Source organism: Paenibacillus sp. TSM33 (genome assembly GCF_056099025.1).
In genome coordinates this window covers 1-57,671 of record NZ_JBLZXB010000012.1, presented here as the reverse complement: position 1 = coordinate 57,671, position 57,671 = coordinate 1, and the positions used below count along the sequence as shown (strand labels likewise).

At 45.7% G+C, this 57,671-nt stretch carries 53 protein-coding genes and 1 rRNA gene (1 of these 54 running past the window's edge); 13 read left to right on the top strand and 41 right to left on the bottom strand.

The features are described 5' to 3' along the window. From ACN6NF_RS11180 to ACN6NF_RS11140, 9 genes are all read right to left on the bottom strand, one after another. A protein-coding gene (locus ACN6NF_RS11180) for an ABC transporter ATP-binding protein (protein ID WP_474317690.1) crosses the window boundary here: on the bottom strand, positions 1-1,398 show its 5' portion. It extends 432 nt beyond the left edge of the window; only the first 1,398 of its 1,830 coding nucleotides appear in the window; its start codon is at positions 1,396-1,398; its stop codon lies beyond the left edge, outside the window. Between the two features lie 212 nt (positions 1,399-1,610). Beyond that, a complete protein-coding gene (locus tag ACN6NF_RS11175; RefSeq protein WP_474317688.1) occupies positions 1,611-2,435 on the bottom strand; it encodes a thioesterase II family protein in 825 nt (274 codons plus the stop codon). A gap of 812 nt (positions 2,436-3,247) precedes the next feature. Continuing rightward, the gene (gene glpX / locus ACN6NF_RS11170; RefSeq protein ID WP_474317686.1) at positions 3,248-4,225 is read right to left on the bottom strand and encodes a class II fructose-bisphosphatase; all 978 of its coding nucleotides are present in this window, start codon (positions 4,223-4,225) and stop codon (positions 3,248-3,250) included. A 217-nt stretch (positions 4,226-4,442) separates the two neighbouring features. Then, positions 4,443-5,246 carry a pyruvate, water dikinase regulatory protein gene (locus tag ACN6NF_RS11165; RefSeq protein WP_016818475.1) on the bottom strand — a complete coding sequence of 268 codons (804 nt, stop codon included), beginning with the start codon at positions 5,244-5,246 and terminating at the stop codon, positions 4,443-4,445. A 13-nt stretch (positions 5,247-5,259) separates the two neighbouring features. After that, positions 5,260-5,874: a helix-turn-helix transcriptional regulator gene (locus ACN6NF_RS11160; RefSeq protein WP_474317696.1), complete on the bottom strand. Its 615-nt coding sequence runs from the start codon at positions 5,872-5,874 to the stop codon at positions 5,260-5,262. A 238-nt stretch (positions 5,875-6,112) separates the two neighbouring features. Further along, positions 6,113-7,324, bottom strand: a complete 1,212-nt coding sequence (locus ACN6NF_RS11155) for an ABC transporter permease (protein WP_474317684.1) — start codon at positions 7,322-7,324, stop codon at positions 6,113-6,115. After that, on the bottom strand, positions 7,321-8,040 hold the full coding sequence (locus tag ACN6NF_RS11150; RefSeq protein ID WP_013370992.1) for an ABC transporter ATP-binding protein: 720 nt from the start codon (positions 8,038-8,040) through the stop codon (positions 7,321-7,323). Before ACN6NF_RS11150 ends, ACN6NF_RS11155 begins: the two co-directional genes overlap by 4 nt. A gap of 6 nt (positions 8,041-8,046) precedes the next feature. After that, entirely contained in the window at positions 8,047-9,507 is a 1,461-nt protein-coding gene (locus tag ACN6NF_RS11145; protein WP_474317683.1) for an efflux RND transporter periplasmic adaptor subunit, read from the bottom strand. Between the two features lie 13 nt (positions 9,508-9,520). Beyond that, positions 9,521-10,684 carry a TolC family protein gene (locus tag ACN6NF_RS11140; RefSeq protein ID WP_474317681.1) on the bottom strand — a complete coding sequence of 388 codons (1,164 nt, stop codon included), beginning with the start codon at positions 10,682-10,684 and terminating at the stop codon, positions 9,521-9,523. A gap of 319 nt (positions 10,685-11,003) precedes the next feature. Here ACN6NF_RS11140 and ACN6NF_RS11135 point away from each other — a divergent pair, with 319 nt between their 5' ends. Next, positions 11,004-11,192, top strand: a complete 189-nt coding sequence (locus ACN6NF_RS11135; protein WP_013370989.1) for a hypothetical protein — start codon at positions 11,004-11,006, stop codon at positions 11,190-11,192. 175 nt (positions 11,193-11,367) lie between these two features. Here ACN6NF_RS11135 and ACN6NF_RS11130 read toward each other — a convergent pair whose 3' ends face one another. The 3 genes from ACN6NF_RS11130 to ACN6NF_RS11120 all read right to left on the bottom strand — a co-directional run bounded on the left by ACN6NF_RS11130 (position 11,368) and on the right by ACN6NF_RS11120 (position 13,656). Then, a complete protein-coding gene (locus ACN6NF_RS11130; protein ID WP_474317679.1) occupies positions 11,368-11,691 on the bottom strand; it encodes an MGMT family protein in 324 nt (107 codons plus the stop codon). A 113-nt stretch (positions 11,692-11,804) separates the two neighbouring features. Beyond that, positions 11,805-12,965, bottom strand: a complete 1,161-nt coding sequence (locus ACN6NF_RS11125; RefSeq protein ID WP_474317677.1) for a rhamnogalacturonan acetylesterase — start codon at positions 12,963-12,965, stop codon at positions 11,805-11,807. A gap of 268 nt (positions 12,966-13,233) precedes the next feature. Further along, complete coding sequence (locus ACN6NF_RS11120) at positions 13,234-13,656, bottom strand: hypothetical protein (protein WP_474317675.1); 423 nt, start codon at positions 13,654-13,656, stop codon at positions 13,234-13,236. Between the two features lie 168 nt (positions 13,657-13,824). Here ACN6NF_RS11120 and ACN6NF_RS11115 point away from each other — a divergent pair, with 168 nt between their 5' ends. The 4 genes from ACN6NF_RS11115 (at position 13,825) to ACN6NF_RS11100 (ending at position 17,578) form a co-directional block, all read left to right on the top strand. Further along, the gene (locus ACN6NF_RS11115) at positions 13,825-14,250 is read left to right on the top strand and encodes a CHRD domain-containing protein (protein WP_474317673.1); all 426 of its coding nucleotides are present in this window, start codon (positions 13,825-13,827) and stop codon (positions 14,248-14,250) included. A gap of 195 nt (positions 14,251-14,445) precedes the next feature. Next, the gene (locus ACN6NF_RS11110; protein WP_474317672.1) at positions 14,446-15,636 is read left to right on the top strand and encodes an acyltransferase; all 1,191 of its coding nucleotides are present in this window, start codon (positions 14,446-14,448) and stop codon (positions 15,634-15,636) included. A 109-nt stretch (positions 15,637-15,745) separates the two neighbouring features. Then, entirely contained in the window at positions 15,746-16,456 is a 711-nt protein-coding gene (locus ACN6NF_RS11105; RefSeq protein ID WP_474317671.1) for a response regulator transcription factor, read from the top strand. Between the two features lie 15 nt (positions 16,457-16,471). After that, the gene (locus ACN6NF_RS11100; RefSeq protein WP_474317669.1) at positions 16,472-17,578 is read left to right on the top strand and encodes a sensor histidine kinase; all 1,107 of its coding nucleotides are present in this window, start codon (positions 16,472-16,474) and stop codon (positions 17,576-17,578) included. An 11-nt stretch (positions 17,579-17,589) separates the two neighbouring features. On the opposite strand, the gene ACN6NF_RS11095 is transcribed toward ACN6NF_RS11100, so the two are convergent. From ACN6NF_RS11095 to ACN6NF_RS11050, 10 genes are all read right to left on the bottom strand, one after another. Then, entirely contained in the window at positions 17,590-18,345 is a 756-nt protein-coding gene (locus ACN6NF_RS11095; RefSeq protein WP_474317667.1) for a LutC/YkgG family protein, read from the bottom strand. Then, a complete protein-coding gene (locus ACN6NF_RS11090) occupies positions 18,338-19,858 on the bottom strand; it encodes a LutB/LldF family L-lactate oxidation iron-sulfur protein (RefSeq protein WP_474317665.1) in 1,521 nt (506 codons plus the stop codon). The genes ACN6NF_RS11095 and ACN6NF_RS11090 overlap by 8 nt, the downstream gene beginning before the upstream one ends. Continuing rightward, positions 19,855-20,583 carry a (Fe-S)-binding protein gene (locus ACN6NF_RS11085; RefSeq protein ID WP_474317664.1) on the bottom strand — a complete coding sequence of 243 codons (729 nt, stop codon included), beginning with the start codon at positions 20,581-20,583 and terminating at the stop codon, positions 19,855-19,857. Before ACN6NF_RS11085 ends, ACN6NF_RS11090 begins: the two co-directional genes overlap by 4 nt. 165 nt (positions 20,584-20,748) lie before the next feature. After that, positions 20,749-21,507, bottom strand: coding sequence for a DeoR/GlpR family DNA-binding transcription regulator (locus ACN6NF_RS11080; RefSeq protein ID WP_013370978.1), 759 nt, complete (start codon positions 21,505-21,507; stop codon positions 20,749-20,751). A gap of 20 nt (positions 21,508-21,527) precedes the next feature. After that, on the bottom strand, positions 21,528-23,003 hold the full coding sequence (gene rhaB / locus ACN6NF_RS11075) for a rhamnulokinase (RefSeq protein WP_474317662.1): 1,476 nt from the start codon (positions 23,001-23,003) through the stop codon (positions 21,528-21,530). After that, a complete protein-coding gene (gene rhaI, locus ACN6NF_RS11070) occupies positions 23,000-24,220 on the bottom strand; it encodes an L-rhamnose isomerase (RefSeq protein WP_474317661.1) in 1,221 nt (406 codons plus the stop codon). Before rhaI ends, rhaB begins: the two co-directional genes overlap by 4 nt. Positions 24,221-24,357: 137 nt before the next feature. Beyond that, entirely contained in the window at positions 24,358-26,427 is a 2,070-nt protein-coding gene (locus tag ACN6NF_RS11065) for a bifunctional aldolase/short-chain dehydrogenase (protein ID WP_474317659.1), read from the bottom strand. A gap of 302 nt (positions 26,428-26,729) precedes the next feature. Next, entirely contained in the window at positions 26,730-27,371 is a 642-nt protein-coding gene (locus ACN6NF_RS11060; protein WP_474317658.1) for an acetyltransferase, read from the bottom strand. Further along, positions 27,368-28,507 carry a DegT/DnrJ/EryC1/StrS family aminotransferase gene (locus ACN6NF_RS11055; protein WP_447250196.1) on the bottom strand — a complete coding sequence of 380 codons (1,140 nt, stop codon included), beginning with the start codon at positions 28,505-28,507 and terminating at the stop codon, positions 27,368-27,370. Before ACN6NF_RS11055 ends, ACN6NF_RS11060 begins: the two co-directional genes overlap by 4 nt. 33 nt (positions 28,508-28,540) lie before the next feature. Then, positions 28,541-29,407, bottom strand: a complete 867-nt coding sequence (locus ACN6NF_RS11050) for a glycosyltransferase family 2 protein (protein ID WP_474317656.1) — start codon at positions 29,405-29,407, stop codon at positions 28,541-28,543. 242 nt (positions 29,408-29,649) lie between these two features. On the opposite strand from ACN6NF_RS11050, the gene ACN6NF_RS11045 reads away from it, so the two are divergent. Beyond that, the gene (locus tag ACN6NF_RS11045; RefSeq protein WP_474317654.1) at positions 29,650-31,179 is read left to right on the top strand and encodes a glycosyltransferase; all 1,530 of its coding nucleotides are present in this window, start codon (positions 29,650-29,652) and stop codon (positions 31,177-31,179) included. A 199-nt stretch (positions 31,180-31,378) separates the two neighbouring features. Here ACN6NF_RS11045 and ACN6NF_RS11040 read toward each other — a convergent pair whose 3' ends face one another. From ACN6NF_RS11040 to ACN6NF_RS11020, 5 genes are all read right to left on the bottom strand, one after another. Further along, positions 31,379-33,181 (bottom strand): hypothetical protein, encoded by a 1,803-nt coding sequence (locus tag ACN6NF_RS11040; RefSeq protein WP_474317653.1) that lies wholly within the window; start codon positions 33,179-33,181, stop codon positions 31,379-31,381. Between the two features lie 543 nt (positions 33,182-33,724). Then, positions 33,725-34,078, bottom strand: a complete 354-nt coding sequence (locus ACN6NF_RS11035; protein WP_447250187.1) for a hypothetical protein — start codon at positions 34,076-34,078, stop codon at positions 33,725-33,727. 332 nt (positions 34,079-34,410) lie between these two features. Further along, entirely contained in the window at positions 34,411-35,487 is a 1,077-nt protein-coding gene (locus ACN6NF_RS11030) for a glycosyltransferase (RefSeq protein WP_447250186.1), read from the bottom strand. A 445-nt stretch (positions 35,488-35,932) separates the two neighbouring features. Then, positions 35,933-36,214, bottom strand: coding sequence for a hypothetical protein (locus ACN6NF_RS11025; RefSeq protein ID WP_474317651.1), 282 nt, complete (start codon positions 36,212-36,214; stop codon positions 35,933-35,935). A gap of 344 nt (positions 36,215-36,558) precedes the next feature. Then, entirely contained in the window at positions 36,559-37,572 is a 1,014-nt protein-coding gene (locus ACN6NF_RS11020) for an LLM class flavin-dependent oxidoreductase (protein WP_474317649.1), read from the bottom strand. Between the two features lie 243 nt (positions 37,573-37,815). Here ACN6NF_RS11020 and ACN6NF_RS11015 point away from each other — a divergent pair, with 243 nt between their 5' ends. The 3 genes from ACN6NF_RS11015 to ACN6NF_RS11005 all read left to right on the top strand — a co-directional run bounded on the left by ACN6NF_RS11015 (position 37,816) and on the right by ACN6NF_RS11005 (position 40,271). Next, the gene (locus ACN6NF_RS11015; RefSeq protein ID WP_474317648.1) at positions 37,816-38,298 is read left to right on the top strand and encodes an Rrf2 family transcriptional regulator; all 483 of its coding nucleotides are present in this window, start codon (positions 37,816-37,818) and stop codon (positions 38,296-38,298) included. A 30-nt stretch (positions 38,299-38,328) separates the two neighbouring features. Next, entirely contained in the window at positions 38,329-39,210 is an 882-nt protein-coding gene (gene hslO / locus ACN6NF_RS11010; RefSeq protein ID WP_474317647.1) for an Hsp33 family molecular chaperone HslO, read from the top strand. Between the two features lie 158 nt (positions 39,211-39,368). After that, positions 39,369-40,271 (top strand): class I SAM-dependent methyltransferase, encoded by a 903-nt coding sequence (locus ACN6NF_RS11005; protein WP_474317645.1) that lies wholly within the window; start codon positions 39,369-39,371, stop codon positions 40,269-40,271. On the opposite strand, the gene ACN6NF_RS11000 is transcribed toward ACN6NF_RS11005, so the two are convergent. Beyond that, on the bottom strand, positions 40,240-43,458 hold the full coding sequence (locus ACN6NF_RS11000) for an S-layer homology domain-containing protein (RefSeq protein ID WP_474317644.1): 3,219 nt from the start codon (positions 43,456-43,458) through the stop codon (positions 40,240-40,242). The two genes, ACN6NF_RS11005 and ACN6NF_RS11000, sit on opposite strands and share 32 nt — an antisense overlap. Before the next feature lie 315 nt (positions 43,459-43,773). Between ACN6NF_RS11000 and ACN6NF_RS10995 the strand changes: the two genes are divergently transcribed. Then, entirely contained in the window at positions 43,774-44,643 is an 870-nt protein-coding gene (locus ACN6NF_RS10995) for an aminoglycoside 6-adenylyltransferase (RefSeq protein ID WP_474317643.1), read from the top strand. A 101-nt stretch (positions 44,644-44,744) separates the two neighbouring features. Here the strand turns inward: ACN6NF_RS10995 and ACN6NF_RS10990 are convergent, their stop codons facing one another. From ACN6NF_RS10990 to ACN6NF_RS10935, 12 genes are all read right to left on the bottom strand, one after another. Then, a complete protein-coding gene (locus tag ACN6NF_RS10990) occupies positions 44,745-45,089 on the bottom strand; it encodes a cupin domain-containing protein (RefSeq protein WP_474317641.1) in 345 nt (114 codons plus the stop codon). A 115-nt stretch (positions 45,090-45,204) separates the two neighbouring features. Continuing rightward, entirely contained in the window at positions 45,205-45,540 is a 336-nt protein-coding gene (locus ACN6NF_RS10985; RefSeq protein WP_474317639.1) for a YolD-like family protein, read from the bottom strand. A 12-nt stretch (positions 45,541-45,552) separates the two neighbouring features. Next, positions 45,553-45,747, bottom strand: a complete 195-nt coding sequence (locus tag ACN6NF_RS10980; RefSeq protein ID WP_017428465.1) for a hypothetical protein — start codon at positions 45,745-45,747, stop codon at positions 45,553-45,555. A gap of 104 nt (positions 45,748-45,851) precedes the next feature. After that, positions 45,852-46,340 (bottom strand): hypothetical protein, encoded by a 489-nt coding sequence (locus ACN6NF_RS10975; protein ID WP_474317637.1) that lies wholly within the window; start codon positions 46,338-46,340, stop codon positions 45,852-45,854. An 84-nt stretch (positions 46,341-46,424) separates the two neighbouring features. Then, positions 46,425-46,787, bottom strand: a complete 363-nt coding sequence (locus ACN6NF_RS10970; RefSeq protein WP_014599711.1) for a response regulator — start codon at positions 46,785-46,787, stop codon at positions 46,425-46,427. Between the two features lie 352 nt (positions 46,788-47,139). Then, positions 47,140-48,138, bottom strand: coding sequence for a metal ABC transporter substrate-binding protein (locus tag ACN6NF_RS10965; protein ID WP_474317636.1), 999 nt, complete (start codon positions 48,136-48,138; stop codon positions 47,140-47,142). Between the two features lie 35 nt (positions 48,139-48,173). Beyond that, the gene (locus ACN6NF_RS10960; protein WP_016818447.1) at positions 48,174-49,022 is read right to left on the bottom strand and encodes a metal ABC transporter permease; all 849 of its coding nucleotides are present in this window, start codon (positions 49,020-49,022) and stop codon (positions 48,174-48,176) included. Continuing rightward, positions 48,968-49,675, bottom strand: coding sequence for a metal ABC transporter ATP-binding protein (locus tag ACN6NF_RS10955; RefSeq protein WP_474317634.1), 708 nt, complete (start codon positions 49,673-49,675; stop codon positions 48,968-48,970). The genes ACN6NF_RS10960 and ACN6NF_RS10955 overlap by 55 nt, the downstream gene beginning before the upstream one ends. 216 nt (positions 49,676-49,891) lie before the next feature. Next, positions 49,892-50,911, bottom strand: coding sequence for an ABC transporter substrate-binding protein (locus ACN6NF_RS10950; protein ID WP_474317633.1), 1,020 nt, complete (start codon positions 50,909-50,911; stop codon positions 49,892-49,894). 68 nt (positions 50,912-50,979) lie between these two features. Then, entirely contained in the window at positions 50,980-51,768 is a 789-nt protein-coding gene (locus ACN6NF_RS10945) for an ABC transporter ATP-binding protein (protein ID WP_474317632.1), read from the bottom strand. After that, complete coding sequence (locus ACN6NF_RS10940; RefSeq protein ID WP_474317630.1) at positions 51,765-52,877, bottom strand: FecCD family ABC transporter permease; 1,113 nt, start codon at positions 52,875-52,877, stop codon at positions 51,765-51,767. Before ACN6NF_RS10940 ends, ACN6NF_RS10945 begins: the two co-directional genes overlap by 4 nt. Continuing rightward, positions 52,874-53,962 carry a CobW family GTP-binding protein gene (locus ACN6NF_RS10935; RefSeq protein ID WP_474317628.1) on the bottom strand — a complete coding sequence of 363 codons (1,089 nt, stop codon included), beginning with the start codon at positions 53,960-53,962 and terminating at the stop codon, positions 52,874-52,876. The genes ACN6NF_RS10940 and ACN6NF_RS10935 overlap by 4 nt, the downstream gene beginning before the upstream one ends. A 231-nt stretch (positions 53,963-54,193) precedes the next feature. Between ACN6NF_RS10935 and ACN6NF_RS10930 the strand changes: the two genes are divergently transcribed. The 3 genes from ACN6NF_RS10930 to ACN6NF_RS10920 are packed head-to-tail and all read left to right on the top strand — an operon-like array spanning position 54,194 to position 57,309. Beyond that, positions 54,194-55,195, top strand: coding sequence for a permease (locus tag ACN6NF_RS10930; RefSeq protein WP_474317627.1), 1,002 nt, complete (start codon positions 54,194-54,196; stop codon positions 55,193-55,195). 8 nt (positions 55,196-55,203) lie between these two features. Further along, the gene (locus tag ACN6NF_RS10925) at positions 55,204-56,181 is read left to right on the top strand and encodes a TIGR03943 family putative permease subunit (protein WP_474317626.1); all 978 of its coding nucleotides are present in this window, start codon (positions 55,204-55,206) and stop codon (positions 56,179-56,181) included. An 18-nt stretch (positions 56,182-56,199) separates the two neighbouring features. Continuing rightward, positions 56,200-57,309: a CobW family GTP-binding protein gene (locus ACN6NF_RS10920; RefSeq protein ID WP_474317625.1), complete on the top strand. Its 1,110-nt coding sequence runs from the start codon at positions 56,200-56,202 to the stop codon at positions 57,307-57,309. A gap of 239 nt (positions 57,310-57,548) precedes the next feature. Here the strand turns inward: ACN6NF_RS10920 and rrf are convergent. Continuing rightward, positions 57,549-57,665, bottom strand: a 5S ribosomal RNA gene (rrf, locus tag ACN6NF_RS10915). Positions 57,666-57,671: the final 6 nt, after the last annotated feature.

The window sequence follows — 57,671 nt, the reverse complement described above, 5'->3', positions numbered from 1 at the left end:
AACAATAAAGTCATGCGCATGTGCCGCTTTCGCCGCCTCGACAATTTCTTTCCGGGTCGCCTCCAGACGTCCATATCCGATATTTTCTGCAATGGTGGCCGGAAAAAGCGACGGTTCCTGAGATACCATCGAAATAAGGCTACGCAGGCTTGTTAGGTTCCAATCTGTCAAATTCTTACCCAACAATTGAACGGTTCCGGCATGCTCTCCAGGTTCATTAAATCCGCAAAGCAGCTTGAAGATTGTGCTTTTACCGCCACCACTGGCCCCAACAATCGCTACCGTTTCTCCTTGTCCTACCTGGAAGCTAATATCCTTCAGCACCGTGTTCCCTTCGTTGTAGCCAAAGGTCAAATGCTCAAAGCTGACTACAGCAATGTCGTCCTTGCTTTCTGCATCGTCTTCCTCGAGATCTTGGCTTATTGAAGTGATTTTCCCGTCTTGCCGCTCATCCGGCCAATCCAGCACCTCAAACAAATGCTTCGCTGCTCCCCCCGCTTCCTTCATTTGCGAAATGATCGTCGGCAGCATGGCAACAGGCTGCAATATGAACGAAATCAGATATAAAAAAAGGACAATGCCACCAGCATTCAACTCACCTTGTTGAATCAAATATCCACCGTACACAATGACCAAAATAATCGGTGTTGCCAGCATCATCACACCTACTGGAGTTATGAACGCATAGCGTTTTTCTAGCCGCAATCCGCGCTTGATGACCTCCTCCGTAATTACCATATACTTCTTCAACAGCACAGCCTGCATATTAAATGCCTTGACGATAGGAATTCCTCCGATCGCATCCTGTCCCACCGCGTTCAAATGAGCAATTTTCTCCTGAAGCTCCTTGGAGTATTTCTCGATTGGTTTGCTCATCAGTGCGGTTATGATCATTCCTACAGGCATAAGCGCAAGACTTGCCAAAACCAGTTTCCAGCTTGTCAGTAAAAGCAACGTTAAGGATGCCGTAAACACAAGTGGCAAATAAAACAGATTAGCAAACTGTTGGATAAAAAAGTTCTGCAACAGCGCCGTATTGTTTGTTAGACGGGATACCAAATCTCCGGTGAACTTGCTCTCCACGCTGGAAACAGGTAAATCATAAAACTTATGTACGAGATCGCCTCTCAAGTCGCGCAGAGCACTGACACTAAAACGTGCCGAAGCGTACCTCATTACAAACTTACAAGGCATTCCAATTACCGTCATACCAACAACTAGATAGATCATGTTCTGGGTGGAGGAGAATGTTCCCTGTGCCATTTGCTCTATGGCCTTACCCAAAATAATGTCAATAGCTGCCAAACACAAAGAGGAAATCACGGCTATAAAAACCCAAAGATTATAAGGCTTTATATAACGTGTGAGTCTCCGAAAAGCAGAATTTGATCGAAACAAAGGCATCCCTCTTTTTCATTGCCACACTTTAGCAGTGCGAACTTTTTAGATTGGCGATGGACGTCATTGAAGTAAACTCTGTGTCTGAAATGATGAGGGCCTGTACAGAAAAATTGGATTTTAATCTACGCTGGAAAATGCATCATGGTGGGTGGTTTTATCGGTTATTGCTGAGATGGTGATAACGAAGTGTATCGTGATGTGTGGGACATTTAACTCTGCCTGAATCGTGGTTGTGGAGTGTTTGTGTTGTAAGTTGTATGAGCTGCCGCAGCGTGGGCCATCGGCGAGGATACGGAGAGAATGTCCTCGACTGCGCTCATAACCTCTTGCTCTTGTTCATGGATGAAAAAGTGATTACCTTCGAACATCCGGACATCCATAGGTGACATCGTATGCTGCTGCCAGGCACGAAGTGAATCTGTGCTAACCTCAAAATCCCTCGTTCCCCCTAAAACTGTCATCGGGCATGCCAGTGGATCTCCCGGCTGATAAACATAAGTTTCACATACCTTAAAATCTGCACGCAGACGAGGCATAATAATTTGCATCAATTCTGCATTTTGCAGCACCTCTTCGGGGGTACCCTGCATCAAACGAAGCTCTTCGGTGAAAGAATCGTCTGCTAAATCATGGAGCCGTTTCTTGGAGTATGGAAGATGAGGGGCGGATTTACCAGATACGATGATATGTAAAGGTAGTTTTCCAGTTTTGCTGTACAACTGCCGCGCTGTTTCAAATGCGATCAGTGCCCCCATACTGTGCCCAAAAAAGGCAAATGGCTTATGTATGTATGGAGCCATAGCGGGAACCAACGATTGAACGATGTCTTGAAGGGTTTCCATTGGAGCTTCAATGGAGCGGCTCTCACGTCCTGGGAGTTGTACTGGCAACACAGTAATATCAGGCGCGAGTCTGGACTTCCAAGAGTTAAATATGTAAGCACCACCACCGGCGTATGGGAAGCAGAATAGTTGGAGCTTCGCAGCCGGTTGGACCTCTGTTTTAGCGAACCAAGATTGTGATCGAGTCGTCATATGAATTCCTCCACCCTCTATACAGTCATAATTTTACATTAAATCCTTATATATCTTTTTTTCTTCCAACACTTTCTAGCTTTTTTAAATATACAAACTTTAAAACGGCTTGACATGGGACAAAAGGTCTAAATTACTAGACTTCATAAAAATAAACCAAAATCCATATTATGCCATTTGTTTCCAAACTACAAAAACAACAATTTGACCTTTTTCGCTCATTATCTGTCTATCATGATCTGTAAATCTAGCCTAAAACATAATTTCACATTTTCACGAACATTGTAAAACTAAAATCATTATGATTTACATTTACGCCCAAACCCCTTATCTTATAACAATTTTATCTTTACATGCCATTAACATAAATGTAACAAATTCAACCTGATATCATCCGACAAATTCCGCCTTTTTCTGCACCCGCTTTCAACCTCCTATATATTGGAACTAATTTAAAACAAGCACACACAAACCAAAATTAATAACTCTTTAAATTTTTAAGAAACCAAGTTTTTAAGTAGGCCTAAAGAACTATATTATGCATAATTTTTTTGACTCTTCGTCTAGAAAAATTTGTTCGAATTGATTTTTTCACTTCCAAAGCTATGTTTTTTTCTTTAAAGCCCTAATAGAAACGTTTCAATTTTACTTCAAAAGTGCCTGTTTTTTAGAAATTTATATCCTTGCTTTTACTCTTTCATTCCCCAAAAATAGTAACAGCAAACAGCAAGTCTCCCTTTAGTCAGAGACTTGCTGTTGTATAAGTTTATTATGATTGAATTCACCAGTGAGGGAAGTCTTGACTTCAAATTTCAAGAGGATGCCGCTGCCGCGAGCGTACCGGAAGAATCAGCAGTATGATGAATACTTCGCACGAAACGAATCGTTTTTGTATCTGAATGCATTACAACTGAATGGGTTTCAGCTCTGTGACCAGGCAGAGAACGAACCCCCTGCAACCACTCACCAGGCGTCACGCCTGTAGCGACAAACATCACACCTTGGCGTCCGACCATGTCCTCCATCGACAGCAACGCCCCTGGATCAGTAATACCCATGCGTTTGCAACGTGCAATCTCTTCTTCTCCATGAGGCAGCAGGCGGCCCTGTATTTCTCCACCCATGCATTTCAGCGCGGCCGCGGCCAATACACCCTCAGGAGCGCCTCCAGAGCCAATATGCAAATCTACACCGCTATCCAGGCAGGTTTCAATTGCCCCCATCACATCACCATGACCAAGCAGCTTGATCCGAACGCCGCTTTCCCGCAGAAGCTGGATAATCCCCGCATGCCGTGTACGATCCAGAATCGACACCGTAAGATCGGATAAGGATTTCCCCAGTATGCGCGCTGCTTTTGACAATGTAGTCGGGATCGAGTCCTCTAGTGACAGCTTTCCAGCCAATGCCGGACCAACAGCTAATTTTTGCATGTACATATCCGGAGCGTGTAGTAGACTACCACGAGGTGCAGCAGCAATAACCGACAGTGCGTTATTCAAACCGTTCGCCACCGTTTCCGTCCCTTCAAGAGGATCAACAGCAATGTCCATAGCTGGCCCTCTTCGATTGCCTACTCTCTCCCCGATATACAGCATGGGAGCCTCATCCATTTCGCCTTCGCCAATCACGACCGTGCCGTCCATGGATACCGCATTAAAATGAGTACGAATGGCTACTGTTGCCGCCTCGTCCGCGCTATTCTTATCTCCACGCCCTGTCCATTGTGCCGATTGCAGTGCCGCTGCCTCTGTTACCCGAACGAATTCCAATGCCATTTGACTCTCCATACCTATCCCTCCACCTCTCCTAAAAATGATATTACCTACAGGCAAATAAATATTTTCAGGGCAGCTTTGCTGCCATTTTATTTATATCTTTATATAATCTCCTATAACCTACGGCCGATCCTTATCTTTAGAGCAGCTTTGCTGCCTTTTATATTTACACTCCTGTATCCCGTAATTATATTTTCTTTATAAGCGCTGCTTCTAAGTTGTTTCGCTTCTATAACATTCTGATAATCAAGCCTGCTGTCTCTTCAATGGCTTTATCTGTAACATCAATGACCGGACAATTCAGCTCTTTAAACAAAGACTGCGCATACGCGATTTCCTCTTCCACCCTTGTCGCTGTGGCATATTGCACATTATTAGGAAGCCCCATAACCTTTAATCGTTCACTGCGTATTTTCAACAGCAGCTCCGGCTGGATCGTCAATCCGAATACTCGGCCATGCTGAACATCCTTCAACTGAACAGGCGGTGTAAGCTCCGGTACAACCGGAATGTTGACTGTTTTATAACCTTTATGTGCGAGAAACATGGATAAAGGAGTTTTGGAAATACGAGACACTCCAAGCAATACTATATCTGCTTTGAGAATAGCGCTCACATCTTTGCCATCATCGTATTGAACTGCAAAATCCAGTGCCTCTACACGCCGAAAATAGTTGTCGTCCAGTCGGTGCAGTAGACCTGGCTTCTCTTTGGGATCGTTATGAAACGTATCGGCAAACGCCTGCATCATCGGTCCCATAATATCGACAGCCCGCACATTCAGCCGAACAGCCTCTTCTTTCATCGCCTCTCTCAATTCCGGCTGTACCAGCGTATAAGCTACAAAGCCTTTACGCTCGGCAACTTCCTCCATTACCCGACTCAGCTCGTCTTCATCCCTCACGTTCATAAATCTTTTGATCTCTGTGTCTGGTAACTCAAATTGGCGCATGGTCGCCTGTACGACAGCTTCTGCCGTCTCGCCAATCGAGTCTGAACAGATCGCTATAAAATGACTGCTCGCCTGAACCATTCGATTCCTCCCATTAATCCTCTGCTACCATATCGAGCAACATTTTAATAATATTTGTTTTTGTAATACGTCCCACGACTTTCCAGTGCTCTCCTGGTTTGTCAGAATCCGAAGGGACGACGACAGGCAAGCTGTCGATTTGACGGGCAATAATTTTGCGTGCTGCCTCTAGTACGGTATCCTCTGGGGAAACAGTGACCACATTCGCCTGTCGGGTCATCACAAGACTGACCGGAATAGTCGCTGCATTGGGATTGCCCAACGTGACCTTGAGCAAATCCTTGCGGGAAGCCACCCCTGCCAAATCTCCGTCTTCATCGGTGACGATCAAATTGCTCACATTTTCCAAAAAGAGAGCTACGACAGCTTCCTGAATTGTGGTCGTTTCACGTACGATGACTGGAATCCCATGAAGATCGCCGACCTTCATTTGCAAAAGTCGGAATTTTTCCTCACGGTTCGGCGTGCCCCGCTTTCCAACAAAATAACCGACCTTGGGCTTAGCATCTATGTAATTCAGAATGCCCAATTTAGATAGGTCGGTCCGAATGGTTGCCTTACTGAGATTAAGCATTTCCGCGATCTGGTCACCCGTAATCGGGGCATGCTTTTGAACAATGTTTAAAATTTCTACTTGTCTTGCCGTAAGGTCGATGATGAACGCCCCTCCTTTTTTTGCTTGCGATCTAATACTGAATATAATACGTCATATATAACAATAAATCAACCTGTAAAAGCATATAAAACATCACATATATAAAATTAAAGTGGTTATTCAAGTTTTTTTATCATTTAAAACACTTATTCCATACAAAAAACGGGTGCTTTATCCCTCCTCTTTCGAGTAAGGCAAAGCACCCGCCTTCCTATTCGTATCTTAAAGCATCAATCGGACGCAGCTTCGAGGCCTTGCGCGCCGGATATACTCCGAACAGCACTCCGACTCCCATGCAGCATAGAAAAGAGTACAGCACTGGCTCTATCGAATACACAATCGGCATTTGGACGAATTTCTCGAGCAGCTTTGCACCCCCAAGACCCACCATTACGCCGACCAGCCCACCCATTAGACTGAGAAAAACAGCCTCAGCCACAAACTGCAGCATAATATCACTGCGCTGTGCACCAATCGCTTTGCGAATCCCGATCTCCCTCGTACGCTCCGTGACGGACACCAGCATAATATTCATAATGCCGACACCGCCAACGCCGAGCGCAATTGCAGCTACACCGATCAGCAGCATATTCATAACCCGGTCAACCCCGGACACTGTTTTTAAGATTTCCGTCTGGGTCATGATTTGAAAATCATCGCCCTCTGATGGCTTTAGCTCATGTCTGGCACGCAGCACCTGCCGGATTTCAGCACTTGCCTGATCAATTTTGTCCTCCGTTGTTGCAGAGGCGTTCACCTGCTGAATGCTCATATTGCCCAGCCGTTCCATTCCTGTTGTAATCGGTACATATACCTGCTGTCCGCTGTTACTCATATTGGAATTAGAATTGGTCAGCACACCAACCACCTTAAAAGGCAGCTGCTTGATCATGATGGTCTCACCGACTGCCCTGGAGGCATCCGGACCAAAAATATTACGAGCCGCATCACTTCCCAGCACAGCCACATTCATCCGTTTATCCACTTCATAGTGAGTAAACGACCTGCCCTGAGCTAGCGACAGCTTTCTCACATGAACAAATGCCAGCGAAGTTCCCTCAATTTGCCCGCTGACCTTATTGCGGCTCCACGTAATATCTGCACTGGTCATCGCACTTGGTGCTACCTCTGCGACTGCTTTTTGCTGCTCTAGCGCGTCGATATCTTCCAGAGATATTCCTTTCGTCTGATTGAACGACATAGAGCTGGACCCGTCATATGGAGCATATGGATAGATCATTAGCAAATTATTTCCCATACTATTGATCTGCGATGTAATTGTAGCGGTTGATCCTTTACCGATGGCTACAATCGCAATCACAGCGGCCACTCCGATAATAATGCCCACCATGGTCAGCAAGGATCGCAGCATATTGGTTCGCAAGCTATTGAGCGATACACGAATAATTTCCTGAAATTTCATGCCTTCACTTCCTCTGCCGCCATTCTTCGTTCCTCAACAGGCTGATCTTTTTCAATCCGCCCATCTCGAAAATGAATCAGACGCTTGGCGTATTCCGCAACCTCCTGATCATGAGTAACCAGTACAACCGTTTTCCCCTGATCATTCAGTCGCTGAAAAATCCCCATAATTTCCACACTTGTTTTGGAGTCCAAAGCTCCTGTCGGTTCATCCGCCAAGAGAATAACCGGATTGTTCACAAGTGCCCGTGCAATGGATACCCGTTGCTGCTGACCACCTGACAATTCGTTTGGCCTGTTGTTCATCCGGTCGCCTAGACCTACGCTAGTGAGGGCATCCATGGCTCGCAAACGACGCTCCTTGGCAGAAACCCCCGCATAGATCATAGGCAGTTCCACATTCTCCAGAGCCGTTGACCGCGGGAGCAAATGGAATTTTTGAAATACAAATCCGATTTTCTGATTACGTATAATAGCCAGTTCATCCTCGCGGGCATCTAAGATCGAATATCCATCCAAATAAAATTGTCCTGACGTAGGTAAATCCAGACAGCCGATAACATTCATCATCGTGGACTTTCCTGATCCAGACGGTCCCATAATCGCAACAAAATCACCGTCAGCAATATCAAGTTGAACCTCACGCAGAGCATGAATTTCTTGATCTCCGACATGGTACACTTTTTTCAAACCCTCTATCTGAATAACATATCTCATGCCCGTTTAAAAGCCTCCCTGCATGCCGCCCATCGCGGAAGGATCTGGTGGAGGCTCAGGGGCAGGCACAATAATCGTGTCTCCCTCCTTAACACCGGACTTAAGCTCTACTCGGTCAGGCGTGTAAAATCCGAGTTCTACAGGCTTGAATGTGCGTGCCCCCGGATTTGCGGCGTTATTAGCGGAAACATACACGCCATCCTGGCCTCCTTCGGATCTCAGGGCAGTCGCAGGCACGAACAGTACATTTTTGTGTACTCCCAAAATAACGGCCACATTCATAATCATGCCTGTTTTAAGCTTACCTTTCGGGTCATGTACAGACATCTCCATCAAATACGTCGTCATCCCTTCATCCGTAGAGGCTTCCGGTGAGACGAATTGCACCTTACCTGGAAACGATTCACCCGGATATGCATTGGTCGACAACACAGCCGAAAGCCCCTTTTTTACCTTGACAATGTCATTCTGACTTACCTTCACAACTACCTTAAGATCGTTGGAATCCGAGTTATTCATGGTAATAAATGGAGCTGTCGGACTGGTTCCCACGTCTCCGTTTACCTTCAGGATCACTCCGTCCCACGGTGCCGTGACCTGAAGCTTGTTCAGTTCATTTTTTTTCTGCTCCAGCTCAGTCGCAAGTCTTCGCACCTCTATCCGTGAGGACTGAATACTCGATGCATCAGCTGGAACCTGAGTCTTGCGAAGCTCAGCCAATGCAGCACGATAGCCGATTTCAGCCTCTGAAATGGTACGACGTTTTTGCGCCATGGTTTTGCGGAACTGTAAATCTAGATTATCATAGTCCGTTTGTGCTTTATCCAATGCTTGCTCTGCCTGCTCCAATTCACTGTTGGATACCGCCCCGGCATCATGTAAAAACTTTTGGTCTTCATATGCCTTCCGTGCTTGCTCCAACTGCTTTTGGGAAGCTTTCTTCTGACTTTCGGCTTCTTCCAGCTCAAATGATTCTTGCGCTGTATCGACAGCCATTTTGGCCCGAAGTACATTTGTTTTCTGAATTTCAATGTCCTCCGCCTTCGGACCCTTCTCCAATTCAGCCAACTTGGCTTTGGATATCTCCAAAGAATCAGACGCGCTTTGAATTTGCATTTTAATTTCTGAACTGTCCAAAAGCGCCAGCACTTGCCCTTTTTTGACCTTGTCCCCAGCTTTCACGTTCACCGCAGCCAGCTTGTTATCGCCAGCACTTGTGAAGTTCAGCTTCACTTCCTTGGACGCTTGCACGGTCCCTGACGTGTCCAGCTTCTCGCTCACATCGCCGCGCTCTACTTTAAACGTCTCGTCCTGAACTATAGGTGCTGCCTGCTCTTTGGGCATCTTCAGATATACTGCCGCTCCGCCTCCGACTACAACCAGTAAAACAATCGCAGTCCAGATCCATTTTTTTCTCCGTTTTCTCCGTAGCTTGATTAAAGCATCATTTAAAACCGTTTCTGCCAACGCCTTTTCCTCCCTATGTGCTCCATGGCTTGTTCAAGGTATACTCATTTTGATCCAACTCGATCGTCAGCTCTTCCATTTGCCGTTCAATCTGGTTCACTTTTAACTGGTTATTTTTCAATTCCATCTCGATAATTAGACCTCTGGCCCACTTTTTGCGTGATAACTCCAAGGCCTCTTTTGCCGTACGCAAGCTTTCTTCCAGTTGTACGTATTTCTTTTGGTTTTCCTTAACCGTGGCATACAAATTGCGGAGTGATTCGGCAAAATCTTTTTGACCTTTGGCGAGCTCCTCTTTAGCTGTATCGACATCCATTTTAGCTAGATCGTAAGCACCAGCGCCGTTGTTAAAATCAAAATATCTTACATTGAGCTCCGAAGTTTTGATACTATCCTCCAGCTTCCATAAATTCGGATTCATGTCTGTCAGCTGTTGTATATGTAATTCGATATCCAGCTTCTTCGGTTCCTTGTACACGGGTCGATCCACCATTTCATAGGCTGTTCCGTTAGGCTGTCCCATGAGGAAGTTCAGTGCATCCCTGGATTTTTGCAACGCAATTTTCCCCTGCTCGACCGTTTGCTCCGCCTGAACCCTAGCCTGTGTACTCTCGTTTTTTGCATATTCAGACAGCTTGCCGCGCGCAAATTTGGCAAGTGCAATCTTTTCCTCCGCTTGGGCGATTTCAAGCGCCTCCAGATCATTTTTCACCTGATTCTCTGCTACAAGCACACTTTGGTAGCTTTTCATTACGTTAAAATAAATCTGGTCTTTGGCGTATTGGGCCTGCTTTTTGCTGGCTAGATAAGATAGCGTCGAGGAACTGTAATTCCTCCAGTATGTTTCATTATCAACATACTCATCGTCTATATAATCGATAGGTGAATTGCCTAGCTCCTTTTCTGCATTTTTCAGTTCCAGTCTGCGCCGCTCTACATCCCGCTCAGCGGTACGCGTATTGTAGCTGTTCGTCTGTGCCCATTCCACTGCCTGCTTGAGCGTTAATGGAGGTAGAGCCTGTCCTGTTACAGATGATGTCTTCGACGTAGACGCAGCAGACGAATTAACTGACACATTTGCTGTGATGCTTCCTGATGAACTGTCAGCCTGTGCAGTGGTGACCAAGCCTGTTGAAAAGGACAATACAAGCAGCACGGCAGCCGCTTTTTGCTTCATAAATGAATTTCTCCCCTTTCGGTGCATCTTTCGAATCTTTTCCATTCTTTTCGACATAAATTTCCACGAATTCTTCGCATTCTAATTGTACTTTCAGGTTTATGTTGGTACAAGGTGTCAAAACAATACATTTTTGTAACCTTTACTGCCAGATTACTTGTTGTAAACTACTTTACATCCCACCAGACATAGATTTAATCTATTTTTACCTGAACTTTACCTAAATTTCAGCTAATTTTAAGGAAACCAACAGCATCTATTAAGGTTTGGAACATATACTAGAGAAAGAATAACAGCCGCTCACTAGGAGGGTTAATAGATGATAAAAGAATCTCGCATGACAACTACTAACGAACCGTCTGATTTGTGGATGACTCGCTTTCTACGCGAATCAGAACAAAAAAAGAAACAACTCATTCGGGAAGCCCGAAAAAATAACGATATACCGCTGATGAATAGTATTTCTTTTCACCTTGCCCAGCGGGACCAGCAGCATCTGATCGGATAAGCTTACTGGGAAATCTAGTGCTATATATGAAGCATCCTTCATTAACCAACATGATACGCCAGATTAAAAAGAGACGAGACAAATCATAGTTTTGATTTGTCTCGTCTCTTTTTGGCGAGGATTCAGACTAGTGTATTGCATCTCAAAATCAATGCCACCTTTGCTCGTTCCTCGCCTATTCTCCCGTCTCCGTCTGCGGATGATAAAGATATTGATCCAGCGGGATACGTCCGTTTGCATTAAACTGTATGCCTTCCTCTTCCAAGTACAGGCGCTGCAGGGATGCGGACTCATCCTCCTGCAAAGCAATCTCTCCCAAGCGGTTGACTACTCTATGCCATGGCAGTCGATGCTTTTGGCTCAGTGTATGCAAAATTCGCACCACCTGTCTAGCACCTCTTGGGCTTCCGGCCTCTGCCGCAATTTGACCGTAAGTCATTACTTTTCCCTCAGGGATCAGCAATATAATTTGAAGCACTCGGGCAGTGAAAGGCTGCATGTTCTAATTCCTCCGCGTTACTATTGCTTTTTCTATTATTATAGCACCCTGAACAGCGGCCAAAAACCCCTGCTCCTACAGATGTAAGAAACAGGGGAAACCTATCTTGAAATTTAGAATCCACTCAGACCCTGTCTTTTTAAATCCTGTGCTACTAATCGCGCCAGTTCCCTTGCACCTGCAAAGTTGGGATGTAGTGTATCACCGTTCATATACAAAGCCAGCGTAGCTTCTTTGCCAATAGAGGTGAAATAAGCTGAACTAAGAACATTCAGATCGACTAAAGGCGTTTGTTCCTCTTGAGCCAGCGCCAAAATAGCGCTTCTATACCATCTGTTTTCTGCATTGTGTACATTGTTAGCATTAAAGTCCGTGGCTCGGCCTTGCGGTGTTGACAGAATTACCGTCGCCCCCTTAGCCTTCACCTGCCGAATCATATCCCGCATCCAATCCTTAAACTCCGCTTCGCTTTCGTTATGCTTTGGATTGGTGTCATTAATGCCTAATTGGAGAATAAAATAATCCCCTGGCTTGATATATTGAACGATCGCCTCTAACTGACCATCGTGATGGAAGCCTCTAGCAATCTGGCCCCCTGACGCCATATTGCGAATTTGAAAAGTATTCGTGTTCACAAAATCTGGCAGCAGTTGACCCCATCCTGCCTGCACACTGCTATCTAGCGGATAATAGTTACATACCGTAGAATCCCCGCCGACATAAATCGTGCGATTCGTAACTGGATTGCTAGACAATTGCCTGATTTCCAGTGCACTGAGTGTGAAGACTGCGCCCTCTTTGCCTTCAGTAACTAGCAGATTTAATTGTCCGTCTGTCACTGGAATTTGAAAACGATCCTTGGCCCCGTTCCCCGTCATATTTATGACCTGGTACACCCCTTCGGCCGCAACACTTGAACGAGAAGTATTTCCTAAAGTAACCGACACCTCATACAAACCTGGAGGAAGATCGACGTCAAAAGTATTCTCGCTTTTCGTACCTGTAGCCAGGAATTGTACCGCATCACTTGCCACTCCAGTCCCCGATGCACTGACATTGCGCATATTCTCAGGGGTACGAAAGCCATAGCCACGTGCTGAGTCATAAGACAACGAAGCGCTCACTCCGGTATAACCCGTTTCGACTGTCCCTCCGCCAAAATCAAACTTGTACTCGCCGGTGGATGCATGTGCCGAAGTAGCTATACCTAATCCTGGCGCACCACATAAAAAAGCTGCTAAAAGCATACCAGCCAATCCTTTTTTCCACTTCATTCTTCATTCCTCCTCCAGATTTTTAATTGCACGAAGCAAAGAATATTTTTTTGTAAGCGTATACATAAAATTCTACCCATGGTTGCAGGGTTGTACCTATGTCATTCTTATGCAATTGAAAAGTAGCTTATTTGTTAAGCTGAACTTATACTTGTCAGCCTGCATAATGAGTATGATCCCGTATATTATATGCCTGTATATAAAAAAGCTTCGCAGACTCAACTGCGAAGCTTTATGAATCATAATTCATTATTTAAAGATTACCACATTAATCCGAAACCAAAATTCCGTCGAAGCTCTCTGGACCTACTCGTATTGTACCCAGTAAGTTAGCAGATACAAAGGCTGTATACACCAATTGTGGCGTAATCGGTGGGTTAAAATCATCTGCTGAGAACGCAATAACCTGTGGAGCTAATAAACTCAAATTAAAAGTTGACGTAGCCGAATAAACAACAGGGTCTGTTATCTGCGTACCTCTCACAATAGTAATTGTAATCCCTACTAAAGCAAGTGGAATTTGGAGAGATATAGTTCCTTTAAGCAGAACCCGTGGTGTACCTGTAGCTCCCTGTGTGTTTAATCCGATCTGCCCAAACAATTGAGGCGTATTTATAAGAGTGATCGGGATGGCAATAGAGTTGGCTGTCGAAGCATTTTGGGATGTTCTTCCATCAATAAATGTTCCCATAGTTTCTCCTCCTCTCTCTATCAGATACTCATAGTCTATGAAAAAATTCGTTTTGTGCTTGGACTGAATAACTTGTAAAACACACAACTTCTGATGAATAGGCGAATGTACAGCCCTTTCGCTGGTTCTGTGAATACACTAAACCAACAATGGGAAAGGAGGGACGTAATGTCTAATAAGTTTAGAGCCACGTTGAGGGGGGCTAATGAGGTGCCTCCTGTCAGAACGAATGCGACAGGAACTGCGGAATTTCGTTACCGTCCAGCGAGCCAGCAATTAAGCTTTGAACTGACGGTCCGCAATATTTCACGAGTAACTGAAGCGCACATTCATCTGGGACGAAGAGGTGAAAACGGCCCTGTTGTTGCTACACTGTTTGGCCCTTCGAAGTTTGGGATTACCGTAAGAAGAGGCGTCGTTACCGGCGTGCTGCGTGCAATTGATCTTACTGGTCCGCTCAGAGGCAGAACCATTAATGATTTGGTATGCCAAATTAGAGAGGGCAACGCCTATGTCAATGTCCACACGATCCGTCATCCGAACGGTGCCATTCGTGGACAAATCAGACGCGCACCTATGAAACGTTGCAAATAACGAACATGAGTATTAAAAAGAACTTCCATGCTGCTCTTTTTGAGCCTATGGAAGTTCTTTTTCTTAATTCTTAACAAAAGTTAAGAAGTTCATAAGCGATTCTTAAGCCGCTCCCTTTCAGGTTGTTAAGAATTTTATCTTTTAATAAAAAGAGTTCAACAAGATACAGTTCACTACTGAAAGGAAATGAAGCTTATGAAGCCTACGACCAAAGAAAAAATTCCTGAATTACAGTTGGTCAGAGCCATGGCAATTTTAGCCGTCTTAATGGTACATGCCACTTCTTATGCAACGGTCCAACTTACACATTCCAGCCTTTATGTTGTATATAATGCGCTCAATGTGTTGATGAAGTACGGTACCCCTGTATTTATCGCGCTCAGCAGTATGGTGCTGTTCTACAACTATAAGGATCGTCCGCTGGGAAGACAGCTCTTGAGACGCTTTTATAAGCAGAGATTGCTGTACATCCTCTTACCATATGTCATGTTTTCTCTATTTTATTTCATCCTGTCTCTTATGGCTGGCAGTACCGAACCATGGAGTATAACTACACTAGCGGAAAGCTTTGCACTGAAGCTGGTCACAGGCAAAGCGTACACCCATTTATACTATATTTTTATCATGATGCAATTTTATCTTGCATTTCCATGCATACTGTGGCTGTTACAGCGTTATCGGCAATTTCCGCGATGGTCTATTGTCATTGGGCTACTGGTACAGTGGTCATTTATAATTAGCAATAAATTTCTCTTTCAGGTTCAAAATAAAGGCAGCTGGGCGTTGTCCTATGTGGCCTGCTACATGCTGGGAGCAGCCCTCGGTTACTACTATCCCCAGCTTCGAACGTGGTTTCTGATGCGTAAGGGGGAACGAAACTTTACCGGCGTGCTGACATGGATCGCAATTTGGGCTTTATGGCTGGTTTCAGCCACCATTCATGTCTATATGTGGTACGAAAATAGATTGTACGGAATCTCGTACAATTCGCTAGTTTTTGAACTTATATATAATATGTATAGCCTGTCTAGTACACTGGTATTACTACAGATTTCCTTTCTAATATATATAAGACAACATTCCTTTGTCATTCGTAAGCTGGAGCGCTTAGGCACACTGTCCTTTGGTGTATATCTGATACATCCATTTTTTCTGCTCTTGTATCGGCAGTTTTCACCACACATTGGCTCACCGCAGCTTATTCATGTGTGGTACGCTGGAGGTTTTTTGTGTGCGCTTCTTTGCTCTTGGCTTGTCGTGTCGGTCATCGCCCGCTTCCTGCCATGTGCTTGGATTTTGTTTGGTCAGCTACCGGGCATAGGAAAAAGGAAATCCCAGCGAGAAGAGCGTATATCTTCGCCCGAAACGCTACTATTCAAAAGCTGATGATCCCAACAAACGACCTGAGATGAGTGTCCATAGCCTCCACTGCCAAAAAGGTATATAATACGCCCATATTGTATACTGCTGGAAAGAACAGAAAGGGTGCACAACCATGCATAACCTGCATAACGGAACCATTTTGTTAGTAGACGATGAACCTGAAATTATTAAGCTCATGCAAATTTATTTAGAGAATGAAGGATACCGATTGCTCATGGCACGAGACGGACTGGAAGCGCTGGAGCAGGTTAATCGGGAACAGATAGATGTGATGGTGCTGGATGTGATGATGCCCAACATGGATGGGATTGAAGCCTGCATGAAAATCAGGGAAACCGAGCATTTTCCGATCATTATGTTGTCTGCGAAGGGACAAGATATGGACAAAATTACAGGGCTTAGCGTGGGGGCCGATGATTATGTCACCAAGCCATTCAGCCCGCTGGAGCTCGTGGCACGCATCAAATCCCAGCTACGTAGAGTACGGAAGTATACCCATGCCACTCCTGTATTGGAGCATGAAATGGTACTGGATGAACTCTCCATTAACACTGTTACGCATGAGATCACTCTCGCTGGACATTCCGTTAAGCTGACTCCGCGTGAATTCGCCATTGTTGAGCTTTTGGCTCGACACCGGGGTCAAGTGCTGAGCATGGAGCAGATTTATGAGAAGGTCTGGAAGGAGCAATATCTGGAGTCCAACAACACGCTAATGGTTCATGTGCGTAAAATTCGAGAGAAAATTGAGACTGATCCGAGAAAGCCCAAATACCTGAAAACAGTGTGGGGCATCGGCTATAAAATGGAAAAATTCGATTAATGGAGGACTTGCGTCTTGAAGGCAAAACGATACGATACGCTGGGATGGAAGCTGGCAGCCCTTAGCCTTGCCGCCTTCACTTTAACTGGACTGATTTTAATGGCGTTTTATTATGGAGCGTCTTTGCTATTATGGCTGAATCCCTCCCGTTCATTTTTTGGCACCCGGCTGATCCGCTGGACCGTAAATCATATTGGTTCCTCACTGATCATGCTGATAGGCGGGCTGCCTTTATATATTTATTTCTTTTTCCTTTTTACAAAAAATACAATTGGCTATCTACGCGAGATTACGACAGGGATGCAGAAGTTCGCGGACGGAAATTTATCCTATTCGATTCCGGTATCTTCAGCGGATGAACTGGCAATCTTGGCGAAAAATATGAATACCATGGCAGACAAGCTCCGTCTCTCACTAGAAGAAGAACGGGCTTCCGCCAAAGCAAAAAACGACCTGATCACTGGCGTATCCCACGACCTTCGCACCCCGCTAACATCTGTAATTGGCTTTTTGGAGTATATTGAAACCGACCGTTACCGGGATGAAATTGAGCTACGCTACTATGTGAACATTGCTTATGAAAAATCGCTGACGCTTAAAAAGCTGATCGACGAGTTGTTTGAATACACGCGTGTGAGCGGTGGCAGCCTGCCACTGGAGCTGGAGCCTGTAGACCTCGGCAAATTGCTCACTCAGCTTGCTGAGGAATTTGTACCCTCACTGGAACAGGCGGACATGTCTTATCGTGTTCGAATCGTTGAGCCTGTTCGGATTTTGGCCGACACGGACGAGCTGGTACGCCTGTATGAAAATTTATTTTCCAATGCAATTCGATACGGAAAGGATGGCAAGCGTCTTGATATCACCATAGGACGTGAAGGCGATGAAGCGATAGTGATCTGCACCAACTACGGTACCCCGATTCCATCGGAAGATGTCCCACATCTATTTGAACGGTTTTACAGAGTGGACAAATCACGTTCCAAGGAAACCGGAGGTACCGGACTGGGTCTTGCCATTACCAAAAGCATTACCGAACTGCACAATGGCCGCATTTCGGTTCGGAGCAATCGTAGACAAACGGATTTCGAAACCCGTTTTCCACTCTACCATGCTCGTTAGACGGTGTAACGCTAACCAATCAACAACGTATAAACGATACCCGGTCCGTGTACGCCGATCGTCAAATCATTTTCGATATCCGACGAGCGGCTCGGTCCAGTAATAAAGTGAATGCCTGCGGGCAATTGCTCGCGCCCTGCTTCGTCAAAGCGGCTTAAAATCTCGCCCAGTCGTGTTCGCAGACGCTCCATGGGCAGGAGAATGATCAGCACGGTCGGCAGCAGACTGACCGAGCGCCCCTTCTCCGGCGAGGATAGCACTGCTACCGAGCCGGTGTAGGCAGCGGCCTCATCAGCCATGACGATGCCGATATCGGCCTCCGCGGCGCGTGCCTTCCAGTCTTCGGCTGGATCGGTGTTCCACACCGACAGCCGGACTTCCGGTAGCGCTGCTTCCAACTGGAGCGCATCCAGGTCCGGCTCATTCTGCCGGACGATATAGGCTGCTCCCAGCTCGTGCGCCTTGTGCGCGATCCAGTCTACCGCCTCCTTCAGATCTGGCAGACGCACCACATGTCCGCCAACACTTGTAAAGTTAGCGGTGAACTCCTCGATGCGCTGCTCCGCATTCCATTCGAATTTGTGCCAAAACGCAGGTGCGCCGCGAAACGGCTGCTTCGGTGGCTCTGTCTGTCGCGGACGCTTGAGCCGCGCCGCAATGCCTTCCATAAAGCGTGCCTGCTTGACGCGGGATTCTGCATGCATTTGATGAAGCCATGCTTCATGCTCCGCTTTTGCTTGCATAGAAGGATTACGCTGTTCACTCATGCTGCATCCCTCCTTTTCTTCTATCCGCCAAGATCGTCTCCATTCGGCTGAGAATGTCCGGATGCATGACCTTGCGTTCCTGCTCCAGCTCACGCGCTAGTGTGTTCCAGTGCTGACGGAAGGACTTATTCGCCAGACTAGGAGCCACACGATACGTATTCCAGCCTTTTAAGGGGCCAAGCTTAAGGGTAATTTCTCCCTTACGGACTACCGCTTTCTGTGCGATCTGTCCGAGTCTTATCGCCGCAGCGAATCGCTTCGAGCTGGAAACTACGGTCGCAAAACCTTTCATCCCGATCGTCTCTAGCTTATCCCCTTGTCCTGCCTCCACCTTGCGTCTACGCAAATAAACCAGCATATCATGCAGTGGTATTTTGACCGGACAGGCTTCATAACACGCCCCGCACAGACTGGACGCACTCGCTATATCGTTCCACTCTTCGATGTTGCCATGAAGGGCAGGCGTAAGCACTGCACCAATAGGGCCGCTATATGTCCCGCCATACGCATGTCCCCCAATGTGTCGGTACACCGGACAAGCATTCAAACAAGCACCGCAGCGAATGCAATTTAACAGCTCCTGAAACTCAGGATTGCCTAGCTGAAGCGAACGTCCATTATCTACGATGATAATGTGCATTTCCTCCGGTCCATCGGCATCTTGGCTGCGCCGGGGTCCTGAAATACCGGACATATACATCGTCAGCTTCTGTCCGGTAGCGGATCGTGGCAACAATGTAGCCATTACCTCCAAATCTGTCCAGGATGGAATAATCCGCTCCATACCCATCAGTGTGATTTGCGTTTGGGGTAGAGTGGAAACCATACGAGCGTTGCCTTCATTTTCGAACAGGACCATGGAACCCGTCTCAGCAATGGCAAAATTACAGCCTGTCATGCCAATATCCGCATCTAGAAACTTTTCACGCAGCTTTTTGCGGACAAAGCCCGCCAATATCGTCGTATCTGCGGACAGCTCCTCCCCCGCTTCTTTTGACAGCAGCTCGGCAATCTGATAACGGTTTTTGTGAATCGCAGGGATTACGATATGAGATGGTGCCTCTCCTGCCAGTTGGATAATGTACTCACCAAGATCACTTTCAATCGTCTCGATATCCGCACCTTCCAGCGCCTGATTCAAATGCAGCTCCTCCGACACCATCGACTTGGATTTGACGACAGAACGGGCTTGATTATGCGCGGCAATGTCCAGTGTAATGCGCACGGCATCCACTGCGGTGTCGGCAAAATGGATATGCACCCCGTTGGCACGGGCATTTTCTACAAATAGATTTAAGTAATAGTCCAAATGGGCAATCGTATGAAGCCGAATTTGACGCCCCCGCTCACGCCATTCCTCCCAATTTCCATGCTGCTCTGAAGCTACACGCTTACCGTTGCGCAGCCGCTCGGTAGTGAAACGAACTGCATTCCGCAGAAAATCATCATTCAGAGCTAGCTCTGCACGGTTTTTGACCTTTTGGTTCATAGAGTGTGTATGTACAGCGGTCATGCGTGCTTCACCCCTTCGTACAGCAGCTCTGCCAGATGCATCACTCGAACCGGCTCTTTCCGATATCTAAGATTTCCGGCGATATTCATCAAGCAGGCCATGTCCAGTCCGACCAGTACCTCGGCTTCCGTCTCCCTGATATGGTCCACTTTTTCAGTCACCATCGCTCCCGAAATATCGGGCATTTTTACCGCAAAAGTACCACCAAACCCACAACAGTCCTCAGCAAAGGGAAGCGGCACTAACTGCAAATCCTTTACGCTGCCAAGCAGCTTTATTGGTTCCTCCTTTACCCCGAGCAAACGTGTTCCATGACAAGACGGATGGTAGGTTACCGTATGCGGAAAAGACGCGCCCACATCGGTCACGCCAAGCACCTGTACCATAAATTGTGTAAACTCATACGTCTTTTGCTCCAGCTTACGTGCCAAATCCAGCCACTCAGGCTCATCCTTAAACAACTCCGGGTAATGATGAATCATATATGTGCAGGAACCAGAAGGAGCTACGACAAAATCACTGTCATTAAACGCTTTCAAAATCGTTTTTGCCGCAGCTCTTGTTTCACCCCAATAGCCGCTGTTATAGGACGGCTGCCCGCAGCATGTCTGCACCTTGGGGAATTCCAGCTCGACACCATATCTGGCAAGCAAGCGGGCCATCGCTTCCCCTACCTTGGGATAAATCGCATCACTTAGACAGGTAATAAATAAAGATACCTTCAAACGGCACACCCCTTCCGTCCATTTTCCAAAGGAAAACTTTCATCATAAGCATAAGCTCGCAGTGGGATTCTCACCTATGTAGGTCTTACTCATCAGAGAATCCCGCTGCAACAGCGATCGTAAATCAAATGAACCACAGAGCGACCTCGCCCTGAAACTACATTCTTACACAATTGTAACCGGAATGGACAACTCTGCGAGCTGACTGCGAATCGGGTCCGACAACCGCGAATCTGTAATAATTTCGGACACTTGCGACAAGTTCACGACATGGGTAAACGCCTGCTGCCCGAATTTGCTCGCATCTGCCAGTAAAATTACGCGATCCGCAATGCTGACCATTTTCTGCTTCAAACGAGCTTGCAGCTCATTCGATTCACTAATGCCGCGATCCAGATGAACCCCCTGGCTGGAAAAAAACAGCTTATCCACATAATAGGTTTCTAATGAACGCTCTGCAAGCGGACCTACGAACGACAGCGAACGTTGAAGCAGCTGTCCTCCCGTCGAAATGACCTCGATTTTTTCCTTACCTGCCAGCTCTGTAGCTACCCGAATCGAATTCGTCAGTATCGTTAAAGGAATGTCCGGCAGACTGGACGCCATATACCAGGCAGTCGTACTGGCATCCAGCAAAATGCGATCGTGCGGCTGAATCTGCTTAACCGCTTCCTCAGCAATCCGACGCTTTTCCTCTGCGTTCATAATTTCCCGTACCGCATAGGGCGTTTCAGGCTGCTCGTTTTTGACACTAACCGCTCCCCCATGGGAACGGCGCAGTCGTCCCGCCTGCTCCAGACGATCCAGATCGCGGCGGATCGTTTCTTCCGTTACTTTACACAGCTCACTCAATTCGGACACCCGTATGCTTCCTCTTTCATTTACAAGCTGTACAATCATCTCATATCTTTCTGCGACCAGCATGGCAATCTCACTCCACATCTTTAATGTACAAAAAGTCCTGTCACCCGCCGGAACCGCCCGTAGGCATCCTCCCACGCTTCTGACTCGGCAGGTTCATATTCCTCTACGGTAATAGAATCCGCAATGACCCGGCGTGCTTCCCATATATCGGCGAACTTTCCCTGTGTCATCCATTGTACCGCAAGATTGCCGATTGCGCTCGCTTCTGCAGGGCCCGCCCACACCGGTTTTTGAATCGAATTAGCCGTCCATTGGCATAGCAAGCGATTTTGAATCCCCCCACCGACCATATGCAAACCATTAAAACGCTGTCCTGACACCCGTTCTGTAAGCTCCAAAATGTAACGATACTTTAAGGCCAGACTTTCCAGAATACAGCGCGTAGTCTCACCCGGCGTCTCCGGCAATGGCTGCCCGGTATTGCGACAGTATTGGCGTATGCGTGTTTTCATATCTCCGGCATGCAGAAACAGTTCATCATCCGGGTCAATCAAACAAGTGAACGCTGGAGCCTGTTCTGCCATATGAACCAATTCAGGAAAGGAATAGGAGTTTCCCTGCCGTTCCCACTCTCTGCGCGTCTCCTGTAAAATCCACAGTCCCATGATATTTTTAAGCAGCCTGTAGGTTCGGCCCACGCCGCCTTCATTTGTAAAATTAAATCGAAGCGTATCATCATTAATTACAGGCTGTGCGGTCTCCGTTCCCATCAGGGACCATGTTCCGCAGCTCAAGTAGGCAAAGGACCGCTCCAGCGCAGGCACGGCAGCCACTGCTGATCCTGTGTCATGCTCTGCTACTGCAATCACAGGAATTGCTCCAATGCCCAGATCCGTCATGATCGATGAACGGATTGTACCTGCGACACTTCCCGGCTCCAGTACCTCTCCAAACCAAGACCGGGAAATGTTAATTCCAGACAAAAGCTCATCATCCCATTTTTGCTGTAACGGATGATATAATTGCGTGCTGGTTGCATTAGAAAACTCATGATACATTTCACCTGTCAGAAAATACCGCAGCAAATCAGGGATCATCAGGAAATGTTCTGCCTGCTCCAACAAGGGCGATCTTGCATTTCGCATAGCAGCCAGCTGATAAATCGTATTAAACGTCAAAAACTGAATGCCTGTGCGCTGGAAAATAAACTCTTTTCCCAGCCGTTCCTGTACTTCTTCCATTACTCCATGGGTGTGCCAATCCCGATAATGATAAGGGTTGCCCAGCAATTCTCCGGTTTCTCCAATCAATCCAAAATCAACCGCCCAGGAGTCAATCGCCAGGCTGGATGGATTCACTCCCATATGCTTGGCTTTGAGCAATCCTTGCTGAACCTCGTGATAGAGACGTAATATATCCCAGTGCAGACGCTCCCCAATCTTGACCGGATCATTGGAAAAGCGATGGATTTCCTCCACCACGATACGTGAATCGGTTAATTTTCCGAGTAGAACCCTGCCGCTGCTTGCCCCCAAATCATAAGCGAGGATGCTCACCAGCTCGCACCACCCTTGCCTCTTTGCAAAATCTGCGTACCATACTCAGACGCCAAATAAGCTTTCATCGGATCTGCAGGTAATCCTTGCTCTTCACGGATTGCTTTGAGCAACGGGGCCACATCAAACTCAAATGCTTGGCGTACGGCATCCTCCGCACCCAGCACGTCCTGACGGCTCGCCGCTTCCTCCACCTCTGCATGATTAATCAAAAGTGCCTTCGCATATTGAGTCTGCACATTCAGCACCGAGCGAATCATGGCCGGAATTTTGGGTTCGATATTGTGCGACTGATCGATCAAATAAGCAATTTTATCGACAGTATGGCGGATATCTGCATCGACATCCTGAGCTGCGTTCAAAATCTGATAAAAGATTAAAAACAGCTCATACGGATTGGCGGAACCCACGATCAGATCATCATCCGCATATTTATAACTGTTAAAATGAAAACCACCCAGTCGCTTCTCATCCATTAAAAACGCAACAATATGCTCCACGTTGGCTCCCGGCAGATGATGCCCTGTATCCACCAGCACCTGTGCCTGCGGCCCCAATTTGGTCGCGTAATGGTACGCCATGCCCCAATCGGCAATATCCGTATGGTAAAAAGCCGGCTCAAACGCCTTGTATTCAATCAGCATACGCATGTCTGGCGTAAGCGCCTTATACATTTCACGGAGCGCCTCCAGCATCCAATTTTTGCGTTTGCGAATGTCCCCCTGACCGGGATAATTCGTTCCGTCTGCAAACCATAAGCTAAAGTCGTTGGAGCCCGTTTCCTTTGCAATATCCACGCATTCCAGCAAATGGTTGATAGCCTTGCGACGGATTGCCGGGTCTACATTAGTAACGCTACCGAGCATGTAGTCCTCGTCTTGAAAGAGATTGGGATTTACGGCCCCAATTTGTAGGCCAAGGCTTTCGGCATGACTGCGAAGTTTGCCGTAATTGTCTACTTTATCCCACGGGATGTGAATGGCAACGGACGGACATAAGCCTGTCAAGGCATGAACCTGTGCGGCATCCTCCAGCTTTTCAAACGGATCACGCGGCACGCCCGTTTTCTGAAAGACTTTAAAACGTGTACCTGAGTCGCCATATCCCCAGGAAGGTGTTTCTATGCTAAGCGCTTTCAGTTTAGTCTTTACTTGCTCCAGGTCAATGCCTCGTTGTTGCTGTTGTTCCTCGAATAAGGCGTACGCTTTGTCACTCATCGTGGTTCCTCCTTGGAAAATGAAGTGAGTTATGGAGGTGGGAGATCGCTTCGCATGCGGATTGTTCTTCCGATCGCTCCGCTGCTGACCAGCCATAAAGTCACTTCTATTTTAAAGTTAGGTTCATTTCAATTTGGTTAGCGTGTAAAGGCTGCCGGGACGCCGCCGTCGATGGTCAGCATACAGCCTGTCGTTTTCTCTGCCTTGGAAGACGCGAAAAAGGCAATACCCTCTGCGATATCCTGCGGGTAAATGTTGACCAGCAGCGTCGTTCGCTTGCGGTAATGCTCCTCCAGCTGGTCTGGCTCAATGCCGTAGGCGGCGGCGCGTTCATTGCGCCAATTGGAGTTCCAGATTGCCGAGCCTTGCAAAATCGCATCCGGCAAAATAGTGTTCACGCGGATACCATATTCGCCGCCTTCTGCGGCAATACAGCGGGCCAGATGCGCCTCCAGCGCCTTGACCGAGCTATAGGCCGTTACATTTTTGCCTGCATAGACCGAGTTTTTGGAACCGACGAACACCATGCTACCGCCAAGTGTCTGTTCCTTCATCAGCTTAAACGCTTCTCGCGCGACCAAAAAATAACCTGTTCCCAATACATTTACATTTAAATTCCATTCCTTTAATGATGTTTCATCGAACGGACTGGATGTAGCAAGCCCTGCATTGTTTACGATAATATCTACACCACCATAGGTTAGCGCCGTCTCGACATAGGCCGCCTGGATCTGCTCCTCCTGCGTCACATCCATTTTCACGGCAATCGCACGGTTTTCACCGTAACTGCTATTGATGTCTGCAGCTACCTTTTGCGCACCTTCCAGGTTGAGATCTGCCAATACAACATGCGCACCTTCATCCACCAGACGACGTGCGGTTGCACTGCCAATTCCGCCTGCACCACCCGTAATAAATGCAATTTTGCGTGAAAATTCTGCTTCTGCTGGCGCAAGTGACAGCTTATAAAGCTCCAGCGGCCAGTATTCCACGTTGTATGATTCATTTTCACTGAGTGAAACAAACTCTCCTAGCGCCGTTGCTCCTCGCATGACAGCAATGGCACGATGATACAAGGCACCGCTCACCTGCGCATTGCTCCAGCTTTTGCCTGTGTTAATCATACCGATACCCGGAATTAAGATGACACGCGGCGCTGCTTCAAATCTCACGTCTCCTTCATGTCGATTGCGCTCGAAATAAGCTTGGTACTGCTCCTTATAGACTGCTATACCTTCAGCAAGCCTAACCTTCAACTCCTCTACATCCTCCACATTCGGTGTCCAATCTACATAGAGCGGCTTCATTTTGGTATGAACCAGATGATCCGGACACGCTGCCCCGACCTGGGATAAAGCAGCAGAATCTCGGCCGTTCACAAACTCCAACACATCCTCCGCATCATCAAACGTGAGGATCATCTTTTTCTCATTACTGACTGCCCCCCTGACGGGTGGCATGACCTGGGACACTATGCTACGGCGCTCCTCTGAAGTAAGCGCTTTATATTTTGCGCCTCCAAACGCCTTCTTTTCCGCTTGGCGAGCTTTAATATAGCTTTCTGCTTCCTGGATGATTTCGATCGTTTTGGCATAAGCTGCTTCAGATGTATCTCCCCATGTAACCAAACCATGCTTCTCCATCAGTACCAACTCAGCTTGTGGATGATCGAGCACCCCTTGGGCAATCATTTTCGACAGCTTAAAGCCTGGACGGATATAGGGCACCCATACAAAACGGTTACCGAAAATTTCCTTAGCGATTTCCTTGCCGTTATGCGCACAGCATAAACTGATGATCGCGTCCGGATGTGTATGATCGACATGCTTAAAAGGCAAAAATGCGTGTAGCAGCGTCTCAATGGAAGCCCGCGGATGCTTGGCATCTATCATACAGTTCGCCAAATATGCGACCATATCCTCGTCAGACATCTCTTCCCGTTCAAACAGTGGACGAATGTCCTCCATACGAAGCCCTGTGAAGTTATGCGCTTTCATTGTTGCGAGATCGGAACCGCTACCCTTAACGTACATCACCTCTACTTCACGTCCGCGAAAATCTTGTATCGTCGTTTTGGCCGAAGTGTTCCCACCTCCCCAGTTGCACACGCTCCGATCTGTGCCAATCAGGTTAGAACGATATACGAGCTGTTCCAGCGTGCTTTTCTGCTCAGATGCTTGTGAAGAATTCCATAGACTTTGTACCATAGAAAAAAACCTCCAAGTTCTGTTTTTTGTTTTGAATGATTTTATTAAGGTGGATATTTTTATTTATTGAGACTATAACACTTTTGTTTTAATTTGAAAATATAAAATACAAAAATAATCAAAAATAAATTTTAATTTTATCCATCTTTAAAATGAATCTATTCGTCTAGCCTAAAATATAATAAGGCCGAGCCGGATCAGGTATAAGAACCTTTTCCGCTACGGCCTTTTGACAGATAAACCACTTCATTGCCAAGCAAATTGCTACGAATTTGATTGCGCTCTGTTTCAAAGAAGGTGGCTCAGGGCATATCAAGTCGTTTTTTAACGACTGCTGGTACACCAGCAGCCATGGTAAAGCTGGGTATATCATCTTTAACAAAGGCACCTCCACCTATCATAGACCAACAGCCGATGTGACATTTCTCCCGTACCGAGGCACCGATTCCGATATAGGCTCCTTCATCTATGATTACGTTACCTGCCAGATTCACACCAGGAGCTATGGTTATATAATCACCAATAACCGCATCATGACTCACGTTAACACTCCGGTTGATAATTACGTGCTGTCCGATCTTAATATTGTCCGACAGGACAGCTCCTTCAAAGATCATACTTCCCTCTCCAATGGTGTTTCTTTGAGACAAACGAACACGTGGATGTATTAGCGGGGCTGCAATACGAAATCCCGATTGAATTGTATGATAAGCAAATCGCTTCTTTAATGCTGGATCACCCACCCCCGCGCATATAAGCTCTACCTCATATTTTAACGCTTTAATGTCGGTCAACGTCCCCAGTACAGGAACACCATCTACACTCTGCCCTTTTGCCTCAGGCCGTTCGTCTAAGAAACCTATCACTCGAACTCCTAGCTCTTCACATAACCAGTTGATTTCCCTGGCATGTCCGCCCGATCCCCAAATAACGAGTTTCCTCATCTGGCTGTCTCTTTTCCCAGGTTTCCTAGAACGTTCACAATTTTTCGAATAATAATCTCGTCCAGTTCCTCCCACAAGGGTAGGCTGACAATATGTTTGGCAATATGTTCGGTAACATGAAGATTAGACCGCGTATAGCTTTGGAACTGCTTCTGCTGATGGCACGCCGGAGAAAAATAGGTTCTAGCTTCTATTGAATTAGAGGCTAATAACTTAACAACCTCTTGATTTGTGTGTGAATCCGGACTAAGAACAGGGACAAATTGATGAACAACCGATCCTTGCGTTTTTTGTACAGACCATCCTCGTTCTAATAAGTCTGCTTGGATCAGTTCTTGAAGATAATATTCGTAGATCGTCCTTCTATTCTCCCGTACAGTCTTGAATTGATCGAGAGTGGCTAAAGCGATAGCAGCGGTATACTCGGATATCTTACTGTTAAGACCTTGGGTGACAGACTCCCTGCTGCTGGAGAAACCGAAATTCCCCGCTTGACGAATTCGCCTAATAACATCCCGGTCCAAACTGTATACCAATCCACCCTCTCCAATACCAAAAGATTTGGTGGCATGAAAGCTGAATACTACAGCTCCTCCAAAGCCTTTACCAAAATGGGTGGCTTCCTCGGAAGTTATCGTTCCAAAGCTGGCAGCAGCATCAATAACTACCGGAATTCCTTGCTCCTGCAGCTTATTGTACACGGATAAATCAAGGGCTGTACCGAAAGTGGCATAAGGAACGATTACCGCAATCTCATCCCCCAGCAGCTTGACTGTCTGCTCTAACTGATCCCTATTCATTTGCCAATTCTCCGGCTCAATGTCAAGGAAGTAGGGTTCTAGCCCGCACCACTCAGCGGCAAGTGGAGTGGCAGCAAAAGTAAAACTTGGCATAACAGCATATTTGCCCTGTGGTCGCTTGCTTTGGGCGATCGCCAAAATCAAGCCGATGGTTGCGTTATGAACGGTAACAGCTGAACCAATTCCATCAAACATTTGTGCAATGACCCGCTCTTCAAACAAATTATTTAGGGGACCATAATTGGAGTAAATCCGCGTCTCTTCTATTTTCTCAAAATTAGCAATAAATCGTTCCTTTTTTACTAAATTAGGCCGTAAGAAGGGAATGTCGAACATCAGCCAGCCTCCTTTGCATATGGGATGAGCAAGCTAGGTTTCCAATGTTTTTAATAACATTTCAATTCGCTTGATATCTGCAACAAATTGTGGACGACCTCTTATACGTTCCTGATAAGAATGAAGTGCAGCTTTAAACAAATCGTTAGTATCAAGAAATCCATCATCTCTTGAGGCAATCATAATATCTAACCATTCCGTGAACGCACTTTGACCAAGCGTCTGATTATTTTGATTGGGATGTATTCGGAAATAGCTTAGCGCTTCAGTAATATACACTGCTTTTCCCTTTGATAGTAAGTTCAACCAAGAAGCTAAATCATTAAGAAGAGAATACTGTTTTCCTTTATATACTCCAAACCGTTCGATAAGATCTGTTTTTTTGAAAAACACTGTCGTAGGTTCACCAATCACATTTAAACAACGAGTTAATGCAATGTTTGCCAACATTCTTCCGTCTATTATCCTTGTTTCCTCGTACAGCCTTTCCGTTGCATAGAGCGGTGGGAGAATAGCCCCTGATTCATCCATGGTTTGCCGATACGAGGTAACCAGTGTGATGTTTTCAAAATTTTCGAAAAAATAGATCATCTTTGCTATTTTTTCTTTATGAAACATGTCGTCATCCATCAAGTAATTGATATATTCACCTGACGCCAAATCAAAACATTTATGCCAATTTCCGAGAAAAAGATTTTTATCATTTTTATAATATTTAATTCGGGGAAAAGAATCTAAATAAGAATCAAGCATTTCTTGTACTTCATTCGTTGTACTGTCATCACAGATAATGATTTCGATGTTCGGATAAGTTTGTTCCAATACGCTGTCGATGGCGATTTTTAGTGTATGCGGCCGGTTATATGCAGGTATAACTACACTTACTAATGGGCATTGCACGCTTACTCCACCTTTCTTTTATGTGTAGGTGTCTACCGGAGGCTTCAAACGATTTAATTCGCTATGTTTATATGGGCTGGCATTTTCCTCACATACACATACACATACACATACACATACATATATATTGCTGGGAAATAAAATGATGCCAGGAAAATGAATGTTTCAATAAAAACAATAACTTACGTCTGAATCGGCACCTCCCTCTCGTTGGTGTTCGAAACGGGTAAAGGGGAATGAACATGTCATTGAATTTCACTCCGTTACTGACAGCTCATTTATTTGTATCGAAGAAGGTTTTAAAGGATCATGTAAAAGAATTGATAGATAGATTGGAAGAAAATCACATTACAATAAACTTGTATGAGGCTGATCAACCACTTATTGACCATAGCCTCCAAAAGCCTCGGGTTTACGTCTCGCTTGGAGAAGAGTGGGGAGAATTTTCAGCACTAAAAGCGTTACCTCGTCACGAAAAAAAACGCTGGTTGCACTTCCAATCACCAGACGAAATTCAACCTATGCATTTATTTTTCTGCTGGCTTAAGGCAACAGATCCTCTTCCGGAGAATAGAACGATTCCTTCAACACATTTCTCTTCAAACACACCTTTAATATCCGTGTTTACTGCCAGCTACAGGTCAAAAGAAAAAATTCAACGACCTTATCAATCTTTATTGAAGCAGACCTATAAAAACTGGGAATGGGTAATCGTGGATGATTCCGGTGATGAAGATGAGACATACAAGGAGTATTTACTCCCTTTAGAGGATCACCGTGTGCGGAGATATCGCCAAGATTCCCGCAATGGTTATATAGGGGCTATCAAAAGGTTTGCAGCAGGTCTCTGTACAGGGGAAATTTTAGTAGAAGTCGATCATGATGACGAGCTAACTCCTGACTGCCTAGAGAAAATCGTCAAAGCATTTCAACAAAACCCTGACTGTGGCTTTGTTTATGGGGATTGTGCTGAGGTGTATGCAGGGAGCAATCATGCGCATTGGTACGGCTGGGATTGTGGCTTTGGTTACAGTGTTCATTATCGAGTCTGGCTGCATGAAATGAACAGATGGCAAAATGTACAAAAACATACGACCATTAATGGCAAAACCATTCGTCATTTGGTCGGCTTACCCAATCATCCACGTGCGTGGACGAGGGACTGTTATCATCTGATCGGAGGCCATCGCAATGAACTACTGGTAGCAGATGATTACGATCTGCTGGTTCGGACATTTCTTTGTACTAAGATTGTGAACGTCCCTGATTTAATATATATACAGTATCGTAACGAACATGGAAATAACACTACTTTCCTCAGAAATAAGCAGATTCAGGTTCTTGTAAGGGAACTAAATAGATGCTATTTTCAAAGAATTCAAATGAGGTTGAAAGAGCTTGGTCTACCAGTGGAATTACCTTATCGTCGTATATGGGAGACTTCTACGGATGATCCTGTCCGGAAAACTGCTCACGTTATTCAAGAAGATACCTCAAGATACTCAATATTGTTCCCTATCCCCCATTCCTGCCCTGAAATAGAACATACACAATTAAATAAGACACTTCAAAAGAGTATTGAAAACAACTTTAGGGAGATTGAAATTGTGGTTGTAGGTCGAATCCCATCAGAAATCGAAAGCTATGCCTCCAAAGCTCCCAGGGGAGCCATACGATGGTGGCCTATGGAGCCAAATGATTCATTAGAAACTTGTATTCAATATGCAAAATTTGTTGCGTCCTGTAAAGAGAAAGTGGTTGTGTTGCCCTAAATTACAACAAGGGTGAGTAGAATATTGGCCAACAATTATTTTCCAATACCTTTGTCGAAGTCTCTCAGAATTATTTTCATGAGACTTCGACAAAGGTTTTTTGTTATAGCAGAACTCTTAATAACAAGACATCCAGCATAAAGAAAAGTTCAGTATACAATGGAGTATTACTACTATGAATATGTTTTATCCAAAATCCTTAAGACAAAAAAAGGACCCAAAAGTTATAAATAACTTTTGGGTCCTTTAAATATACCTTAAGCTTATAGAGGCCCTTGGTCTCCTTGCGGTCCTTGAACTCCTTGAGGTCCTTGGTCACCTTGGACTCCTTGTGGGCCTTGAACTCCCTGAGGGCCTTGGTCACCTTGGACTCCTTGTGGGCCTTGAACTCCCTGAGGGCCTTGGTCTCCTTGGACTCCTTGTGGGCCTTGAACTCCTTGAGGGCCTTGGTCTCCTTGGACGCCTTGAACTCCCTGAGGGCCTTGGTCTCCTTGAACTCCTTGTGGGCCTTGAACTCCTTGAGGGCCTTGGTCTCCTTGGACGCCTTGAACTCCCTGAGGGCCTTGGTCTCCTTGAACTCCTTGAGGGCCTTGATCACCTTGAACTCCTTGAGGTCCCTGATCACCTTGGACACCTTGAGGGCCTTGGTCTCCTTGAACTCCTTGAGGTCCCTGATCACCTTGAACGCCCTGAGGTCCTTGATCGCCTTGGACTCCCTGTGGTCCTTGGTCGCCTTGAACCCCTTGAGGACCTTGGTCTCCTTGAACTCCTTGAGGGCCTTGATCACCTTGAACTCCCTGCGGGCCTTGGGCTCCTTGGACACCTTGAGGGCCCTGATCACCTTGAACACCTTGAGGTCCCTGATCACCTTGGACACCTTGAGGGCCTTGGTCGCCTTGAACTCCTTGAGGTCCTTGATCGCCTTGAACTCCTTGAGATCCTTGGTCGCCTTGGACACCTTGAGGGCCTTGATCGCCTTGAACTCCTTGAGGTCCTTGGTCACCTTGGACTCCTTGAGGGCCTTGATCACCTTGGACTCCTTGAGGGCCTTGGTCGCCTTGAACGCCCTGTGGTCCCTGATCACCTTGGACTCCTTGAGGGCCTTGATCACCTTGGGCTCCTTGAGGGCCTTGATCACCTTGGACTCCTTGAGGGCCTTGGTCGCCTTGGACTCCCTGAGGGCCTTGATCACCTTGGACACCTTGAGGGCCTTGGTCACCTTGAACTCCTTGAGGGCCTTGATCACCTTGAACTCCCTGTGGTCCTTGATCACCTTGGACACCTTGAGGGCCTTGATCACCTTGAACGCCTTGAGGTCCTTGGTCACCTTGAACTCCTTGAGGTCCTTGGTCACCTTGAACTCCTTGAGGGCCTTGATCACCTTGAACTCCTTGAGGGCCTTGGTCGCCTTGGACTCCTTGAGGTCCTTGGTCACCTTGAACTCCTTGAGGGCCTTGGTCGCCTTGGACTCCCTGAGGGCCTTGGTCACCTTGGACACCTTGAGGTCCCTGATCACCTTGAACTCCTTGAGGGCCTTGGTCGCCTTGGACTCCCTGAGGGCCTTGATCTCCTTGAACGCCTTGAGGGCCTTGGTCGCCTTGGACTCCCTGAGGGCCTTGATCGCCTTGGACCCCTTGTGGGCCTTGGTCTCCTTGAACTCCTTGCGGTCCTTGGTCGCCTTGAACGCCTTGCGGTCCTTGAACTCCTTGTGGGCCTTGGTCACCTTGGACACCTTGAGGTCCCTGATCACCTTGAACTCCTTGAGGGCCTTGGTCACCTCGGGCTCCCTGAGGTCCCTGATCACCTTGAACGCCTTGAGGGCCTTGGTCGCCTTGAACTCCTTGAGGGCCTTGGTCACCTTGAACGCCTTGAGGGCCTTGGTCGCCTTGGACACCTTGAGATCCTTGATCACCTTGAACGCCTTGAGGGCCTTGGTCACCTTGGGCTCCCTGAACACCCTGAGGTCCTTGATCACCCTGAACGCCTTGAGGGCCTTGGTCACCTTGGGCTCCTTGAACTCCCTGAGGTCCTTGATCGCCTTGCGGGCCAGCTACCCCTGTTCCTAAAAGCTCATCAGAAACTAATCGGTGGGCAGGCACTAATTGCCCAAATGTATCTTTACCCCAAACAGAAATTTGAGTTTCATTTTCTGCTGCTCCGCTTGTGGTAAAAACGAATTCAAATGCATTTAAATCTGCAAAATAGTTCCTTGTAAAAACCGCATTTGGTCCCACTATTACTTGTTCTTGTACATATAATGTTCTGCTGCCATTTAAAGCGAAACCCTCGATCAAAACAATAGAAGAATCAACAGAATCCCGGTTATCGATTTTTACCGTCACCAGTTGGGTGGGTCTGACTCCAAGAACAGGATCGTTTGCAATGGGGCCAGTTGATAATACTGCCATTTAGATACTCCCTCCTTTCTAGTAAAAGCAAACTTTGCTTGTGAGCAATGAGATCTTTCTCAAGATCATGCTCCCTCTATTTTATTTCTAAAACATGCGATATGATTGTGGCTTTCTCTCTGTATATTTGTTGATTTTTAAGACTCTAACTGCTCATCCGCAACAATACGCTGAGCATCAATGATGGTACCACTCTCGTTTTTTCCCCATACAGAAATATCAGTACTTTCTTCTGCCAAACCGCTTGTGGTAAAAACAAACTCATATGCATTGAAATTTACTGTATAATTTCTCGTAGCAACTGCATTGGGGGCTAGCGCTATTACTTCTAGTACAAACAATGTTCGTAAATCGTCTAAAACGTATCCCTGGATTAATATTGTTGATGAATTGACTAAATCACGGTTAACCATTTTAACGGTGACCTGTTGAATCGTCCTAACCCCACTAACAGGACTGTTCTCAATAGGTCCAGTTGTTAATAATGTCATTAGTTCACCCTCCTTTACTGATTATTAATAATCCATTAAATCAACTAGACATACTAGAATGGAAATAGCAAAAGACATTAGAATTTCCATTATTATATTAATAATTAGTTAAATATGATTGTTTGTTTACCTATTAAAATAAGATATTTATTCTGTCATTCGATCCGACCAAGCCTCTATCTATCGTCGGTTCTTAAGTTTGGAATTGAAAGGCTTGCCCCGCCCCATTCCCGAAATATAAAAAACCCTCTAAGAGAGAGGGACGCACTCATCCTGTTACCCATACCATTTACATCATGCTATAACACTCCTACAGACTGTTTATCAACAAGTTATTTAAATATGTTAGCAAGCTTTGATTTCACTATTTGACTAGCCTGAAATTTACTTTTCACCTTATCTGAACCATTTTCCCCAACAATCAGCGCTTCTTCAAAGTGATTCTGAATCCAAAATAATCTTTCAGAAATTGCGTGCCCGTTAGGTTCAACTTCAAAATAGTCCTTACCTTCCTCAAGAATAAATCTATCATTTCGGGGGTTTGTCGTCACAAGTATACATCCTGTCGATAGTGCATCAACGGCAGCTGTGGTTGGAAAACCATCTAATGCAAATTCATCCGGAACACTACAATTTAGAAATATATGAGTTCGTTCATACACTGGCTTTAATTCTTCAGGGGAAAGTAGACCGTAGAATGTATAATTCTTATTTTCTAATAAATATAATTGGTCTTCCCAATCACCAATTAGATTAAGATGAAAATCATCCGTAAGTCGATTAAATGCATCTGCCATAATGGGGAACCCTTTTCTGATAGCATTAAAAGCACAAAATGTCAACTGTATCGGCTTTTCAATTTTCTTATGTTTAAATATATATAAGTCGGTATTAATCACAACGGGATAATAAATACTTCCAACAATCACTTCCATGACTTCATTAATGTTTGTAAATACAGTCGAACAATGCTGTCCTGCAATAGAAAGAAACTCTTTTCGGGTCCATGGATCCAGTCCGCCACCTGGGTATAAGGTAGCATGAAGATGAATATTTCGTTCATCTAAGAATGGCTTGATATTAAGATTAGGATTTGCTCCTGGCAAATAACTTCCATCCGGAAGAAAGCAATGTCCAAGCAAACTAAGTGTTAAATTTAAAAAAACACAATATACATCTGTAACCCCCTCAGACACCGCAACTTTCATAAAATCAGAAAAAGGAAAAACTTTACACGGAAAATAATCATCATTAGGTTCGGTTGCAAAGAATAATGTATCAGGCCTTTGCTGGAATATATTCAAGTTCTCCCAATATCGAAAACCACTCAGTTTCCATGGAAACTTTGTATCAATCACAGCAAGACGCCGGTTAGTATGAGATTGAATCTGAGAATCAAAGAGATCCATATCTTCCCCCTTTCTTGAAGTCACCGCTCCCTAAGCTGCGCTTCACAGACGCTTCCCGTATATCTGTGGCTTCAATGGTCGAGTTTCCAATACAGCATAGCGAATAATTCCTACAATTATGAAAATTTTATTAAATATGTAATTCGACATTGATTCACAAGCAGGTGATCCTCTGGCAGGAACAGTGAATTTGTAGACTGGTAAGCGATTGAACTTCCGGTAGCAGCCCCTCTGCCTCTCTTTGGGAAATATTTTTGAATGCCTTGAATTAGATATATACTCCATACCTTACCGTTTTATGTAAGAGTGGCTATCCGTAAAAGAATCAAGAACCATTTCATTATCATCGGGAGCATTCAACTTTATCCCTTTAGACAGAGCATCTCTTCTTCAGTCACAGCATAAAGCATTACATGAATTATCTCGTGTTCTTCCCCCTTCAAACTCAAGGCTTATGAAGCAACTTGCTTGATATTATATGCAATTTATACCTGTAGGGTTCTAGTCGAAGAGCTCTTGAATGTTTTGCCTGCGCTTTTAACAAATTCTCCGGCTTATTAGCATTAAAATTAAATTCCCCTCCATGGGGGAGAAAATGCTGCTCAATGGATTGCAAAATGTCAATAATTGTTTCCTCATAGGCTGCCCCAGATGTTTTTTCCCACTTAACAGACCATGCTTTTCCACCATTAACAATTCTGCTTGCGGAGGATCGACCAATCATCATCTCTCACCCCATACCGGAGAATGATGGTCTTTTATCGACTGGCCTGAGCAGTTGGATGAACAAGCTCCCTCTTCTCAAGCCATACTTATTTACAGGTTATAACGGGTCACTCGATGGACTGGTAGGTATACTTCGGGATGGTGTGGACACCTTCTGGAAATTATACGATCATCATAATAAAGCCTTGTCACTTACGATAGTTATTTGATCAATAGCTACTGTACACGTACAACTGCACCGAACCTATTTTATTTTTAAGTATAAGCTTTAAAAATATAACAAGGCCGTGTCAGAATGGTTATAAGAACCACTCTGGCACAGCCTCGTTTGTTTAACTCATTTATTTACCCATCTATGCGCATCACTTGGGCTAGCAGCTCGTACGAACGCAAACGTGCTTGATGATCATATACCTGAGCGGTCGTAATCAACTCATCGGCTCGCGTCTGGTTGATTATAAAATCCAGCCGTTGCTTGACTGTGTCAGGACTGCCGATTGCTGAATACCCCAGCATATTACCACGAACCATCTCCTTCTCCTGCTCACTCCAAAGCTTATCCATGTCATCGACTGGTGGCTTTAGTCCTCCGCTGTGCCCGCGCAGCACATTTAAAAATTGTTGTTCTTGTGAAGTAAAAAGCCGTTTTGCTTCCTCATCAGAATCTGCAACAACTACATTCACGCCAACCATCACATACGGCTTATCGAGTGCCTTGGACGGTCTGAAATTACGATGATACAGCTCTAGAGCCTGTAGCAAATGAGCTGGGGCAAAGTGGCTAGCGAACGCAAACGGCAGTCCAAGCTGACCTGCCAGCTGAGCACTGAATCCGCTTGAACCCAACAACCAGATAGGTATATCCAGTCCTTCTCCTGGAATCGCTCTTACCCCCGGAACAGCTCCGTTTAACGCTGGATTCAGATAAGAACGCAGCTCATTCAGTTGTTCGGGGAAATCTTCCCCTGTGCTGTGCAGCCCTCGCCGCAATGCTCTCATTGCAGGTTGATCCGTGCCAGGAGCTCTGCCAAGTCCCAAATCAATTCGCCCCGGATAGAGCGACTCTAAGGTTCCAAACTGCTCCGCAATCATGAGTGGAGCATGGTTAGCCAGCATAATACCGCCTGAACCGACCCGAATCTCATGGGTATGCGCAGCTACATGCCCGATGATCACAGAAGTAGCTGCACTAGCAACCGCCTGCATGTTATGATGCTCCGTTAGCCAATAGCGTCGGTATCCCCATTGCTCAGCATGCTGGGCAAGATTCACCGTATCACGAAAAGAATCGGCAGGAGTACCGCCTTCAATGACAGGTGCAAGGTCTAATATAGATAGTGCAACATTCCGTGTAGTCATTTTATATAAACCTCCTGTCAAACTATTATTTTACGTATTTCTTTCAACACCTTAATTCTTTGACCTATCAATCAATTGATGCATCAACTATAATAATGCGTCCCCTTATGAATTGCAAATGATTTAAATTTTTAGTTGTTATCAAAAAATAGTTTACTTTTACGATCAGCTCGTCTATCATGCTCATATATGGATAATGATTATCCATGTTAGCCTGGTTATAACATATTGAGGTGATTGCTAGTGCATATGAAAACAGGTGTCGAACAATGTGTCTACGCTCTCCTTCTGCTCAGGATGCTACCGGACAAAGCAGTTTTACCTGGAGAAGCCATCAGCCAGCAGTTAGGCGCTTCACCTACTTATTTTCATAAGCTGTTACGAAAATTGGTTAGCTCTGATTTGATTACTTCTGTACCAGGTGTCAAGGGCGGGTTTAAATTAAAGAAAAAACCTGAGGATATACGGGTATTTGACATTTATCTGGCGATTGAGGGGCAGCAAACCCTCTATACTTCCAGCGGTATATACAACGATATACTTGAATTAAAGAAAGACGATCAGTGCTGTTTACTGGCCAATTTGATGGAAGAAGCGGAAGCCTCCTGGAAAGCCGTTCTGAAAAGAGAAACCATCGCCTCACTATCTGCTGACTTTTTTAAAGAAGGGTATGATGCGAAAATTACTTCTTTGAGGAACTGGATTCAAGAAAAAATGGTCTTGTAAAGAACTTCAAAAACAGAAAGGAACATGAACATGAATGATTATTTAGTAAAAGCTCTGGCCTACAACAACCAGGTACGGGCTTATGCTGTGAGAACAACGGGAACGGTAAGTGAAGCACAGCAGCGTCATTATACCTGGCCAACAGCATCGGCTGCATTGGGACGTTCCATGACGGTGGGCGTCATGCTGGGAGCCATGCTTAAACATGAGGATAAACTGACGATCCGGATTAACGGCGGGGGGCCCATCGGTACTATTTTGGTTGATACCAACGCCAAAGGAGAAGTTAGAGGATATGTAAAAAATCCGCAAACCCATTTTGAGCTTAATCAGATTGGGAAACTAGATGTCGCCAGAGCCGTAGGAACAGATGGAGCGCTGATTGTATCCAAAGATATCGGCTTAAAACAACCGTTTGTTGGACAAGTCCCTCTCATATCGGGTGAACTGGGTGATGATTTCACTTCTTATCTCGTCCAATCCGAACAAATCCCTTCTTCTGTGGGAGCAGGGGTTATTGTTAACCCGGATAACTCCATTCAAGCGTCTGGAGGTTTTATTATTCAGCTGATGCCGGGTACACCGGAAGAGGTTATCAGTTTTATCGAGCGACGGATTGAAAGCATTCCGAGCATCTCCGCCATGGTCATGGAAGGCCTTACGCCAGAGCAGATTCTGGGCCAGATTTTGGGAGAAAGCAACATGAACATACTGGAAACCATGCCTGTACAATTTCATTGTCCCTGCTCAGAAGAACGAGTTACCAACGCCATTATCAGCTTAGGGAATCAGGAAATAGAAGACATGATCCGTACCGATGGACAGGCTGAAGCCCATTGCCATTTCTGTAACGCACATTACCATCTTACCAAAGAAGATCTCGAAGGCATGCTGGAAACAAACATCATTTAAATACGGGCTGTTCCCAAAAGTAGTTTTAGCTACTGGGGAACAGCTCTTTTCTTTCTCAATACTTCCGATGGTTTCACTAGCCGAAAACGATAGACTTGTTCATGATTGATGCAAGTGTTAATGTTATATTATTCCATTCACGTGAGGTGAGATGTACTATGCTCGAAAAAGATAAGCATGAAATTCTGGCTTATTATGATGGCGGTGCAGAAATAGGCAGATTAGAGCGAGGCATCGGAAAGATAGAGCTGGAAAGATCAAAAGAAATCATTTCTCGTTATCTCAGCAAGTCTACTCATGTTATTTATGATATTGGCGGCGGTGTAGGGGTCTACTCTTCGTGGCTGGCAGAACTGGGATATGAAGTTCATCTATTCGATCTTTCTTCGCAAGCCATTGAATTCGCTCGTCAGCAGCAACTGAATAACCCTATCATCAGCAAGCTGGAAACCGCAGATGCCAGAAACCTTGATCGTAAAGATGAAAGCGCGGACATCGTGCTATTGATGGGACCTTTATATCATTTAACAGAACAGAAGGAACGAGTAAAAGCACTGCAAGAAGCAGCGCGTGTCTTAAAGAAGGGGGGCACGCTGATTACTTCGGCTATTTCCAGATTTGGCTCGCTACTATGGGGGCTATCGGTATACGGCGAGTGCAATACCATTGTGGAGGAAGATGCGTTTATGGATATGGTCAGACAGGAGTTGACAGACGGTCAGCATGTACGACCGGCGGCTTATCCCTCTTTTATCACACGCTCCTACTTTCATACACCGGATGCCTTGCGTGCAGACTGGCAGGCGGCTGGATTGCAGGAGCCTCGTGTACTGGGTGTCGAAGGCCCCGTCTGGATTGCACCCGGATTTGAAGAAAAATGGGCGATTCCTTCCCATCGCAGACGTTTGCTGGATATAGCACAGCAGGTTGAAGAGCAGGAATCTGTCATCGGCATGAGCCCACATATGCTTGCGGTAGGTACCAAGCAAAAAGACGAGCCACACAGGCTCGCCTCTACATCATTCCAGATTACTGCTCCAAACTTTCCAATACGGTTTTAATTTCGCTGTTCAAACTAAGTGCATTATAAATGGCGGTCAACGCTTCAGCACGTGACGCATGATATTTAGGTCCAAACTGACTCGTACTTATACCCGAAAGCACACCGGCTTGTGCTAATTGTTTAATCGTATCAGCCGCAAAAGAAGCGGACAAGTCGGTGAAGCTTTTTTCATTCGAGGTATCCTTTTTCAATCGGTCTACATCCAAGATCCGCGCCAAAATGACAGCCATTTCTTGACGGACAATTGTTTGGTCCGGTTTAAACGTACCGTCCTCATAACCATTTAATACTCCAGCTGCGGTCAATTTTGTTATGGCATCCTGCGCCCAGTGATCCCCAATATCGTTCAAAGCCACAGGCTGATTTCCACCACTAATATCGAAGATTCTAGAGATGATAGCAGAAAACTCCGCACGGGTAATTTCACCATCAGGTCTGAAACTGCCATCCTTATATCCATTTACGATACCTAGCTTTGAAAACGTGCCGACCGTCTTTTCTGCCCAATGTCCTTGTAGGTCTGAAGGTTTAACACTAGTAGAAGAATTTAAAGCAGATTCTGCTTTGGTTTTTATATTCTGCAGTACTTTGTTGTCTGCAACCACTACGTTGCTGTTGAATATGTCTTGCACAGGAACAGTTGGTTCAGTCACCAATTCCTCAGGTACAGCTACTGGTTCTTTAGGTACGTTCACCGATGAAGATGATACAGCTGATGTTGCCATATTGCTGCTGAAATCATCGCTAGAACGGTCTTTGTTTCGATGGCTAGAACCACTGCCATTGGAACTACCGGAATCACTGCCAGCATTATCGGACGGCGCGGGAGCAGCAACCGCTGTTACAGTAATTGGAACGTTAAAACTATATTCGTTGTATGTGGCGGAAATTACCGTGTTCCCTTCTGAAAGTGCTCTAATCTCTCCCTGAGTAACCGTAGCGACATTCGCATTGCTGGAAGTCCAAGTTGCCTTTTCACTGACATCAATCTCTGATGAATCTGCTTTTACAACTTTTGCAATAGCCCGTTCTGTACCCCCTACCAGCATTTGACCATTATTGATAGAAACACGCAATTCTGTGTGACTATCATCTGTTGGCGCCGGATTTGGCGTTGGCACCGGATCTGGTATTGGTACCGGATCTGGTATTGGTATTGGATCTGGCGTTGGTACCGGATCTGGTGTTGGTACCGGATCTGGTGTTGGTACCGGATCTGGTGTCGGTACCGGATCTGGTGTCGGTGCCGGGTTGATAGTGAATGAAACGGTAGCTGTCGAGCTTTTCACATCTAATGCCCCGTTCGTTGTACCGTTGTCAACCACAGTATAATCAAAACTTGCCGGTCCCTGGTAGCCTGAATTCGGAGTGAATAGCACAACCGCTCCATCAAGAACTACCGTACCCCCTTGCGCATTTTCTACCGATGCGATGCTTAGATGTTGTAAGCTCTCATTGACAGGGCCTGCCGTATCGTTCGCTAAGAGTTCATCAACAGCGATAGATTGTGCTCCTGCATTTGCCGATAATGACGGCAGTATATCATTCATAGCTATCGGACTGTTGTTTACCTCACTCACGGTGATCCTGGCCTGGCTCGGCTCACTAATCCCTGTTCCAATCATATCTAGTGATGATTGTACGTCGAAACTGAAATGATCACCTGATGGAGAGTTAGCATAAAGATTTGGCGTAAATTTAAGCCCTGCTTCGCCATCCCCTACAGAAATAAATTGACCATCTCGGATTTCCATTACCCCATCATTTTTATAGAGGGTTCCACCAATAATGTTGGAGATTCTAAAGTACGACACATCAGATCCGTCCACTTGATTACGAGTAAGGATCAGTCCGTCAAAGCTCTGCTTGTCTTCCTCAGTCAAAGCATCTGTCACATGAGGGACATCAGCGACGGATTTTACTGTAAAAGAGGCTTTCTTGACCACCGACTGCGGGACTGAGACGCCGTTCGATGTTCCATCATCGGTGACGATAAAAGAGAAGCTAGCGGTTCCATTAAAATTCGGCTGAGGTGTAAAAATTACATTGGTTCCATCTAGACCTACACCCCCTCCTGCGATGCTGCTGACTGAGGATATCTTTAGGTGTTGACCATTCTCATTCGGACCGGCAGATGCATGCGCAAGCAGTTCTGCAAAAGGAATTGTCCGCTCACCTGAGTCTTCTGAAATGGAGGATAGCGTTTCGTCTTGAGCTGTCGGGGTATCGTTTACTTCCGTAACATGGACAACAGCCTTAGTGACATCGCTCAGTCCATTACCCGTTGAACTCTGAGCCGCCTGTACATCAAAAGAGAAGGTATCTCCCGCTGCATTGTTGGCGTTTACCATAGGCACAAACCTCACGCCATCCCTAGCTTCTGCTGCTGTGATAAACGTTCCGTTGGAAATCTCGGTGATACCATCGCTATGATACAGCCTGCCTCCGATAATGTTCGTAATTTGATAATGTGTCACTACCGTTGAATCTTGCGGGTTGGGTGTAATGGTTATATTGGATGTTGGGATATCTTCCTCAGTGGTTACAGCAGCTACCTCAGGCATTTTGGATACAGCGGGCAGGGCTGCTGTTTCCAATATCAGCTGGGGAATATCTACGCCGTTGTCATCGGCTGAATATGTAATTTCCGAATAGTCTCCAGGGTTCCCAGCTTCATTCGCAAGCAATGCAAAAGAGACCATACCATCCGTCTGTTGTTGTACAAAATGGGTAACATCAAAGTCAGCCCATCCAACTTGAAGGTCAGAGCCTGTTTTCGTATCCGAAGGCTGATCCAGCGGGTTTAGTGGAAAAGCTCCGTTGCTCCAAACATCAGCAGTCGATCCATACACGGTCAAAAAAGGATTCTGGTTAGAGCTGTAGCTGATAGAAGAGATATGAATACGCAAGGTTGCCTTCATTACAACCTTCCCAGTCAGCTCAGGCATGTTAAACTGAATCGCTGATCGGTAATATCCTAACACTGCATCCGAAGACCTGCCAACATAGTTTTCTGGTGCATCCATCCAAACGTCGGCAGACTTGCTCCATGTTCCGTCTTGGATTAGTTTGGGCTGTTCGGTTGGTGCCGCACCAGCATCCGCGACTAAAATCGCCGATGAAAAGATTAGTGATACTGCTGTTAACGCACATGTGAATCGTTTAGTAGACTTGCAAAAATGCATACCTTTCCTCCTGTTGAAATAAATCTATGATTGCTGCTTGATATTATACAATTTCGTCACTGAACAAATTCTGAACAATTGCATTTTATCCTTCTATTCAACCAGCTCAGCAAGAATACGAGCAATTTGCCCGCTGTTTATTCAGTTGAATGGCTTTCGTGGATAAGCTATTGTAAGGATAGGATACTTTTCCCAGCTAAAAGAACTTACAGGAGGTCGTTTTTTCTTGATGATCCTTGAACTGGTGGGCTTTATTTCTACTGCTGTCTTATCTACGTTTTTTTCCTTTCGATACCGCTTGTGGAGACAACTATAGTGAGAAGTGAACAAGAGATGCTGCATACCATTCTCCAATTTGCTCAAGAGGATGAACGGGTACGTACCGTGATTATGAATGGTTCACGCGCCAATCCACATGCTCCACGAGATATTTTTCAGGATTATGACATCGTCTTTCTCGTATCTTCCATGGACAGCTTTATTCAGGAACGTCACTGGATTCGCCGCTTTGGAGAATTGATCATTATGCAGACGCCCGATGAGCATGTGGAGCCTACCGTGACGTCCCGTGATCGCTTTGCTTTTCTCATGTTATTTACCGATGGAAATCGCATAGATCTTACGCTCTATCCTACAGAAAGCATCGCCAATTGGCCCCGAGACAGCCTAAGTGTACTGCTGCTGGACAAAGACAGACTGGTGGAGCCTTTCCCACCGCCAAGTCTTCAAGATTATGAAACAGTTCCCCCAACCGCCCAAACCTATGCGGATTGCTGCAACGAATTCTGGTGGGTCAGTACTTATGTGGCTAAAGGATTATGGCGACATGAGCTTCCATATGCCAAATTCATGTTGGATCGACCTGTAAGAGATGCGCTCCACTTGATGCTGGAATGGCATATGGGGATACAAACCAACTTCACGGCAGATCCGGGTAAGCAGGTTAAATATTTTGAGAAGTACCTTGAGCCTGAACATTGGACGGCCTACATCCAAACGTTTGCGGATGCAGATTATGAACATATGTGGCAGTCTCTTTTTATCATGGGTAATTTATTTAGAGAAATTGCCCAGAAGGTGGCGAACCATTATGGTTATAGATACCCGATTGAGGACGATCAACGTGTAACAAACTATCTCCATCACGTAAAAGCTCTTCCTACAGATGCAATGGACATCTACTAATGAAAAAACCAGTCGGGCACTTGATTTACATGTGCTAGGCTGGTTTTTATACTTTAACGTTGTTTGTCCAAAATACCATTTTGTATGGGCTGTCTCTAATATTATTTTTCGGTCAGCACCCGGTCGCCTCTACTCGCAGGCTGAGAGATAACCAAAAATTCGACATCCTCATTCGTTTCATTAAACATTTGATGAGGCACCATAGGAGGAACCTCACACCCTTCCTGAGATCCTAATTGGATGCGTTCACCATCCACTTCAAGTACCGCTGCACCTGATAAAATAAAGAAAAATTGGCGCGCATGATGATGATAATGTCTGGCTTCATGTGTATTTCCCGGCATGCGCTCATGAATAATGCTCAAATCATCATTTTTCACCAAGCGCCAACCATCACATTGATCTCCCCATATATAATGTTCAGCATTATGTTTGCTTATTTTCAAATTGACTCCCCCTTTATAGTTACAGTTTTATTGTAAATCTGGATTCACAGAGCTACAATCTTAATTATAAGAAATGACAGAATCAATGTAAAAAAGCCCCTGAGTCCGATCGTTTTTAGATATCCGCCTCGATAATTTCCTCCAACTTAATCCAGCTAAAATCCTCTTCCCCACGAGATAGCTTCACTTCTCGCCGACTTGTGTTAATCACTGTAACCAGCCCGCGTAGCTCCTCATCATCAAACGGATTGAACACTCTTAGTGTAATAGGCTTCCGTTCGTTATAGGATACGATAATGGCCTGTTCGATCTGATGTATCTCCTGATCGTCCAGTGTTGGCTTGCCGCGTCTTCCCTGCTCCTTCATCAGTCTTACATATGCCTCCCGATGCTCAGGCAAAATCATACGCGAACTTTCCCATATGCCATTTCCTTCAAGCTTTTTTCCCATCGTAAGCCCCTCCTATGCTGTTCTGGTTACCGGATGCCATGCCAATACATGATCCAATCGAAAAACACGTGGCTGGCCAGTCTGCAAACAGGTAGCCCGGATCAAGCCATTCTGCACACGATGCACCTCTATCTGCCGATGTGACAGCTTGCCCTTTCGGTCCATATACACGATTTCCACGATCTGTCCCACATATTTCTCCAGCATCATCCTTCACTCCTCATCAGAACGTTTGTTTGTATTATATGCGAACATGCGTTTGATTATCAATGTAAAAAAATCCCCTGAGGGAGTCGCCTCTCTCAAGGGATTTAAAACTCATAGGTGGACAGCTTAATATCCTCTTTACTCAAATCTTTCAGCGGATACACAGGGCCATTCCAATAAGTCAGAATATCAAGCGGCTCATTAGTACCATGTTCCTTTAAAGTGTGAGATAATTCGAGCAATACATGTGGAAGTTGATAAGAGCTTGTTAAAAATTGATATTCCTCTGGACTTTCGCAGTCTTCTGCTCGATAAAATACAAAGTATCCTTCGGTATAATCCCCAATAAGTACAATATAACGAGCAAGAAACATAAGTTCACCGTTGGCAAACGGAATGGAAAATGTCGAAGCAGAGATCAAATCTGTCTCTAATGTCTCAATACGAACGGTGAGTTCATTGTTTAGAGCATCTATTTTCCCCTTTTGTTCACTGATGAGGTGTTCATAATTTACAGGTACAAGCCCCCCACTCTTGATCGTAGCGATCAGTTCATCTATAAATACTTTTTGAGACAATACTCGATTGCTCATCCTATTCATCTCCATATTCGTGAAAAATAAGTATGGAACTCTCGCTTCAACATGTTCAATATTATGTATTAAAAGCTTGATTCATTAATTATCCAGCATTTTTGTGACGGCATTCACGACCCTTTCCATCTCAAATGGCTTCACAATAAAATCTTTTGCCCCTGCCTTAAATGCTTGTATAATTGCTTCCTGCTGACCCAAAGCGGAACACATTAAGATGTTGGCTTTAGGATCAAGCTCTACAATCTTTTTAACAGCCTCAAGCCCATCCATTTTAGGCATATTAATATCCATGGTAATTAAATCTGGTCGAAAGTGTGCATATTTCAAAACTGCATCATATCCATTTTCCGCTTCTGCAATAACAGAGTGACCTAAATCCAACAGAATATCCTTAAGCACAGAACGCATAAATAAAGAATCATCCACTATTATAACTGTTGCCAAGTTAACCTCTCCAATCCGTTGTCATATGATATGCACGCCCAAACTTCAATATCGGTGAAAAAACTAGTTATATTAATAGAAAGAATCTGTAAAAAGAAAAACGCTACCATTGAATTATAAAAGGAATTTGAAACTAGCTACTACAGCATTAATTTCAATAAAAACGTTTCGCAATGACGTAAATCATTCCTGTAGTATGAAGATTACAAAGTACTAGGTATTCAATGAACCCTTAGCACTATGTAGGCGAATTCAAAAGTGAGGAGAATCATTGGGTCAACTCTTAAACAGACATAAAAAAAGACATCGGTATCATGCCGACGTCTTTTTAAACTATTCGTTTAAAGTTTGCTTATTCATTCAGAGCTTTTTTCAAAGCCTCCAGATTATTTTTCATCACACCAAGGTAATCCAGGTTTTTCTGCTTGTCTTCATCCGTCAGTCCTTCAAGCGGATTCAGCACATCCGTTTTCGAACCAATTTCAGTAGCTACGGTTTCAGCAACCTTCGGATCAACCAATGTTTCAAAGAAAATCGTCTTCACATTATTTTCTTTAGCAAACTTGATAATACCTGCCAACTTGTCCGGCGTAGGCTCTTGCTCTGGAGATAATCCGGCAATTGACACTTGGGTCAGACCATATTGCTTAGCCAAATAGCTAAAAGCAGCATGCTGCGTAATAAAGTCTTTACGTTTTACATCTTTCAGACCCGTTTTGAATTCAGTATCCAGTTCTTTCAGCTTAGCAATATAAGCATCAGCGTTTTTTTCATAGTCCGCTTTGTTTGTAGGATCGGCTTTTACAAGCCCTGCTTCTATAGCTTCTACTTCTTTCTGAGCTAAGACTGGATCAAGCCATACATGAGGGTCCAGCACATGATCGTGATCATGGCCTTCCTCTGCGTGTGCTTCTTCTCCTTCTTCCTTCTCGGCAGATCCTTCCATCAGGTTCAACCCTTTGCTTGCTTCAACTACTACACGCTTATCATTCGATGCGCTGCTCAAAGCCTGTTCTGCCCAACCTTCGACGATCCCGTTATATACAAATACGTCAGCATCCTTAACCTGTGCCATATCTTTGGCGCTTGGCTCCCAATCATGCGGCTCAGCACCAGCAGGAATCAACGCGGTTACGTTAGCATGATCTCCGGCAACTTGCTTGGTGAATTCATACATCGGATAAAAAGTGGTGACTACATTCAGCTTTTTACCACTGTCCGCTGTTTGTGCTGGATTAGATTCGGTTTGGGATGTATTCGTGGCTGCATGATCAGTTTTAGCTCCACAACCGGCCAAAATAAGTGCTAGCCCCGCAGACAATACAAATGATTTTTTGAACCATGTATTCATATTCATAACTCCTTATGTGTTAGTTTTTTATAAACTCACTGACCTGCCGCATTCTTACGTCGAGAAGCCTGTTGCTTGCCAAGTTTACGGACCAGCTTTTGAATACTAGCTCCTACGATCAGGAATAATAACAGCACCATAGCAATCGTCCCACCTGGGGGTGTACTGAGTTCATATGATGCGGTTAATCCCATAAATACGCCGATTAATGCGGTGATCATGGATATCCAGATAGCTGCCGCGAAGCTCGGTGCAATTCGAATCGCCAGCGCAGCAGGCAACACGATTAGTGAGGAGACAAGCAGTACACCGACAATCGGCATGGCTGCGGCTACAATCATCCCAGTCAAAATACTAAACGCAAACGAGATAGACTTGACAGGAAGACCATTGGTCTTTGCCGTTTCTTCATCAAAGGTAATCTGGTACAAAGGCCGTCGGAACACGAAAAAGAAAATACCTCCGATGACAGCCACAACGATCATCAACATCAGCTCGGTCTGATTGACGGCTACTACCGAACCAAACAAATAAGCGGAAAAGCCTTTGTTAATGCTCTGATTCAGATTCATTAAAATAACAGCCGTTGAGAGGCCACCTACCATAATAATAGCCACAGAAATCTCACTATACGTTTTATAAGATCTGCGGACGTATTCAACAATAATCGCACCGATCACGGCAACAATAAATCCAGTTATCGTCGGGTTAATCCCTAAATAGGCACCTGCTGCCACCCCTGCCAGCGATACATGCGATAGCATGTCCGCCATGAGAGCCTGACGCCGTAGCATCAGGTATACTCCAAGCACCGAGGCCAGCAGTGCAATTACCCCACCGGCACAAAATGCCCGCTGCATGAAGTCGTAGTGCAGCATTTCCATCCGCCATCTTCCTTCCTTTCAAGCTCAATAATACGATCCAAATAATGTTGTACTTCTGATAGTCCATGGGTAACCATGACTACAGTTCTTCCATATTCCTTAACCTGTCGATTCATCAGATCGTAGAAGTGATGTCGGCTTTCCTGATCCATTCCAGTCGTGGGCTCATCCAAAATGAGCAAATCCGATTCCTGAGCAAGTGCCCTTGCCACGCAAATACGCTGCTTCTGTCCACCAGACAATTCGCCGATTTTGCGATGCCGTAAATCCCACATCCCTACCTGACGAAGCGCCTGCTCTGTCAGATCATGATCCTCAGCCCGCATCCGGCGCAGCCAAGAGCCATGAGTATATCTACCCGAACGGACAAATTCCAGGATGGTACTTGGAAACCCTCCATTAAAGGCAGCAATTTGTTGTGATACAAATCCGACAACGAGCTTTTTGCCTTCACCTGTACGGTCGGACAAAAACACTTTGCCCTTCCAAGGCTGAAGTAAACCGAGCAGCAACTTGAGCATCGTCGATTTGGAAGCACCGTTGGGTCCGGTAATAGCCACAAATTCTCCGGAAAAAATTTCAACATTGGCATCCACCAAGTTAGGAACATCTCCGTAGCCAAATGTGACCTGTTCCAATGAGGCCAATAACATGACGCAAATCTCCTTTTCCTTTAAAAAGCCTGGAGCCATCTGAGCGGTCATCATAGCGCAGATTCTCCAGGTCGTTTATGATCATTAAACCATCTACCGTAATTATTACGATTTGGTAATAAAAAAATAAGCGCTTGATAAACGTAACCTTTACGCATTAGCAAGTTTAACAGTTTAGGCAAGGTTCGTCAATGTTTTGGCAACTCTTTTGTTTGTTTATTTCACTTTGTCCGGGTACAAGCCTGCTGCCAAGGTTTTCAGTGCAATCGGTGCTCGCACACCTTCAGCCGCTGCGGATAGAGGCAGCACCACAAATCGTTTGTTTTTGATCGCTTCAACACCAGCCAGCGCGGGCTTGCTCAACAGAAGCTTTTCTTTATCAGCCAGTGAAGTATCTCCGTAGTCGAGAATAATAATAACATCAGGGTTGCGGTTCACGACCTCTTCCCAGCTTACTTCCGTAAAACTTTTATCGATATCATCAAAAATATTTTTCGCCTTCACACTTTTAATCAAAGACGTCAGATAATTGTTGGCAGCCGTAAATGGCTTGTCTTCGCCGCTGTCATAAACAAAAACCTTGGGTGCCCGTTCAACCGTGCCAATTTGAGTCTGAATGGACTGCACTTGTGCACGAATGTCATTTACCAGTTTTTCTGCACGCTCCTCAACCCGGAAAATACGTCCAATATTTAGTATATCCCGATATACATCTTCTAATATAGGACCCGGCTTATTGGAGGATTCCTGTATATAGGTTTGCACGCCCTGTTGGGCAAGCTCCTCACGGGAACCCAGATTTTTATCATTAAAGGCACTCTTCCAGCCCGCATAGGCAAAATCCGGTGCAGCTGCCATAAACACCTCTTTGGACGGATATTGTTTGGCTAGAACCGGGATTTTATCATATTGAGTCTTATATTTCGGTAAAATCTGATCATCCAAATAGGCGGTTCCTACCATGGAAGATTCCAGTCCAAGGGCCAGCATAACTTCTATCGCATGCTGGTTCAATGTAACCGCACGTTTGGGCGCTTCGGGAAATACCATTTTTACACCCATGTTCTCAATCTCTACTACCTTCTCTTGGGTTGTTGATTGCGATGCATCAGATTGCTGCCTGTTTGCAGATGAATTTGTGGTTTGAGCCGTGTTTCCTGCTGCGCAGGCCGATAATAACAGCATCGCCAAAGCTAGCATAACCAGCGGTAATGCGGGTTTGCTACATTTATTCATATGTAACGTCTCCTCTTTCATTCACAGTTTTATCTTACCTTATCGAATCACCATTCTGCCTGTTAATGTCATAGATGGTCTCCACCTCTAAGAGAATCCGGTAAAAAGGTAATACTCGGTTTCCCGGTTTTCGGATGAATGCGAATTTCTGTTTCCACCCCGAATACACTGCGTAGCAGGTCAGGCTGAAGCACATTCTCTGTTATGCCGGAGGCTACCACCTTGCCTTCTTTTAATACATACAATCGGTCACAATAACATGCCGCCAAATTTAAATCATGCAGTGCAGCTAAAGCAGTGATCTGAAGTGTTTTGACCAAATCGAGAATTTGCAGCTGATACCGGATATCGAGATGATTCGTCGGCTCGTCCAAAATGAGAAATTTCGCTTGTCCGGCCAAAGCCCTGGCGATCAATACCCGTTGCTTTTCACCGCCCGACAGGGTGCCAAACCCCTGATCCGCTTGAGCATTCATGCCTACCCGCTCCAGCGCCTGCTCAACCAGCTCATGATCGAAGACAGTATCTGCTTCCAGCAGTTTCTTATGAGGATGGCGGCCCATCAGGACGATGTCCCGTACTGAAAAATCAAACGTTTGGGGCGCATCCTGACTTACCACTGCCATTTGTCGTGCTGTCTCTTTGTACTTCATCCGTAGTAAATCCCGGCCATCCAGCGTCACCAAACCACTATCAGGTCTTAGCACACGATACATATTCTTAAGCAACGTCGATTTGCCACTGCCATTCGGACCGATCAGCCCGACCAGCTCTCCCATTTTTACCTGGAGACTGATACCGTCGATCAATCGTTTATCGTGAATACTGAAGGTCACGCCTTCGACTTCTATATTCATTTTTCGCCTCCAAACGAGTAGGAACTGCGCCGCAGCAGCCACACAAAAAAGGGGCCGCCGCACACAGCAGTTACAATACCAATCGGCAGCTCCTGTGGAGCCAGCACAAGCCGAGCACATACATCTGCCCACACGACGAAGATAGCTCCCGAAAGCAGGCTGACAGGCAGGACACGCCGATGATCCGATCCCACTATTAGCCTAACGATGTGTGGAATCATAAGCCCGACAAAACCAATCGAGCCACTCACTGATACGACTGCCCCGGTTAAAAGGGAAGCGACAACAACCAATAATACACGGAACACCTGCACGTTCACACCGAGAGTTACGGCGGCTTCTTCTCCTGTCAGCAAAGCATTCAATGAACGGTATCGGGTCAAAAGGACAGCCGTTCCCACCGCTATAATAAGGCTTGGAATGAAAAGCGTATCCCATTGAGCGCCTGCCAGACTTCCCATCATCCAATACATCGCGTCACGGATGCCTTTTTCATTCGGGGCCATCGTAACGATAAAGCTAGTCACAGCCGACAGCATCATAGATACCGCCACCCCTGCCAACAGCAAGCGGGTCGTCGATATCCGTCCGGCCACACGAGCCAACGCAAACACCATAAGCATCGCAGCTAGAGAGCCTATAAAAGCAGATATGGGCAGTGTAAGTCGTCCCAAAAATCCAAAAGCTCCAAACACAATAACTAACGTCGCTGTCACTGAAGCACCCGACGAAACTCCTAGAATATAGGGGTCCGCTAACGAATTGCGAATTAATGCCTGTATAGCCGCTCCGGTAACAGCAAGTCCTGCTCCCACGACAACACCTAGCAGCACACGCGGAAAGCGAATTTCCCAGACGATATATTGCTCCGGTTTGGTCCATGTCACGGGTATCCACTGATCCAGCCAGGGCAGATGGGACAGCGCAATTCGCCATACTGTCCCTGGAGCGACAGCCACAGGACCCAGCATGACTGCGAGTGTAACTGACAGCACCAATCCAGCAGTTAGCAACAGCAGAATTGTCGTAAATCCCCATGAAGTCTTCCCTGCTAGGTCAGCTCGAATATTAGGTTGGGATGAATAAACGCTACTCGTTCTCGAACTCATGAGCTAGCCAGTGGCTTTGCGGCCGCTTCCAGCTTTTTTAATCGTTCCCCGATTTTAGAAGCAGAGAAATTCTCGCCCATAATAACCACTACATCGTTCACTGGCTTTTGCGGTCGAATTGGAATGATTTCCAGCTCACGATAGGCAAATTGGAACATCATCTGACCCTCTGATTCCAAGAACCGAACAATTCCTTTGGCCCGGTAAATTTCAGCAGGCAAACTGCGGAACAACTGTTCAAACTCGAAGCGTGACACAGGTTGTCCAAAAAAATGCGTATGAACAACTACATGGTCGTAGGAATGATAATGCTCTCCGTGTTCATGTTCACGGTCGTGATGCTCAGGCTCATGATAGTCATGAGGATGATGGTCTGTATGGTCATCATGTCCATACGTGTGAAGAAGATCTTCCCCATGATGATGATCTTTCTCGATATCGACTGTGGACTCCTTTTGCCACGAAACGTCCATCCGTTTCTCTCCTTGAATGGAGAAAAAGGCACCCAAATCTACGTCACTCCGCTCCGTGCTCACGGTCAAAGCATAAGGATTTAGTTCTTTTACAAGGGTCTGTACTTTTTGCAATTCTCCCGCAGCCAATAAATCAGTCTTGTTAATAATCAGTTTAGAAGCACATCGCAGCTGATCCTGCATCAAACGAAACGACTTGCTTCTCTCACTACCCAAGGAGAAATCCAGAAATTGACGCGCATCCACGACGGTGATAACAGATAGTAAAACCATAGAAGAATATATGGAGGCATCTGTCACTGCATCTACAATCTCCATTGGATTAGCCACTCCGGTACATTCTACAATAATCACATCCGGCTTATGCTCCTCGGCAAGATTCATGAGTTCGACGCCCAAATCCCCGCGAATGGTACAGCATATACAGCCACTGAGCATTTCCTTCATGGGGGCTTGGCCATTCACCAAACTGCCGTCCAGATTAACATCACCCAACTCATTCATCAAAATAGCTGGCTTGAGACCCTGCTCCTTGTAATAAGCCAGCGCATGCTGAAGAAGAGTTGTTTTCCCGCTGCCCAAAAATCCGGATAAAACAACAATCGGTATCATATAATCCTCCTTGTCTTTACAGCACTAATATGGATCGTACCGTAAAAGTTTTCTTCTTGCAATCATTTAACGAATTTTAATCGTAATAGTTACTATTAATAAGCATAAATATATATGACCACTGTATGAATTGTCAATGTAGGAGGTGATTCAAGCATAATCCTGCGGCATGATTGTCCCAACATAAGCATAGGATGTAGATAAGAACCCTTATTCCCAAGGAGATGTGGAATGAAAAACAGTACGCTGTTGAAGATGCTGCCTTTTATGATTCCGTTTGCCTTTCTCATCCCTGTGCTTATTACGCTATCTCCTCAGTGGCTTCGTTTGTTAGATATAGGGCAGCTGCAGTCATTAAAGACGGTATTTATGGGTATTTTTCTGGAGGCTGTTCCGTTTCTCCTGATCGGTGTGCTTGTTTCATCCCTTTTGCAGTGGCTTGTACCGGAGACATGGATTCGCAAAATAGCGCCTCCCCATCCAGTGCCGGGTGTTCTACTCGCCTCCTTGCTAGGTATACTGTTTCCCATCTGTGAGTGCGGCATGATCCCTGTCGTTCGCCAACTAATGCTCAAGGGAATGCCTGCCTATATGGGTATCACTTTTATCTTGAGCGGACCTATTATCAATCCCGTAGTACTGGCTGCGACGATGATGGCCTTCCCTTCCCACCCTGAGGTCACTATCGTTCGAATGAGTTTGGCCTTTGCCGTTTCCGCGACCATCGGATTGATCGTATATGCCTTGGTGCGTGTGCATCCGCTCAAACGGTCGTTGCTCTCTTTTAACCAGCAAAAGCAGAACTATCAGACTCATCGGCATAACCGCACATGGCGGGGATTTTTTGTACATGCTGGCGACGAGTTTTTGGACATGAGTAAATATCTCATTATCGGCGCATTATTGACAGCTTGCATCCAAACCTTTATCCCACGTGATGAAATGCTTTCGTTAAGCAATGGAACGGCTGGCTCGTACGCCTTTATGATGGGTTTTGCTTACGTGCTGTCGCTGTGTTCCACCTCCGACGCCTTTGTAGCTACTGCTTTTTCGCATACCTTTACACTGGGCCCGCTGGCTGCTTTTCTTGTACTCGGCCCCATGCTTGATTTCAAAGGCACACTCATGCTGCTCAGCACCTTTCGCACCAAATTTGTCGTGATCTTAGGCTTGCTTATTGTTTTACTCGTTCTGGTGGGCTCTATAACTGCTGAATGGTTATTGGGGAGGTAAATACAAACGTGAATTCAACCTTTAGCATCCGCTGCCAATATGGCATGCGCTCCTTGCTCATGATCGGATTAGCTGTATACATCATCACATTACATCGCACAAGTGCACTTCATTACTACTTGGCTCCGCACATGCAAAAGCTACTTTTGCTCTGCCCTGTGCCACTCATATTTATCGCTTTGGCGATGGCATGGCACGGAATGGTAGGGGGCCGGGACTGTGAAGATGTATGCGATTGCGAGCATCCGTTACCGCAAAGCTGGTACAAAAAAACTCTCGTATATGGGATGCTGCTTATTCCGCTGCTGTTCGGTTCACTGCTGCCCAATCAGGCGCTCGGCAGTGATATGGCAGCCAAAAAAGGTATGTCCTTCACCTATCCCAACCCGGATATCCGACGAAAAACAGATATACAAACCACGAACACATCCGCCTCCTCCTCTTTATCAACTACATCTTTCACACCAACTTCGCTCCCTCTAAGGGGAAAATGGAGTCAGGAAGCGCTGGATAAGCTGTTCGTTCCACCCGATGAGTACAATGTAGAATTCGCCGAGCTGGCGAAACGTCTGTATCAGCAACCCATTATACAGATCCATCCGGAGATTTTTTCCGAAACTATAGGAGCGATCGAACTATATAAGCACGCTTTTCAAGGAAAAAAAGTACAGGTGACTGGCTTTGTCTATAAAGACGACAACTTACCGGGTAAAGGTCTATTTGCAGTAGGAAGGTTCCTCGTTATGTGCTGTACTGCCGATGCCATGCCATTCGGGATTATCGTCCAATCCCAGAAACCTCCGTCCTTTGACCAGGATACCTGGGTGACTATTGAAGGAACACTGCATGCAACGCAAAAGGACAACATACCCGTACTCGAAATACGATCCGATAAAATAACGACTGTCGAGCAGCCAGAATCCCCTTACGTTTATACTCAAGCAGACTCGGTAGCAACCTATGATCGCTTGAATGCAGCGAACTAAACCCACCAAGGAGGACAAATGATGAATAAGGTTCCTGTTATATTAATCAGTGGTTTTCTTGGAAGCGGCAAAACGACACTACTTTTGCGGCTGTTAGCCCATACCCGCCAAATTCCCCTTCGTGCTGCTGTTTTAATGAACGAAATGGGCGAATATGATGTAGACAGCGCTATTATTTCAGAGGAAATGCCTGACGTAACAGTGGAAGGACTGCTAGAGGGCTGCATTTGTTGCAGCAAAAGAAATGAGCTGGCTGGCGCACTGCATTCCCTGCTCAGCCAAGAGCCGGATGTGATCTTCATGGAGACCACCGGGGTAGCCAACCCCGAGCAGGTGTTAGAGGAACTTCGCTCCCCACTGCTGGCAGATCGGCTGTATCTGGTTCACAGCATCAGTGTAGTGGATGCTGAGCTGTTCCATGAATACAACAGCCGCTTCACTGCAGACAAGGAGCTGGTTCGGACTCTGCACGGACAGCTTCGCTCCGCCGACTTCATTGTGGTGAACAAAACGGATGTCGCAAGTAGCCGTGAAGTGGCTAAGGTCGTCAAGAACATCCGCAAGCTCAACAATACGGCCAAGCTGCAAACTACTGAATATAGCCGTATTGACCTTGAACCACTGCTGGAGCCTGTCCTGACCACCGTATTGGTTGACCCGAAACCTGTACAAGTATTTCAACATACATCGGCACAGATACAGCCCAACCATGCAGAAGCATCGCCTATCCCATATCCCGCTAAAGATAAAGGAAGACCTAGCAGTGACTCCAGAAGTACCGCATTCAAAGTGATTTCTGCACACCGTCATAGCCATCGTCACGATCACGACCGATCCCATTCCTTTTCCCGTCTGGAGAGCTTAACACTGCATCAATATTCTCCTCAGCCATTGGAAAAGCAACGATTAGAAGACTTCCTGACCGGGCTAGGTTCTTCGCTGCTTCGAGCGAAAGGTTATTGTGTGCTTCCGCAAGAGGGCACAATGCTTCTGCAATTCTCAGGAAGTCACTTGGAATGGCAACCCACCGCACTTCCGGTGAGCCGGGGATATGTCACACTCATTGGTGAACAGCTTGACAAAGCATCTATTACCGACCAATGGGAACAGTGCTTCGTTTCGTTGTAATCGACAGATCCGGCTCGAGATGAAAATCCCCTCTGAAATGTTTACGAAATTAAATTATAAAAGGCTGCTCCACTGACCTTAAAAGTCATGGAACAGCCTTTTTTTCGTAACTATCATAATAATGCATATTTGCAGTATGTACCTTATAGGATGTTATGTTGTATGATGTGGAAAATAAAAAAGCCGTCGAGGCTTTCTCGACAGCCTAGGTATGACTATGCAGAGTCATACTATTATTCGCTTGGCGGCGTCCTACTCTCCCAGGACCCTGCGGTCCAAGTACCATCGGCGCTGGAGGGCTTAACGGTCGTGTTCGGGATGGGTACGTGTGGAACCCCTCCGCTATCGCCACCAAACATGAA

What these genes read in the sequence shown, in the direction of transcription:
- ACN6NF_RS11175 (WP_474317688.1), bottom strand. Translation starts at nt 2,435, where the DNA reads ATGACGACTCGATCACAATCTTGGTTCGCTAAAACAGAGGTCCAACCG.
- glpX (WP_474317686.1), bottom strand. Translation starts at nt 4,225, where the DNA reads ATGGAGAGTCAAATGGCATTGGAATTCGTTCGGGTAACAGAGGCAGCG.
- ACN6NF_RS11165 (WP_016818475.1), bottom strand. Translation starts at nt 5,246, where the DNA reads ATGGTTCAGGCGAGCAGTCATTTTATAGCGATCTGTTCAGACTCGATT.
- ACN6NF_RS11155 (WP_474317684.1), bottom strand. Translation starts at nt 7,324, where the DNA reads ATGAAATTTCAGGAAATTATTCGTGTATCGCTCAATAGCTTGCGAACC.
- ACN6NF_RS11150 (WP_013370992.1), bottom strand. Translation starts at nt 8,040, where the DNA reads ATGAGATATGTTATTCAGATAGAGGGTTTGAAAAAAGTGTACCATGTC.
- ACN6NF_RS11140 (WP_474317681.1), bottom strand. Translation starts at nt 10,684, where the DNA reads ATGAAGCAAAAAGCGGCTGCCGTGCTGCTTGTATTGTCCTTTTCAACA.
- ACN6NF_RS11135 (WP_013370989.1), top strand. Translation starts at nt 11,004, where the DNA reads ATGATAAAAGAATCTCGCATGACAACTACTAACGAACCGTCTGATTTG.
- ACN6NF_RS11130 (WP_474317679.1), bottom strand. Translation starts at nt 11,691, where the DNA reads ATGCAGCCTTTCACTGCCCGAGTGCTTCAAATTATATTGCTGATCCCT.
- ACN6NF_RS11125 (WP_474317677.1), bottom strand. Translation starts at nt 12,965, where the DNA reads ATGAAGTGGAAAAAAGGATTGGCTGGTATGCTTTTAGCAGCTTTTTTA.
- ACN6NF_RS11120 (WP_474317675.1), bottom strand. Translation starts at nt 13,656, where the DNA reads ATGGGAACATTTATTGATGGAAGAACATCCCAAAATGCTTCGACAGCC.
- ACN6NF_RS11115 (WP_474317673.1), top strand. Translation starts at nt 13,825, where the DNA reads ATGTCTAATAAGTTTAGAGCCACGTTGAGGGGGGCTAATGAGGTGCCT.
- ACN6NF_RS11110 (WP_474317672.1), top strand. Translation starts at nt 14,446, where the DNA reads ATGAAGCCTACGACCAAAGAAAAAATTCCTGAATTACAGTTGGTCAGA.
- ACN6NF_RS11105 (WP_474317671.1), top strand. Translation starts at nt 15,746, where the DNA reads ATGCATAACCTGCATAACGGAACCATTTTGTTAGTAGACGATGAACCT.
- ACN6NF_RS11095 (WP_474317667.1), bottom strand. Translation starts at nt 18,345, where the DNA reads ATGAGTGAACAGCGTAATCCTTCTATGCAAGCAAAAGCGGAGCATGAA.
- ACN6NF_RS11090 (WP_474317665.1), bottom strand. Translation starts at nt 19,858, where the DNA reads ATGACCGCTGTACATACACACTCTATGAACCAAAAGGTCAAAAACCGT.
- ACN6NF_RS11080 (WP_013370978.1), bottom strand. Translation starts at nt 21,507, where the DNA reads ATGCTGGTCGCAGAAAGATATGAGATGATTGTACAGCTTGTAAATGAA.
- rhaI (WP_474317661.1), bottom strand. Translation starts at nt 24,220, where the DNA reads ATGAGTGACAAAGCGTACGCCTTATTCGAGGAACAACAGCAACAACGA.
- ACN6NF_RS11065 (WP_474317659.1), bottom strand. Translation starts at nt 26,427, where the DNA reads ATGGTACAAAGTCTATGGAATTCTTCACAAGCATCTGAGCAGAAAAGC.
- ACN6NF_RS11060 (WP_474317658.1), bottom strand. Translation starts at nt 27,371, where the DNA reads ATGAGGAAACTCGTTATTTGGGGATCGGGCGGACATGCCAGGGAAATC.
- ACN6NF_RS11055 (WP_447250196.1), bottom strand. Translation starts at nt 28,507, where the DNA reads ATGTTCGACATTCCCTTCTTACGGCCTAATTTAGTAAAAAAGGAACGA.
- ACN6NF_RS11045 (WP_474317654.1), top strand. Translation starts at nt 29,650, where the DNA reads ATGTCATTGAATTTCACTCCGTTACTGACAGCTCATTTATTTGTATCG.
- ACN6NF_RS11035 (WP_447250187.1), bottom strand. Translation starts at nt 34,078, where the DNA reads ATGACATTATTAACAACTGGACCTATTGAGAACAGTCCTGTTAGTGGG.
- ACN6NF_RS11030 (WP_447250186.1), bottom strand. Translation starts at nt 35,487, where the DNA reads ATGGATCTCTTTGATTCTCAGATTCAATCTCATACTAACCGGCGTCTT.
- ACN6NF_RS11025 (WP_474317651.1), bottom strand. Translation starts at nt 36,214, where the DNA reads ATGATGATTGGTCGATCCTCCGCAAGCAGAATTGTTAATGGTGGAAAA.
- ACN6NF_RS11020 (WP_474317649.1), bottom strand. Translation starts at nt 37,572, where the DNA reads ATGACTACACGGAATGTTGCACTATCTATATTAGACCTTGCACCTGTC.
- hslO (WP_474317647.1), top strand. Translation starts at nt 38,329, where the DNA reads ATGAATGATTATTTAGTAAAAGCTCTGGCCTACAACAACCAGGTACGG.
- ACN6NF_RS11005 (WP_474317645.1), top strand. Translation starts at nt 39,369, where the DNA reads ATGCTCGAAAAAGATAAGCATGAAATTCTGGCTTATTATGATGGCGGT.
- ACN6NF_RS11000 (WP_474317644.1), bottom strand. Translation starts at nt 43,458, where the DNA reads ATGCATTTTTGCAAGTCTACTAAACGATTCACATGTGCGTTAACAGCA.
- ACN6NF_RS10985 (WP_474317639.1), bottom strand. Translation starts at nt 45,540, where the DNA reads ATGGGAAAAAAGCTTGAAGGAAATGGCATATGGGAAAGTTCGCGTATG.
- ACN6NF_RS10980 (WP_017428465.1), bottom strand. Translation starts at nt 45,747, where the DNA reads ATGCTGGAGAAATATGTGGGACAGATCGTGGAAATCGTGTATATGGAC.
- ACN6NF_RS10975 (WP_474317637.1), bottom strand. Translation starts at nt 46,340, where the DNA reads ATGAGCAATCGAGTATTGTCTCAAAAAGTATTTATAGATGAACTGATC.
- ACN6NF_RS10965 (WP_474317636.1), bottom strand. Translation starts at nt 48,138, where the DNA reads ATGAATACATGGTTCAAAAAATCATTTGTATTGTCTGCGGGGCTAGCA.
- ACN6NF_RS10960 (WP_016818447.1), bottom strand. Translation starts at nt 49,022, where the DNA reads ATGGAAATGCTGCACTACGACTTCATGCAGCGGGCATTTTGTGCCGGT.
- ACN6NF_RS10955 (WP_474317634.1), bottom strand. Translation starts at nt 49,675, where the DNA reads ATGTTATTGGCCTCATTGGAACAGGTCACATTTGGCTACGGAGATGTT.
- ACN6NF_RS10950 (WP_474317633.1), bottom strand. Translation starts at nt 50,911, where the DNA reads ATGAATAAATGTAGCAAACCCGCATTACCGCTGGTTATGCTAGCTTTG.
- ACN6NF_RS10945 (WP_474317632.1), bottom strand. Translation starts at nt 51,768, where the DNA reads ATGAATATAGAAGTCGAAGGCGTGACCTTCAGTATTCACGATAAACGA.
- ACN6NF_RS10940 (WP_474317630.1), bottom strand. Translation starts at nt 52,877, where the DNA reads ATGAGTTCGAGAACGAGTAGCGTTTATTCATCCCAACCTAATATTCGA.
- ACN6NF_RS10935 (WP_474317628.1), bottom strand. Translation starts at nt 53,962, where the DNA reads ATGATACCGATTGTTGTTTTATCCGGATTTTTGGGCAGCGGGAAAACA.
- ACN6NF_RS10930 (WP_474317627.1), top strand. Translation starts at nt 54,194, where the DNA reads ATGAAAAACAGTACGCTGTTGAAGATGCTGCCTTTTATGATTCCGTTT.
- ACN6NF_RS10920 (WP_474317625.1), top strand. Translation starts at nt 56,200, where the DNA reads ATGATGAATAAGGTTCCTGTTATATTAATCAGTGGTTTTCTTGGAAGC.